Source organism: Kitasatospora sp. NPDC001159 (genome assembly GCF_053598235.1).
Genome location: NZ_JBSFJV010000049.1, coordinates 5,713 through 59,530, shown reverse-complemented (window position 1 = coordinate 59,530; position 53,818 = coordinate 5,713). Strand labels below are relative to the sequence as shown.

Below are 53,818 nucleotides of genomic sequence, written 5' to 3'. Positions count from 1 at the left end.
GCCCTGTCGGGTCATCCCAGTGGTCCCTGTCCGGCCCCCGGGGTGAGGGGGAGGGAGGTCAAGGTCGCGGGTGTGCTGCTGGGGGCCGAGGGGTCAGCTCAGTACCAGTGGTGGGTCTGCCAGAAGGCCCAGGCGGCGTTCGGGCTGCCGTAGCGGGTGTTCATGTAGTTCAGCGCCCACTTGATCTGGGTGGCCGGGTTGGTCTTCCAGTCCGCGCCGGCCGAGGCCATCTTGGAGGCCGGCAGGGCCTGGCCCAGTCCGTAGGAGCCCGAGCTCGGGTTGGTCGCGGTCACGTTCCAGCCGGACTCGTGGGAGATGATCTGGCTGAACGAGGCGAGCTGGTCCGCCGGCACCATCCGGGCCGCGATCGCCTGCGGGGAGGCGTCCGCGGCGTTCGCGGTGGCGGGGACCACGGCGGCACCCAGGGCGGTCAGACTGGCGGCGCCGGCAAAGATCGCGGCGGAGGTACGCATACGGATCTTGAAACTGGGCATAGACCTGGACCTCAATCGGGTTGGGCCGAGTCACGCCCCGTCCTGGACCGTGGCCGGACAGGGGCCATGACGGTCGCAGGGGCGTGACTTGGCAGTGAGCCGTTCACCGGCGGGACAGGAGCCGGTGTGGCTGGGTGGAGCAATTGTTGCCAGCTGGGATCGGTCGTCCACAAGACCCCCTTGTTACGATCCGCTGTCGTATTCAGGGGTTGGCCGTCGTTGGTTGGCGGGGCGGGTTGCGCGGTCGGCCACTGTGCTGAGCTGGGCAAATGTCGCGGTCGGGGGTAACGGGTGGCGCCGGGAGTGGCCACTATCGCCCGTCGTTGACCTTTTCAAGTGTGAGCGGGCTCACGGTTTATGTCAGGATTTGCCCGGTTTGTCCGTTACTGGCTGGGGCGCCGCACGTGCTCTGAGTGCAGGTGATCTTCCTGGGCCGAGACCCGCGTCACACTCGGATGCGAGGCGTGCGGCGCCCGGAAAGCCGTGGGGCACCCGCAGGGTTGCGTTCATCGGACAGGGCCCTCCGGCTCCGGGGCGCCGGCCCGGCAGTGTGTTCGGCCGTCCAGCGGCTTCGCGCATGCACATGCGCGGGCGGGGTGGCAGCGTGGAGGGGTCATGATCCGGATGCGCGGGGACGGCCTGGATGCACGGAGTGGACAGCCATGCCCATGGGGATGCGGAACCGGGCGGACCGGGGGAACACCGGTCCGCCCGGGGTAGGCCGCGCTCGCGGCTGCGGGTGCGCAGTGTCGCCGGGCAGGTGTTCCTGTGGATGCTGGTCGTGGTGGTGCTGCTGGTCGCCGCGTCGCTGACGGCATTCATCCTGCAGGCCCGGAGGTACGCCACGAGTGATGCCGAGCACCGCACGCGCGCCGCGGCCATCACCTTGGCGCAGGTCCCCACGGTGGTGGACGCTCTGGACAGCGCCAACCCGACCGCGGTGCTGCAGCCGCTGGCCCTGGACATCACGAAAAAGGGCGGCTTCGACTACGTCGTGATCGCCAGCCCCGAGGGGGTCCGCTACGCCCAGACCGCCCAGCCCGAGCTGATCGGACAGCACCTCATCGGCCCGTACCAGCTGGCCCTCAAGGGGCCGATCACCATCAGCTTCACCGCGCCCATCGGACGGGTCGTGGAAAGCAGCGCGCCGGTCACCAGAGCGGACGGTTCGGTAGCCGGCCTGGTCCAGGTCGGCTACACCGTCTCGCACGTGGGCAGTGCGGCGAGCCGACAGCTGCCGGTCCTGTTCGGCGGTGCGGTGGCCGCGCTGGCCGCGGGGACGGGCGGGGCGGTGCTGGTGCGGCGGCGGCTGCGCCGCCAGACGCACGGCCTGGGCCCGGCCGAGATGACGCGGATGTACGAACACCATGACGCGGTTCTGCACGCGGTCCGAGAGGGCGTGCTGATCGTCGGCGGGGACGGGCGGGCGCTGCTGGCGAACGACGAGGCCCGGCGACTGCTGGAGCTGCCGCCAGAGGTGGAGGGACGGCCGGTCACCGAGCTCGGGCTCGATCCCGGGCTGGCCGAGCTGCTGGCGTCCGGGCGGGTCGCCACCGACGAGGTCCACCCGGCCGGGGACCGGCTGCTCGCCGTCAACAACCGCCCCACCGCGCCGTTCGGCGGCGGGCCCGGCAACGTCGCGACCATCCGGGACACCACCGAGCTGCGGGCGCTGGCCGGACAGGCCGAGGCGGCCCGGGCCCGACTCAAGCTGCTGTACGACGCGGGACTTCGGGTGGGCACCACCCTGGACGTGGTGCGCACCGCGCAGGAGCTGGCGGATACGGCGGTTCCCCGGTTCACGGACTTCGCCACGGTCGAGCTGGCCGAGGCGGTGCTGCGCGGTGACGAGCCGCCCCCGGGTCTGGGTGCCGCGCAGGGGCCGCGGATCCGCCGAGTGGCCGCCAGCGGCCTCCGCGAGGACCGGCCGTTCTACCCGGTGGGCTCGCAGATCAGCTCGCTGCCCGGCACACCGGAGGCCACCGCCCTGGAGAGCGGGTACGCCGCGCTCGCCGCCGACCTGCACCAGGCACAGGCCTGGCGGGCGCGCGACCCGCAGACCGCCGACCGGATCCTCGCGTACGGGGTCCACTCGCTGATCTCCGCGCCGCTGCGGGCGCGCGGCCTGACCCTGGGCACGGTCACCTTCTGGCGCGCGGAACAGTCCGAGCCGTTCGGGCAGGAGGACGTGGCCTTCGCCGAAGAACTGGTCGCCCGCGCGGCGATGTGCGTGGACAACGCCCGCCGCTACACCCGTGAGTACCGGATGGCCGAGACGCTGCAGCGCAGCCTGCTGCCCCGGGGACTGCCCGAGCAGAGCGCCCTGGAGGTGGCCCACCGCTACCGGCCGGCGCAGCGGGGGGTCGGCGGGGACTGGTTCGACGTCATCCCGCTGCCCGGCTTCCGCGTGGCGCTGGTCGTCGGCGACGTCGTCGGCCACGGCCTGCACGCCGCCGCCACCATGGGCCGCCTGCGCACGGCCGTGCTCAACTTCTCCGCCCTCGACCTGCCCCCGGACGAGCTGCTCGCCCGCCTCGACGAACTGGTCGCCCACCTCAACCACGGCGGGGCCACCGAAGACGAGGAGGCGGCCGGCGTCACGGGCGCCACCTGCCTGTACGTGATCTACGACCCGGTCTCCGGACACTGCACCATGACACGGGCGGGCCACCCCCCGCCCGGGCTGGTCCGCCCGGACGGCAACGTGGAGTTCGTCGACCTGCCCGCCGGGCCGCCGCTCGGCGTGGGCGGCCTGCCCTTTGAAACCACCGAACTCCAGCTGGCACCCGGCACCGACCTGGTCCTCTACACCGACGGACTCGTCACCAACCGCGACCGCGACCTGGACAGCGGACTCGCCACGCTGCAGCGTTCCCTGGCGAACGCCCACGCGGACGGGTCCCCGGACTCCACCTGCCAGGCCGTGTTCGACGCGCTGGTCCCACCAAGCCCGAGCGACGACATCGCCCTCCTCATCGCCCGCACCCGCCTGTTCGAGCCCGACCAGGTGGCCACCTGGGACGTACCCCGCGACTTCGCCGCCGTCTCCCGCATTCGCAACGAATGCGCCGACCAGCTGACCGCCTGGGGCCTGGAGGACCTGACCTTCACCACCGAACTGATCCTCAGCGAACTGATCACCAACGCCATCCGCTACGGCACCGCGCCCATCCGCGTCCGCATGCTGCGCGACACCAGACTGGTCTGCGAGGTCTCCGACAGCAGCAGCACCGCCCCCCACCTGCGCTATGCCGCCACCACGGACGAGGGCGGCCGGGGCCTGTTCCTGGTGGCCCAGCTGGCCGAGCGGTGGGGAACCAGGTACACGGCCCGCGGCAAGGTCATCTGGTCCGAGCAGCCACTGACCGCACCCGAGTTCCAGTTCGAGGCGATGCTGCTGTAGCCCGGAGCGCGGGCGCTGCCACTCCCGTCGGCGCGGCCGGATGACCGGCCTGCCGCAGGCCGTTGCCGAGCTGCCCGAGGCCGCAGTCGCGGAGCTGTTCGCCCGCCAGGTGCGGGCCACCCCGGAGGCGGTCGCGGTCGTGGCGGGCGGCGCCGAGCTGACCTACGCGGAGCTCGACCTGCAGGCCAACCTCCTGGCGTGGGCGCTGATCCGTCAGGGCGTGCGGCCGGAGACGCCGGTCGCGGTCATGCTGGACCGCTCGGCGGAGCTGGTCGTGGCGATCCTGGCGATCATCAAGGCGGGCGGCGCCTACGTGCCGCTCGACTCGCGCTTCCCGTCGTCCCGGATCGAGCTGATCCTCCAGGAGACCGGGGCCGCGCTGGTGCTCAACCAGGACGTGCTGACCGCTCTGATCCAGGCCGAGCCCGACTCGTCTGGCGTGGAAGTCCCTTGGGCCGTCACCCACCGCGACGTGGTGGGCCTCGCGCTCACCCCCGAATGGCGCGGTGGCGGACACGAGCGGGTGCTGATGCCCCGGCGGCCTGTTCGCCGAGGACGCCGACGAGGAGCAGGCCACCAAGGCGTGGACCGCCTGGCTCAACGACACCCGAGCCTAGGATCACCGATGGAAACCTCAACGGAAGCCTCAACGGAAACCTCAATGACCCCGGTCCCCAAAGCCGTGGTCGACAAGCTCCCGACCTTCCTCTCGGCGCTCAGCGCCAAGCTCAACCCGATACCGTCGCACGGCAGTTGGTAGTCCCCTTCCGGCTGAAGCGCGGCCGGTGTCGTCCGGCACGGCAGTTTCCGGACGGCACCGGCCTGGGCGGTGGTTGGTTCTCATGTGTCGGGGGCGGGGGCCGGGTGTCGCACCTGGTGCAACGGTCCTGAGCAGTCAACCTGCTGAGATGCCCATCCGGCGGCGCGGGGGATACGCTGAAAAGGGCCCTGCGTAAAGCCAACACACGTCGGGTGGGCATCATGACTGAGATATCACGCAGGAACACCAAGAGCAAGGACAACGTGCGCCGTCGGATCGCCAGACCCCTGGTGGCCGCTGCGGTCGCCGCGGGACTCGGCGCGCTCGGCGCCGGGGGCTCAGTGGCCGCACCATCGCACGGGGTCGCCGCGTCCACGGTGTCGCAGACGGTCCTGACGGCCGTGCCCAGGGCGCCGGCCGCCGGAGCACAGCAAGTCACCATAGCGAACTACGCGTTCTCGCCCAGCACACTCACGGTCAGCAAGGGCACCACTGTCACCTGGACCAACAGCGACACCGACTCGCACACGGTGACCAGTAGCGGTTCCGGCCCGCTCGACTCCGGGACGCTGAACCAAGGAGCCTCGTACAGCTACACCTTCACCATGTCCGGGACATACGATTACACCTGCTCGATCCACCCGTTCATGCACGGCACGGTTGTGGTGCAGTAGATCGTGGTGGAGGAGGCCGGCTGAACGGAATGCCGCGCCGAGGTTACGACTCTGCTCAACTGCCCGTTACCGTCTGCTCGCAGCAGTCGGTAACGGGCAGTTGATCGGGCGTGTGTGATCGCCGGTAACCGGGCGTCCGATCGGGCCGGGTACCGTCATCGGCCTGGGTGGTGATCCGGCCTCATCAGGTCGCCGAGGACGGGACGGGGGCGGGATCCTCCGGCGCTCGGGCGTCTGGGGGCGTCTCGTCGGCGCTGGGAGCGATGCCACGGCGTTTGGAGACCCACACCGCAGTGATGACGACGGCCAGCGCCACCATGGCGATGGCCAGCCGCAGGCCGAGGTTGGCGCGAGGGCCGAAGCTGAGTTCGACGATGGCTGGGGCTACCAGGAGCGAGACCAGGTTCATCACCTTCAGCAGGGGGTTGATGGCCGGTCCAGCGGTGTCCTTGAACGGGTCCCCCACGGTGTCGCCGATGACGGTGGCCGCGTGGGCGGGGCTGCCCTTGCCTCCGTGGTGGCCGTCCTCGACCAGCTTCTTGGCGTTGTCCCAGGCGCCGCCGGAGGTGGCCAGGAAGACGGCCATCAGGGTGCCCGTGCTGATGGCACCGGCCAGGTACGATGCCAACGAGCCGACGCCGAACAGGAAGCCGAGGGCGATCGGGGCCATGATCGCGAGCAGGCCCGGGGTGGCCAGCTCGCGCAGCGCGTCGCGGGTGCAGATGTCCACCACCCGGCCGTACTCGGGTCGCTCGGTGCCGTCCATGATCCCGGGCCGGGTGCGGAACTGGTGTCGGACCTCGAAGACCACGGCGCCAGCGGAGCGCGAGACGGCGCTGATGGCCAGGGCCGAGAAGAGGAAGACGACGGCGGCACCGGCCAGCAGACCGACCAGGTTGTTGGGCTGATCGATGGCCAGGCTCAGGCTCGACCCGTGGGCGGCCGGGCCGATCTGCGCCTCGGCAGTGCCGATGGCGTCGGTGTAGGAGCCGAACAGCGCGGTGGCCGCGAGCACCGCGGTGGCGATGGCGATGCCCTTGGTGATCGCCTTGGTGGTGTTGCCGACCGCGTCCAACTCGGTGAGTACCTTGGCTCCCGGGCCGGTGACGTCGCCGGACATCTCGGCGATGCCCTGGGCGTTGTCGGAGACCGGGCCGAAGGTGTCCATGGCCACGATCACGCCCACGGTCGTCAGCAGCCCGGTGCCGGCCAGCGCGACCGCGAAGAGGGAGAGGATCAGCGAGCCGCCGCCGAGCAGGAAGGCCCCGTAGACGGCTGCGCCGATGGCCACGGCGGAGTACACGGCCGACTCCAGGCCGAGGGCGATGCCCGAGAGCACCACGGTGGCCGGCCCGGTCAGCGAGGTCTTGCCGACATCACGCACCGGGCGGCGGGTGGTTTCGGTGAAGTAGCCGGTGAGCTGCTGGATCACGGCGGCCAGCACGATTCCGATGGCCACCGCGGCCAGAGCGAACGTCCGCGGGCTGCCCGGGTGCCGGGTGATCTCGACCGGCACCCCGTGCAGACCGGAGAAACGTGCCGGAAGGAACGCGAAGACCGCGCCGGCCACCAGCGCCAGCGACACGACGGCGGAGGCGAAGAACCCGCGGGTGATCGCGGTCATCGCGCTGCGGTCCCCGGCCCGCGGGGAAACCAGGGCGATGCCGAGCATCGCCGTGAGCACCCCGATGCCGGGCACCACCAGCGGGAACGCCAGCCCCTTGTCGCCGAACGCGGCCCGGCCGAGGATCAGCGCGGCGACCAGGGTCACGGCGTACGACTCGAACAGGTCAGCCGCCATGCCCGCGCAGTCGCCCACGTTGTCGCCCACGTTGTCGGCGATCGTCGCCGCGTTGCGCGGATCGTCCTCCGGAATGCCCTGTTCCACCTTGCCCACCAGGTCCGCGCCCACGTCGGCGGCCTTGGTGAAGATCCCGCCGCCCACCCGCATGAACATCGCCAGCAGCGCCGCGCCGAAGCCGAACCCCTCCAGGACCTTCGGCGCGTCCGCCTGGTAGATCAGCACCACCACCGTGGCCCCCAGCAGACCCAGCCCGACGGTGAACATCCCGACCACCCCGCCGGTGCCGAAGGCGATCCGCATGGCCCGGTGCGAGACCGGGCGCACCGCCCGGTGCCCGGTCGGCGGTTCCCCCTCAGCTGCCGCCCCCACCACCACGGTCGCCGCGCGCGCCGCCGCGGCCACCCGGACGTTACTGCGCACCGCCAACTGCATCCCCACGTACCCGGTCACCGCCGAGAACGCCGCCCCGACCAGGAAGAACACCGAACGGCCGATCCGTTGCCCCCAGGTGTCCGCCGGGAGCAGCAACAGCACGAAAGGCACCACCCCGGCGAAGACCCCCAGGGTGCGGAACTGGCGCGCCAGATAGGCGTTCGCGCCCTCCTGGATCGCCTCAGCGATCTGCCGCATCTTCGCGGTGCCCTCGTCGGCTGCCAACACCTGCCGTACCAACACCCAGGCCACCAGCAGGGCACCGACCGCGATGGCCGCGACCGCGACCACGAGGGTCCGGTCCGCTCCGGTCAGCACGGGTGCGACCGCGGTCCGGACAGCGAGAAGACCCCGCCCGGGGAGGGGCACGAGGGTATGCGGTGCGGCGGGTGCGCTGGCGTCCTGTACCCCAGCCATTCCGTCCTCCTTCACGTCGCGCTGGTGCGCCCGGCGCGCTGTACCGCGCGGGCGGGTCGGCGCAGTGTGCCAACAGCGGTGATTCCCGGGTTCCCACTCCCGCTGAGTGGCTGAGGCGACAGCACCGTCCAGAGGGCGAAGCCCCTGTTCAGAGCGAGGCTAACCCCCGGTGCCCAGCGGTCTCCAAAGCATTGGTGCAACAGGGTGGCCGATCGTGCGGCCGCAGCCGATCCGCCCGAGAATGGGGATCTGGGGGCCGGTGGCGGCGCACGACGCCGACGACTCGCGAGGAGGACACCGCCATGGACTTCGAGGTGATCGTCGAGATCCCCCAGGGCTCGCGTAACAAGTACGAGATGGACCACGACACCGGGCGAATCCACCTCGACCGGATGCTGTTCACCGCTACCCGCTACCCGGCCGACTACGGGTTCATCGACCACACCCTCGGCGGGGACGGCGATCCCCTCGACGCGCTCGTCCTCGTCGGCGAGCCGACCTTTCCGGGATGCCTCGTCACCTGCCGCGCCATCGGCATGTTCGTGATGACCGACGAGAAGGGGCCGGACGAGAAGGTGCTCTGCGTGCCCGCCCACGACCCCCGCTTCGCACGCTTGCAGGACATCGACGACATGCCGTCCTACGACCTCATGGAGATCACCCACTTCTTCGAGGTCTACAAGGACCTCGAACCCGGGAAGTCGGTCGAGGGCTCGCACTGGGAGGACAAGGCCAAGGCGTACGCCGAGATCGAAGCTTCCCGCGCCCGCGCGGGCGGCAGCTCACGCTGAGAGGTAGCTGCTGCTGAGAGGTAGCCTCGGCGTACGGAAATGCCACATGCCGGGGCTATGTCTTGATCCGCTCGACTGCCACTCCGGTAGGGGCCTCCCGTGGGCGGTGCGAGCCGTTCGGGAGGCCCTGCCTTCATACCCTGGCCGACGGAAGATCACGTGGGCGGAAACCCTCGTTCGATCGCCAGGGCGGAATTCTTGGTCGAACAACGGGTTATCACCTCACTATGACCTTGGCGAGCATGACGGAGGAGTGGAAGCAGCAGTAGTAGCTGTAGGTCCCGGGCGAATTGAACCGGAAGCTGTAGGACTGTCCCGGACTCAACGGCCCCGAGTGCAGCGGACCACGACCGTCGCTCTTCACCGAGTGCAGAACCGCGCCGTCGTTGGTCCAGGTAACCGTGGTGCCCTGGCTGACGGTCAGCGTCGACGGAGAGAAGGCGAAGTCGACGATTCCCACCTGCACGGCGGAAGGTACATTCGGAGCGTTGAAGGAGACGGTGGACACCACCGCAGCCGCTGCCGAGGGCGCCTGCTGACCGGCTGCCTGGGCGGAGTCACTCCCGTACCCTGCGCCGAGCATGGAAACGGCCCCCACGGTGGCGGCAGCCACCATTAACGTGGTGATGCGGCGTTTGCGCGCTCTCCTCGGTGTGCCTGTATCTGAGTGAAGAGTCATGATGTCGACCCATTCGTTGTGCGCGGATCCTCGCGCGACCCGGCAGATGCGGGTCGCGCATCCGGATATTGCCCAGCGTACTCCTTGCTTTGATGGATATGAGAGGCCGTTTGCGGCCATCCTGAGAAGGTCGCTCAGGATGGCCGCAGCGGTGTACCACGGGTATTCTGCCCATGTGGAACGGCCTGGCCGTTGCCCGGTCCGGCCTGGTGGAGCGACTGCCCGCAGCGCGCGAAATCCGTGTCACGCGCCCGGGACCGATAGTTCCGTGACTTTCCGTTACGACGCCCGCGGCCTCGGCGCGAACGGCCCTTGGTGGACCGAGGACTTCGCCGCGTCCCGGTAGCCGCCGCTCGCACCTGGCCCGCGGCCGCCCGGCCGCCCGGCGACCGGGCCTGACGCGAACGAGTCCGGTGACGACACGTCGCCACCGGACTGACAGCAGGCGTCACACGAGGAGGCACTCGGCTGACCGGCCGACGCGGGCGGCTCACCACGCAGCGGGCAGGGTCACGGTGAAGGTGGTGCCCTGTCCTGGCGCCGTGCGCACCGAGACGGTACCGCCGTGCGCTTCGGCGATCGACTTGACGATGCCGAGGCCGAGTCCGGCGCCGCCGGGACCGCGGGCTTCGTCGCCACGATAGAAGCGCTCGAACACGCGGCTCGCGGTCTCGCGGTCCATGCCGGGACCTTCGTCGGTGACCGCCAGCTCTATGGCGCCGTCGAGGAGCGAACGCACCATCACGGCTGCCGGCGTTCCCGAAGGGGTGTGCCGCAGAACGTTGTCCAGCAGGTTGCGCAGCACCTGCCTCAGCCGTTCCTCGTCGCCGCAGGCCGTGATCCGGCCCGGGACGTCCACGGCGATCGGCCGGTCGGGGGCGAGGAGGCGGGTGTCGGCGACGGCGTCCGTGATCAGGCGGCCCAGATCGAACGGAGATCTCACGAGCGGGCGGCCCTGGTCGAGCCTGGCGAGCAACAGCAGTTCCTCCAGCATGGCGTGCATCCGAGCGGCCTCGCTCTCGATCCGCAGCATGGCTCGTTCGAGCAGCGCGGGGTCGCGGGCCAGTCCGTGCAGGTGCAGCTGGGCCCATCCGCTGATCGAGGTCAGCGGGGTGCGCAGTTCGTGCGAGGCATCGGCCACGAACTGCCGGAGCCGTTCCTCGGAGCGCTGCCGCTCGTCGAACGCCCGGTTGAGGGCGGTGCCGACCTCGCCGAGCTCGGAGTCGGGCCGGGCGACCTGGATGCGCTGGCCGGGATCACCGTCGGCGATCGCGGTGGCGGTCGCGGCCATGTCCCGCAGCGGGTGCAGGCTCACCCGCAGCACGCCGCGGCTGAGTAGGGCGATTCCCATCAGCACGGCGAGGGTCGCGATCGCATCGGCGCCGATCAGCCAGTACACGATGTCCTCGCCGGGCCCGAGGCTCGTGGCCGCCACGACGGTGCTGAACGTCGCGGGGGGTGTGCCGGGTGCCGTTCGGACCTCGGCCGGTGCACCGGCAGGGAAACTCAGGGCGCGGTACCTGACCGTGGGTGCGCCACGGCCCGAGACCGTGACGGCGTGCCGGGCGAACCCGGCGGGGACCGGCGCGGGCAGGTCGGGCCGCGGTATGGGGCGGCCGTCGAGGCCTCCTGCCGCCGTCTGTGCCACCACTGCGCCGTTCTGGTCGAGCAGCGCGAGGTAGGCGCCGCCGGGCAGCAGCGAGTTGAGGTCGGCCGCGCTGATCGGGGTGGTCCGGCTCGTGAGGTGCTGCTGGATCGCGGTACGGGCCTGGCTGAGCTGGGCGTCCGCGGCCTCTATGAGGTACAGGCGAAGGCCTATCAGCGAAGCGGCGTTGACGGCGACCATGCCCAGGGCCGCGAGCAGGATGACCCCCGCGATCAGCCGCGCCCGCAGTGAGCCGCGCCATGCCCGGGCCACGTCAGCCGCCTTCGGGCAGCCGAAGGCTGTAGCCGAAGCCGCGCACCGTGTGGATCAAGGCCGGCGGTTGGACATCCACCTTCGCCCGGAGCCGGGACACGAGTTTCTCGACGACACCCTCGCTGAAATGGTGCTGCCAGACGTGGTGCGTGATCTGGTCCTTCGACACCACGTGGTCGGCGTTGACCAGCAGGTACCGCAGGAGCCGGTACTCGGTCGGCGACAGGCCGACCAGGCGGTTTCCGCGGTGGACCCGCCGGCTGCGCTCGTCCATGGACAGATCGGCGAAGCGCAGGACCGGAGCGGGCCCCGCCGTCGTACCGGCCCTGCGCAGCAGGGCGTGCACCCGGGCGAGCAGTTCAGGAACGCTGAACGGCTTGGTGAGGTAGTCGTCGGCACCCATGGCGAGGCCCGCCACCCGGTCCTCGACCGAGTCCCGTGCCGTGAGGAACAGCACGGGCAGCTGTGCCCCGCTCTCGATCAGCCTCCGGCAGACGGCGAAGCCGTCCAGGTCGGGCAGCATCACGTCCAGCACGAGCAGGTCCACCGGAGTCGCCCGGTAGGCCCGCAGGGCGGCGGCGCCGCTGTCCGCCGTCACGACCCGGTACCCGGCAAGGCCCAGGGTGGTCTCCAGCAGCTCCGAGAGCATCGGGTCGTCGTCCACCACCAGCAGCCGCTGCCCGGCCCCTCGGAGCAGTGGCAAACCGTGTGCCGACGAAGCGGAGTGCATAGCAGGTACCCATCACAAGATCGCGTTGTCCACGGCGACAACGCGCCGCGCTGCTCTCGGGTTCCACGCGCCCGGATCGCCCGCTGTCAGGCAACGGTCAGGTTGTCGACCGGGCGAGGTCAGCAGCGTCGGGTTGGCTCGAACCACGGGGGACGTCGAGGAGAAAGGACCCACTCATGACCGGAACCGAGCCCGTCAGCGGGACGCAGCCCCTGGCGCGGAGCTGCCCCTTCGACCCACCGTCGGAGTACCGGACGCTGCGGGAGCAGAACCCGATCGCGGAGGTGACTCTGCCCGACGGCCTCCCCGGCGTGCTGGTCACCCGGTACGCGGACATCCGGACCGTGCTGTCCGACCCGCGGTTCAGCTCGCAGCGCCGGACGGTACGGATCGGCGCAGCCGAGCCGCAGGACGCACCGGTGCCGCCGCCCGCCCCGGGAATGTTCATCATGCTGGACGCGCCGGAGCACACCCGGTTCCGGCGGCTGCTCACCGGCCAGTTCACCGTGCGCCGGATGCAGCAGCTGGCCCCGGCGGTGGAACGCATCGTGGCCGAGCAACTGGACGCGATGGCGGGCGCCACGGGCCCGGTCGACCTGGTCGAGGCGTTCGCGCTGCCGATTCCCTCGCTGGTGATCTGCGAGCTGCTCGGTGTGCCCTACGCCGACCGGGAAGAGTTCCAGCGGGGTTCGGCCAGGATGCTCAAGGTCGACGGCGACCCGGAGGAGTCCCGGCGGGCGCAGCTGGAGATGCGGGAGTTCATGCACCGCCTGGTGCTCGCCAAGCGGGCCGAGCCCGGCGACGACATCCTGAGCGGTCTGGTGCGTTCCGGCGAGCTCTCCGACGAGGAACTGGTGGGTGTCGGCGTACTGTTGCTGGTCGCCGGGCACGAGACGACCGCCAACATGATCGCGCTGGGCACCATGTGCCTGCTGCGCAACCCCGAACAGTTGGACGTCCTGCGGGCCGACCCGTCGTTGCTGGACGGTGCCGTCGAGGAGCTGCTGCGCTACCTCAGCGTCATTCAGTTCGGTGTCCGCCGCACCGCACGGGAGGATCTGGAACTGAACGGCCACCAGATCAAGGCCGGCACGACGGTGGTCGCCGCGGTCGCGTCGGGGAACCGTGATGCGGCCCAGTTCCCCGGCGATGCCGACGAGTTGAACGTCGAACGCCCGTACAGCCCGCATGTGGCCTTCGGCCACGGAATCCACCAGTGCCTCGGCCAGCAGCTGGCCCGGGTCGAGATGAAGGCCGCTTACTCCGCCCTGTTCGACCGGTTCCCGACCCTGCGGCTGGCAGTGCCCGCGGAGGAGGTGCCGATGCGCGACGACATGGTCGTCTACGGCGTCCACGAGCTGCCCGTGACGTGGTAGGCGACACCACCACGGCGGTGGGTCACCGCATCTCGAACCAACCACACTGACACGGAGCCAAAACTGATGAAGATCACCGTAGAAGAGGACAGGTGCGTAGGAGCCGGCCAGTGCGTGCTCGCCGCGGCCGAGGTCTTCGACCAGCGCGAGGAGGACGGCATCGTGATCCTGCTCGATGCCGATCCCTCGGATGACCTGGCGGCCCGGGTGCGGGATGCCGCCGCCAGCTGCCCCGCCATGGCCATCACGGTGGCCGAGTAGTGCCTGCCACGGACCGCATCGTCCTGGTGGGCGCATCCGCCGCAGGGCTGACGGCGGCCGACACCCTGCGACGCGAGGGCTTCACCGGCACGCTCACCATGGTCGGCGAGGAGCCGCAACTGCCCTACGACCGGCCACCGCTGTCCAAACAAGTGCTGGCCGGCGACTGGCAACCGCACCGGACCACCCTGCGCCCTGAGACCGACCTCCAACGGCTCCAGGTGGACCTGCGGCTGGGCTGCCGGGCGGTCGGCCTGGACCCGATCGCCCGCACCGTCGCACTGGCCGACGGTGAGCGGCTCGGCTACGACGGCCTGATCATCGCCACCGGACTGCGCCCGCGCCGTCTGCCCTTCGGCCACGATCTGGCCGGCGTGCACGTGCTGCGCACCCTGGACGATGCGCTGGCCCTACGAGCGGAGCTCCTGGCCGGGCCGAGGCTCGTGGTGATCGGTGCCGGATTCCTCGGCAGCGAGATCGCCGCCACCGCGCGCGGTCTCGGCCTCGACGTCGCGTTGGTCGATGTCGAACCCGCCCCGCTGGCCAGGCAAGTCGGAGCACGGGTAGGAGAGTTGGTTGCCGGCCTGCACCGTGGACACGGTGTCCGCCTGCACCTGCGGCGCCGCGTCTCCAGCCTGACCGGCGAGCGCGGCCGGGTCACCGCGGTGGTGCTCGACGACGGCACCCGCCTGCCGTCCGACGTGGTCGTCGTCGCCATCGGTTCGGTGCCCGCCACCGACTGGCTGGTCGGCTCCGGGATCCCGCTGGGCGACGGGGTCCTCTGCGACCACAGCTGCCGAGCCGCGCCCGGCGTCTACGCGGCAGGAGACGTCGCCAACTGGCCGCACCCCGCGGCAGGCGGCCGGGTCCGCCTCGAACAACGCACCAACGCCACCCAGCAGGCCGTCACCGCAGCCAAGAACCTTCTCGCCGGACCGGATGGCGCCATCCGCTTCACACCGACCCCCTTCGGATGGACCGACCAATACGACACCAAGATCCAGATCCACGGATGGGCCCCCGCCGGCTCCCAGGTCGACGTGGTCGACGGCGACCCGCAGACGGGCAGGTTCGTCGCCCTCTACCGCTCGGACGGTCGCGTGGTGGGTGCCCTCGGCTGGAACAGCCCACGCGCGCTGCTCCACCACCGCAAGCGGATCGCCGAACCCGGCGCCGTATGAGCGGACAGCGGCCGGGAGAGTGGGCCGTGGCGGAGGCGAACACGCCCTGATCCGCGCACTGTTACGCAGTCGGGCTGCACTGTGCGAAGGCCGCTGACGCGGGTCGCCGATGTCGGCTGCCCGGGTGACCGGGCCGGACTCGCAGGCGGAGACCACCCTCCGGTCGCGGTCGCGGAGGCCGGTTTCGGTCTGGATGCGGCCAGCCTGCGTTCCTGCGCTCTGTTCGGCCCGGACGTGGCCGGCGGCGATCTCGGTGTCGTAGCCCCGGTCGGCCGGCAGGGTGTCCGGTCTGCGCCGTGGCCGGCCGACCAGGCTGGCCACGGCGGGGACCTTCCGAGCAGGGCAGCAGCTGGGCGACGTCGTTGGCCGCCGGTCAGCGACACCGCGAGCGGGATGCCCTGGCAGTCGACGAGGACGTGGGGCTTGTCCGTGAAGTCGAACTGGAGCCGCTGGGTGAGAGCCAGGTCGAGATGTGGTGCGACCTCCGCCGGGATGAGCGCGGCGGCGTGCGGGGTGGAGACGATCAGGTCGGCCTCGGCCAGGGCGTTGTCGAGTGAGCGGTGGCCGCGGTCGGCGTAGAAGACGATCTCGTCGGCCGTGAAGCGGCGGCCTGCGGGCCGGAGCAGTGGGTCGCCCAGGGGTACGGCAGCAGCTTCTCCGGTGGGTGGCAGGTCGTCGCCGTGAACGGGGGAGCCGGCCAGCAGTCGTCATGCGTCCAGTTATGACGACAGTGGTGTCGGTAAGTTGGATATGATCCCGACAGGTGCGTCGCCAAAATGGTGCGGCGCCACATGCTGTGGAGTTGCCATGTCCTACACCGTCATGAACCGGATCGACGTCGAGGCCGCGGAGGCCGAGGCCTTCGAAGCGCGGTTTGCCGCCAGCATGAGCGCCACCCTGCCCGGTGTGCCGGGGCTGGTGCGGTCGGCTCTGCTGCGCCCGCAGGCGGAGGGCGCGCCGTACGTCGCGGTCATGGAGTTCACGGGCGTGGACGCCTTCCGGGCGTGGATGTCCTCGGACTCCTTCAAGGCGGCGCACGGGCACTCGGCAGGGCAGGAGGGCGCCGGCGGGGCGCACGTCGAGGCGTTCCACACGGTGGCGGAGGTCACCTCCTGAGGTCCTCCTGGCGCGTCCGGCTGCGGTGGTCCGCGGCCGGACGGATCCGTCGGTGGGTACCGGCGCGGTGATACTAGGGGCCAGCCGTTCGGCATCGTCGCGATGCGGACGGCTGGCAGAGACCGTCACGCGCAGGAGGACAGAACCGGCAATGCCGAAGATCAGCGCCGCCACAGTGGCCGAGCACCGTGCCCAGCAGCAAGCGGCGCTGATCCGGGCCGCCGTCGACGTCCTGGTGGAACAGGGGGCCGCCGCCGTCACCCCGGCGAGCGTGGGGGCGCGGGCGGGGCTGGCCCGCTCCAGCGTCTACCAGTACTTCCCGTCCGGCGCAGCGATCCTCGCAAGCGTCGTCGAGTCGTCGTTCGCCGATGCGAACCGGGCCGTTGACCACGCCCTCCACGGCCTGAACGACCCGGTCGAGCGCATCGTCGCGTACATCGAGACCGAGCTCCGCCTGGCCGAGCAGGGCGCCCACCGGCCGGCCAGCGCCCTCATGCGGGCGGACCTGCCGGCGGAGTGCCAGGAGCGTGTGCGGGAACTGCACCGTCAGCACGCGGCGCCGCTGCTCGCCGCGATCGCGGACTCCGGTGCGCCGGATCCACTGCTGACCGCACAGCTGGTCGGCGGTCTGCTCCAGGCGGCCGTGAGCGCGGTGGACGGTGGGGGAGACCGGGGGGCCACGGCAGAGCGCGTGCTCTCGTTCATCCGGGAGGGGCTGTTCCCCAGGGCGACACGGATCTGAGCCGGGCTGGGGCGGGCACCCACTCCGGCACCCCGAGAGGCTGCCCTGCGTCGAGGGCGGCTGCGTGATCACCCTCCCCGCCCACAGCGGCGTCGTCCTTGGCGGTCCCAACGGGACGACGGACTGATGGGCTGGGACAGGCAGCCACCGCGCAACCCTCCAGACAGGAACGCGCACACCTCCCTGACCGCTGTCACATCGCTGACCGGATCGTTCCGCATCCGGCCCCGATGGTGCCTTCAGCCGACGGCCCCCGGCCGCCAGGATCGAGGCATGAACAGAGCACTCCTCGTCATCGACGTCCAGGAATCCTTCCGCCGCCTGGAGAAGTGGGCGGCCGTCTCCAACCCCGATATCGTCGGCCAGGTGAACAAGCTGGTCGCCCACGCCCGCGCCGAAGGGGACCTGGTCGTCTGGATCCTCCACGCCGAGCCCGGCACCGGAACGGTCTTCGACCCGGCCCTCGGCCACGTGCACCCGATCGACGGGCTGCAGCCCGCCGAGGGCGAGCCCGTCATCAGCAAGACCTCGCACAACGCGTTCACCACCACCAACCTGCAACAGCTGCTCACCCAGCACGGCATCCGCGAACTGACCGTCAGCGGCATCCGCACCGAGCAGTGCTGCGAGACCACCACCCGGATCGCCTCCGACCTCGGCTACGACGTCACCTTCGTCACGGACGCCACCGCCACCCACCCGATCGAACACCGCGACGCGCCGCCCGGACGCAGCCTGGCGGAGATCCTCGCCGACCCGCGCACCCTGCCCACCGACGAGATCACCGCCCGCACCGAGTACGCCTTGTCGGGCCGCTTCGCCCGCGTCACCACCGTCAAGGAGCTGACTGGATCGTGACCCGCGTCGTCTTCCTGCTCGTCCCGCAGCTGCACCTGCTGGACCTCGCCGGCCCCGCCCAGGTGTTCTCGACCGCCGCCGACCACGGCCTCGGGTACGAGATCGGCTACGTGGCCGAGCAGGAGGACGTCCCCACCGCGCAGGGACTGTCTCTGCGCGCCGCCACCGAATGGCCGCGACTGTCCGCCGGAGACCTGATCGTGGTCCCCGGTTGGCGCGAGCCGCCGCCGCGCGCCGACGGGCTCTCTCCGGCGTCACTGGACCAGCTGACCGCCCACCACACGGCCGGCGGGACGGTCGCCAGCATCTGCACCGGGGCGACCGCACTCGGCCGGGCCGGGCTGCTGGACGGCCGCCGATGCACCACGCACCACGACGCGCAGGACGAACTCGCCCGCTGCCACCCCCGGGCCCGCGTGGCGCGCGACGTGCTCTACGTGGTCGACGACCGGGTCGTCACCTCAGCCGGCATCGCCAGCGGCATCGACCTCGCCCTTCACCTCGTCGCCGTCCGCCACGGCCCCGCGGCCGCCGCCCGGATTGCCCGCGACATGGTCGTCTACGCCCGCCGCAACGGCGACGAGCAGCAGACCAGCGCGATGCTCCGCCACCGCGCCCACCTGGCCGACGCCGTCCACCAGGCACAGGACCTGATCGACGCCCACTTCGCCACCCCGCTGCGCCTGGCCGACCTCGCCGCCGCGTGCGGCGTCAGCGAACGTACCCTCACCCGCCGCTTCACCGAGGCCACCGGCCTCACCCCGCTGCGCTACCAGCAGGAGCTGAGGCTCGAACACGCCGAGCACCTCGTCTCCCACGGCGCCACCGCCGAGACCGCCGCCCGCACGGTGGGCTTCCAGGACGCCCGCATGCTCCGCCGCCTGCGCGCCCGGGCATGAGCGGCCGCCTCAGCCGGCGCCCGGAGCCGGCCTGCGGGGTCTCGCAGCCGCAGCAGCGAACGCCGGTGATCCACGGCGTGATCCGCGAGTATGCCCCCACCGACCAGCATGAGCAGAGCAAGGCCGAAATCGGCCGACGCAGTGAACCGGCGCGGTGAGCACCGGACGCTCAGGGCCGGTCACGCACAGGTCCGACTCGATTCGCACGGCGCAGGCCGGAGCGGATGGTGATCTCGAAGTCTCCAGCCCGCGCCATGGGGCGCCCCGCGGGTCGGCACTCCGCCTCTCACCTGCACCAATCCGCCCTCTCGCCCGCGCCGACCCGCCGCTGATCCGCTTGGAACGCAGACCGACGGTCGAGATCGGTCCGTTTGGCGTCAACAATGGGATTTGTCCCTGTTGTGTTCTGGAGCAAGGCGGGGCCTGGCTTGGTCGACGTGCGGAGAAGTGCTGATGTGCCCGGGCGGCTTCCTCGTCCGACGCACGGCAGGCAAGGACGCCAAAAATACGGCCGGCCGCATGCGGGAAGGCCGAAGCGGCTGTTCAAGGGCCTGCTGAGCCCGCGCAGCCTCGCCGGCCCGGTGTTCCTCCTGCAACTTGCGGTGATGCTGCTGATCGTCGTCGCCGCGCTGGTGGCTCTCGTGGTCGGGGCTCGGCGCGACGCCATGGCGGATGCCCAGAGCCGGACACTCGCCGCGGCGCAGGCGTTCGCGAACTCCCCGGGGATCCTGACGGCACTGAGCGGCCCCGACCCGACCGCGGCCCTGCAGCCGTACGCCGAGGCGGCCCGGAAGGCCGCTGGCGTGGATGCCATCATCGTCTACGGGTTGGACGGGATCACGCTCACCCACAGCGACCCGAACCAGATCGGGAAGCACGTCATCGGTCCCTACGCGCAGGCGGCGACCGGCAAGCCCTTCACCAGCACCTTCCACGGGTCGCTGGGCCTCTCCGTGATCTCGGCGGTACCCGTCAAGGCCGCCGACGGCTCCGTCGTCGCCATCGTCTCCTCCCCGGTCACGGTCGGGAAGGTGCAGCACAGGGTGAACCAGCAGCTGCCGGTCCTGTTCGGCGGTGCCACGGTGGCTCTTGCCATCGGCGCGGGCGGGGCGAGCCTGGTGAGCCGCCGGCTGCAGCGGCAGACCCATGGCCTGGGCCCGGCCGAGATGACCAGGATGTACGAGCACCACGACGCCGTGCTGCACGCCGTCCGGGAGGGCGTGCTGATCCTCGGCGAGGACGGCCGCCTGCTGCTGGCCAACGACGAGGCCTCCCGGTTGCTCGGCCTGCCCGCCGACTGCGAAGGCCGTCCGATCACCGAGCTGGGCCTGGGCCACCCGGTCGCCGAGCTGCTGGCCTCGGGGCGAGTGGTCACCGACGCCGTGGTCGGCTCGGGCGACCGCCTACTCTCGGTGAACATCCGGGCCACCGACCGCAACGGGGGACCGCCCGGGCGGGTCGCGACCCTGCGTGACTCCACCGAGCTGCGCGCCCTGTCCGACAAGGCCGAGGCGGCCCGCGAGCGCCTCAAGATGCTGTACGAAGCCGGCAACACGATCGGCACCACACTCGACGTGGTGCGCACCGCCCAGGAACTCGCCGAGGCGGCCGTCCCGAGCTTCGCCGACTACGCCACCGTCGACCTCGCGGAGCCCGTCCTGCACGGCGACGAGCCCACCGGCACCCGGATCCTCCAACTGCAGCGCGCCGGGCTGAGCGGCGTCCACCCGGACACGCTGTTCCATCCCGTCGGTGCGACCATTCCGATCGTTCCCACCACCCCGTTCGGCCGCAGCCTGCAGCACGGTCAGTCCGTGATCGAGACGGATCTGACCAGCGCCGGCGTCTGGCACGACGAGGCCCCGGACCGGGCCCGGCGCACGGTCGACGACGGCATCCACTCGCTGCTGAGCGTGCCGCTGCTCGCCCGGGGCCAGGTCCTCGGCGTGGCCGTCTTCTGGCGCGCGGCCTCACCGGAGCTCTTCGACGAGGACGACCTCTCGCTGGCCGAGGAGCTGGTCGCCCGGGCCGCCGTCTGCATCGACAACGCCCGCCGCTACACCCGCGAGCACCGGATGGCCGTCACCCTCCAGCACAGCCTGCTACCCGGCGGACTGCCCGAGCAGAGCGCCCTGGACGTCGCCTACCGCTACCTGCCCGCCGAGGCCGGCGTGGGCGGTGACTGGTTCGACGTGATCCCGCTGCCCGGCGCCCGGGTCGCACTGGTGGTGGGCGACGTGGTCGGACACGGCCTGCACGCCGCCGCCACCATGGGCCAGCTGCGCACCGCCGTGCACAACTTCTCCTCCCTCGACCTGCCCCCGGACGAACTGCTCGGCCACCTGGACGACCTGGTCAACCAGATCGACCAGGACCGGGCGGCCCAGGACGGCGACGCCATCACCGGCGCGACCTGCCTGTACGCCATCTACGACCCGGTCACCCTGCGCTGCGCCATGGCCCGGGCCGGGCACCTGCTGCCGGCCCTGGTCCACCCGGACGGCTCGGTGGAGTTCCCCGAGTTGCCCGCCGGGCCGCCGCTCGGCCTGGTCGGCCTGCCGTTCGAGAACGCCGAACTACAGCTGCGGGAGGGTACCCGGCTGGTCCTCTACACCGATGGGCTGGTCGAGGACCGCTCCCGGGACATCGACGTCGGCCTCGAACTGCTGCGCACCACCCTCGGCCAGGGCGACCGCAGCCCCGACGACACCTGCGAGGCGGTGCTGAACGCCCTGCTGCCGGCCAACCCGACCGACGACATCGCCCTGCTGGTCGCCCGGACCAGGGCGCTGCCCGCCGACCGGGTCGCCGTCTGGCACGTCCCGGCCGACCCGGCCGCCGTCGCCCGGGTCCGGGCAGGCGTCACGGAACGGCTCACCGAGTGGGGGCTGGACGAGATGGCCTTCACCACCGAACTGATCGTCAGCGAGCTGGTCACCAATGCCATCCGGTATGCGATCGGTCCGATCCGGCTCCGGCTGCTCCGTGACCGCGCACTCATCTGCGAGGTCTCCGACGGCAGCAGCACCTCCCCGCACCTGCGGTACGCGGTCAGCACCGACGAGGGCGGGCGTGGGCTGTTCCTGGTCGCCCAGCTCTCCGAGCGCTGGGGCACCCGCTACACCCCCAACGGCAAAGTCATCTGGGCCGAACAGCACCTCCACGAGAGCGCCACCCCGGCAGTGGAAGGTCCCGGTGAGACCCCGCTCGTGACCACCGAAGGACGTCTGGAGTCATCGTGACCGCATCTCGTGCCCGAACGGCGACCGTCTCCGGCTGCCTGGTCCTCCTGGCCGTGGGCCTGGGCGCGTGCGGCCACACACCGCCTGCCACACCCAAAGACCCGTCGGTGGCCACCTCCGCGAAGGACGCGGGCGGCATGGACGCACTGACCGCCGCGGCGAAGAAGGAGGGCACGCTCAGAGCGATCGCGATCCCCCGCGACTGGGCCGACTACGGCGGCCTGATCGACGGCTTCGAGAAGAAGTACGGGATCACGGTCACGGTCGACAATCCTCTGGGCCACAGCCAGGACGAGATCGACGCCATCAAGAAGAACGGGACACAGCAGAGTGCCCCCGACGTCATCGACGTAGGGGACACGTTCGCCCGGGCAGCAGGCCAACAGAACCTGCTCGCGCCGTACAAGGTCGCCGCGTACCGCTCGATTCCGAGCAATCAGAAGGACGCGCAGGCCCGTTGGTCCAACAACTACGGGGGCTACATCTCCATCGGCTGCGACGCGAACCGCGTCGAGGTCTGTCCCCAGACCTTCGCCGATCTGCTGAAACCCGCTTACCAGGGCAAGGTCGCGCTTGAGGGCGACCCCACCCGCTCCGAGACCGGATTCGCCAGCGTGTACGCGGCGGCCCTGGCGAACGGCGGATCGTTCGACAACATCCAGCCCGGCCTCGACTTCTTCGCCAAGCTCAAGCAGACGGGCAACCTCGACCCGGTCGTCGCCACCTCGGCCACGGTCGCGAGCGGCCAGACGCCCATCAGCATCAACTGGGACTTCGTCAACCTCAACTACACCGGCCAGCTCCGCAGCAAAGGCGTCAACTGGCAGGTCTCGATCCCCTTCGACAGCAGCTTCGCCCAGTACTACGCGCTGGCAATCAACAAGGACGCCCCGCACCCGGCGGCCGCCCGCCTGTGGCAGGAGTACCTTTTCAGCGCCGAGGGTCAGAACCTCCGGCTCAACGGCTACGCCCGCCCGGTGCTGCTCGATGCCATGAAGAAGGACGGCACCCTTGACGAGGCCGCCTTCGCAAGATTGCCGACGGTTGAGGGAACGCCCGACTTCCCGACGGATGCGCAGACCGAGAAGGCGAAGGAGATGGTCGCCGTGGGCTGGGCGAAGGCCGTCGCGGACGGCTGACGCCGGGGGCGTGTCCAGCCGACGGCACACTTTCGCTAGCCCCGGTTTGTGAGAGGCCGCACACCGGGGCCACCGCTGGTTGTGCTCAAATGACCTTACGTGTCGGCCACCCGGCGCCGCGGATCGGCGATGTACCAGGCGCAGCAGCTCCACGGCCCGGGAGCGGGCCGCGCGCCGGCGTCGCACCGCACCACCGGATCCAACCAGCGCCGGCACCTGCCGTCCTGACCGGCTGTCGCCCCGGCCACCTCGCGCCCTCCGGGTGGGTTCGCGCCTCCGGGCCCAGCGTCAGCGGATGACGGATCGCAGCACGCAGGGGCGGGACGATCTCCGTCCCGCCCGTGCGCGGCGCGGTGGATCAGCTGCGGGTCCAGCGCTGGTTGGCCGAGTCGTTGCAGGTCCACAACTCGGCCGGGGTGCCGTTCGAGGTGGCGCCGCCGGTTGCCCACGATAGATCCGATGCATAAGCGGTGCTCATCGGGTGATGTTGTTGCCCCACAGCGTCCGGTCGTCGACGTTCTCCCGGGTCACCAGGGGGGCCGGCAGCCGGTCCTCCAGGCCGTTGGGCAGGGCGACGATGGTCGAACCGTGATCGGTCGGGCCGGTGGGGAAGGACCTGTTCTCGACGGCGGCCCGCGCGTAGTACAGCGCGTACTTGGCGTAGAGGTCGGCGGGCTGGCTCACCGTGGCGTCGATCAGGCCCTTGCGGATGGCGTCCAGTTCCTCGGGGATGCCGTCGTTGGAGACGATCGTGATGTGCCCGGGCTGGCCGGCCGGCTTCAGCAGGCCCTTCTGCTGCAGGAGCGACAGCGTCGGCTGCAGGAAGACTCCGCCGGCCTGCAGGTAGACGCCGTTGAGATCCGGGTTGGCGGCCAGCGTGCTCTGCAACTTGGCCGAGGCGGTGTCGCCGTTCCACTCGGTGGGGAGCTCGATCACCTGGATGCCCGGATAGTTGGCCTTCATGCAGCCGGCGAACCCGCGGGTGCGCTCGTAGGCGTTGATCGACACGAGCGCACCCTGCAGTTCGGCGACCTTCCCCTTCCCCTTGAGCTGTTTGCCCAGGAATTCGCATGCCTTGGTGCCGTACGCGACGTTGTCGGTCCGGACCACCATGTACACCTCGCCGTGTTCGGGCTCGGTGTCGACGACCACCGTGTTGATTTTCTCGTAGGACAGGTGGTCCAGAACCTGGTCCGTGTTGGGGGTGGACTGCGGCGCGATCACCACGGCCTTCACCCGACTGGCCTCGAAGTGCTGCAAGTTCGCCTTCAGCTGGGCCTCGTCGTTGTGCGAGTCGGTGATCGGCAGGGTGCGCGCACCCCCGGCCGCTATGCCGTCCTTCAGGTAACGCTCGTACGACTTCCAGAAGGCTGAGTCGTCGCGCGGGATGTCGATGCCGATGTCCGCGCCGCTCGCGTCGGCGGAGGTGGAGTCCTTCGCGCAACCGGTCAGCGACCCGGCGATCAGGACGGCTCCCGCCGCCGCGCCGGCGACCGCGGTTCGGCCCTTGAAGTGGTGCATTGCTTCAGCCCTTCTTTGCAGGCAGATGGTGACGTGGCGGTGCTGTGGTCGAGCCACTCCTCGACGGCCGCGACGTGCATGGCGGCGGCGCACGCGGCCAGGCCCGCGTCGCGTGCGGTGAGGGCGCGCAGGATCGCCTCGTGTTCGGTCTGCGCCCGGGCCCGGGCCCGGGCGTCGCGGGTGCCGCGGACGATGCGCAACCGCTGGGTGTGGGTGGAGAGGGTCGACAGCAGGGTGGACAGGACCGGGTTGCCGACGGAGTCCACGATGATCCGGTGGAACTCGATGTCCAGCTCGACGAACTCCTCCACACCGATGTCGCCGGCCGACCGGGCGAGGATCCGCTCCAGTTCCGCGAGCTGTTCCGACGTCAGGCGGCCGGCCGCCTGCGCGGTGGCCTGGGGCTCCAGCAACCGTCGTACGTGGAGGAGTTGCCGTGCTCCGTCACCGGCCGAGACGTCGGCTGCGAAGGCCATGGTCTCCATGAGGCGGTGGGGTTCCAGGCCGGAGACGTACGTGCCGTCGCCCTGTTTGGGCACCAGGATGCGCATGGCGGTGAGCGCGCGCACGGCCTCGCGCAGCGAGTTGCGGGACAGGCCCAGCTGCTCGGCGAGGTCCGCCTCGTTGGGCAGGCGCGAACCCGGTTCCAGACGTCCCGTCACGATCATCTGTTTGATCTTCGCGATCGCCAGATCGGTCACGGCCGTTGGAGACGCCTTGCGGGCGCCGTTGTTCGGGCGTTCAGGCATGCTTCAGCGACCTCCTGTCGCTCGGTGGGAGCCTGCGTGGGCAAGGGGGAGTGGCCCGCGCGGTGCGAGCACCCGGCGCAGGGGATGCACGGGGGCGGTGCGCCACGCGGGCTGCGGTACCGGATCGTCGGGGGGTCAGTCCTGTTGCTCGCCGGAGGTGAAGCGGGAGACGATCAGGGCGAGGATGATGATCACGCCGTTGAGGAACTGGTTCCACAGCGGCGGCACCCCGGCCAGGGTCATGACGTTGACGACGAGTTGGAGGGTGAGCACACCGGTGAGGGCGCCGAAGAGCGTCCCGCGCCCGCCGTTGAGGCTGACTCCGCCGATGACGGTGGCGGCGAACACCTGGAAGATCCATCCGTTGCCCTGGTCGGCGGAGATCGAACCGTAGTGGCCGGTGTAGAGGATGCCGGCGAAGGCGGCCAGCACCCCGCCGAGGACCAGGACGGTCCAGGTGATCCGGTCGACCCGGATGCCGGCGGCGCGGGCCGCCTCGGCGTTGCCGCCGATCGCGTACAGGGCACGGCCGTGGCGCAACCAGGCGAGTGCCGACCCGCCGACCAGGAACAGCAGGCCGCAGATCCAGATCGCGGCGGGGATGCCGAGCCAGGAGGCGGCGCCGAGGTAGCGGAAGGAGTCGGGCAGGTTGACGATCGACTGGCCCTGAGATACGGCGACCTGGAGGCCGCGTAGCAGGGTCAGCGCGCCGAGGGTGACGATGAAGCCGTTGAGGCGCAGCTTGAGGATCAGGAAGCCGTTGACCGCTCCGATGAGTGCGCCGATCAGCAGGCAGAGCGGAATGGCCGCCCAGCCGGGGAAGAGACCGAGGCCGTTGAAGCGCGCGCCGTGGTCGGGAAGCACCAGCCACACCGCGATGACGGGAGCGACGCCGATGGTGGACTCCAGGGAGAGGTCCATCCGTCCGGCGATCAGGATCAGGGCCTCGGCGAGCACCAGCACGCTGAGTTCGGTGGCCTGCTGGCCGACTCCGAGCAGGTTGTCCGCGGTCAGGAAGGCGGGTGAGACGGCGAAGCCGATGATGCCCAGCACGAGCAGGACCGGCAGCAGGGACAGGTCGCGGTAGCGGGCGAGGTCGAAGCGGCGGCGCGACGCCGTGGCGGCGGGCACGTTGAGTTCAGTGGCGGCCATGGCCTTCCTTCGTGTCAGGGGAGTCGGCCATGCCTTCCATGGCGGCGACCAGTTGTTCGTCGCTCCAGCCGCGGTCGAACTCCGCGACGATCCGGCCGTGGAACATCGCCACGACGCGGTCGCAGGCCCGCAGGTCGTCGAGTTCGTCCGAGACGATCAACGCCGTCTTCCCGCTGTCCGCGACCTGGCGGATGGTGCCGAGCAGGGACTCCTTGGACTTGACGTCGACACCGTTGGTCGGGCGGATGGCGACCAGGACGTGGGGCCGGGTGGCGAGAGCCCGGGCGATGACGACCTTCTGCTGGTTGCCGCCGGACAGCGCGGAGACGGGGGTGGTGGGGCCGGGCGTCTTGATGTCGAGATCGGCGATCATCCGCTCGGCGAAGGCCCGGGTGCGCGAGGGCAGTACGGTTCCGTACGGTCCGAGCTGGTCGGAGACGGTCAGGGTGGCGTTCTCGGCGACGCTGCGCTGGGGGACCAGGCCCTGGATGTGCCGGTCCTCGGGGACGAGGCCCACCCCGGCGGCGAGCGCGGCGGGTACCCGTCCGGTGCGCACCGGACGGCCCGCGACACTGATCCGGCCGGCGCGCGGGCGGTGCAGGCCGGCGATGGTCTCCCCGAGCTGGACGTTGCCGCTGGTGGCGGCGCCGGCCAGCCCGACGACCTCGCCGGCCCGGGCGAGCAGGGTCACGTCCCGGTAGGCGCCGGGCAGTTCGAGGCAGTCGACATCGAGCAGCGCAGCGGCGTCGGCGGTGGGCCCGGGACCGGTCGGTGCGAGGCCGGTGCTCACCGTCGCGGCCTCCCCGGTCATCGCCTCGACCAGCGCGTGTCGGCCGAGTTCGGCGACCGGGGCGGTGACGATGTGCCGGGCGTCGCGGTAGACGGTGACCGTGCCGCAGAGGTCGTAGACCTCCTGGAGGTGGTGCGAGATGAAGAGGAAGGCGACGCCCTGGGCCTGGAGTTCCCGCAGCTTGGCGAAGAGCTGGTCGATGCCGCGGGCGTCGAGCTTCGCTGTGGGCTCGTCCAGGATGATGAACCGGGCGCCGAAGGAGAGGGCCCGGGCGATCTCGATGAACTGCCGCTGCTCGACGGTCAGTTCCTCGGCGCGAGCAGTGGGGTCGACCTCGACGCCGTACTCGCCGAGCAGATCGGCGGCGCGCAGGCGCAGCTGCCGCCAGCTGATCGGGCGCAGCGATCGGGGGTTCTGCCGGTCCAGGCTGTGTCTGTTCAAGAACAGGTTCTCGGCGACGGTGAGGGCCGGGATGATGGTGGAGCGCTGGTAGACGCAGGCCACCCGGGAACGCCAGGCGTCGGTGTCGCCGGGCGCCGGGGCGGGTTCGCCGTTGAAGCGCAGGGTGCCGGTGTCGGCGGTCTGCAGGCCGGTCAGGATCGAGACGAGGGTGGACTTCCCCGCGCCGTTGCGGCCGACCAGGGCGTGGGACTCGCCGGCCTGGACCGAGATGCGGGCGTCGCTCAGCGCGACGGTGGCGCCGAAGCGCTTACTGATCCCATCGGCCTCGACGACCGGGCTCCTGGGGGGACTGGAGTCCGCCATTGCGGGTGTCCTTTCCGCTGGATGGGTCGGTGGGCGGCGGTGACGCACCGTCGGGTCGGGCGCCGGTCCGCCGCCCACGGGTGGGCCTGGGTCACTTGCCGACGTTGTTGCCCCACAGAGCCTTGTCGTCGACGTTGTCCTTGGTGACCAGCGGCGCGGGCAGCTGGTCCTCCAGGCCGTTGGGCAGGGAGATGACGGTCGAGCCGTGGTCGGTCGGGCCGGCCTGGAAGGTCTTGCCCTCGGCGGCTGCCCGCGCGTAGTACAGGGCGTACTTGGCGTAGAGGTCGGCGGGCTGGGAGACGGTGGCGTCGATGTCGCCCTTGCGGATGGCGTCGAACTCCTGCGGGATCCCGTCGTTGGAGACGACCGCGATGTGGCCGGGCTGCCCGGCGGGCTTGAGCAGGCCCTTCTGCTGAAGGAGGGCGATCGTGGGCTGCAGGAACACGCCGCCGGCCTGCAGGTAGATGCCGCCGAGGTCGGCGTTGGCGGCCAGGGTGGACTGGAGTTTGGCGGAGGCGACGTCGCCCTTCCAGTCGGTGGCCAGCTCGATCACCTGGATGCCGGGGAACTTGTCCTTCATGCAGGCGGCGAAGGCCTCGGAACGGTCGCGCCCGTTGACCGAACTGAGGGCCCCCTGGAGTTCGGCGACCTTGCCCTTGCCGCCGAGCTGCTGCCCGAGGAACTCGCAGGCCTTGGTGCCGTAGGCCTTGTTGTCGGCGCGGACGACCATGTAGACGTTGCCCTTGTCGGGGCGGGTGTCGACGCTGACGACCGGGATCTTCTTGGCGGACAGCTGGTCGAGGGTGGAGGCGATCGCGCCGGTGTCCTGCGGGGCCATCACCACGGCCTTCGCGCCGGTGTTCTGGAAGACCTGGACGTTGGCGACCAGCTTGGTCACGTCGTTCTGCGAGTTGCTCACCGGCAGGGTGTTCAGGCCCTCGGCGGAGGCGTCCTGCTTGACGTACTGCGCGTAGGAGTTCCAGAAGTCCGAGTCCGCGCGGGGCAGGTCGACGCCGATCGCCGGCTTGCCGGCGGCGGAACCGCCCGAGGAGGCGCTGCCGCGGTTGCAGGCGGTGCCGAGGCCCAGCAGGAGGACCGCCGTGGCGGCCGCGGCCACGGTCCGAGAGGTACGAGGCTTCACAGTGACGTTCTCCTTGGGTGGGTGTCCGAGGCGCGGGGGAGCGGGGCGCTCTGCTCGGTGGGACGGGCGATGCCCTCGGGTTCGGGGAGGAGGTGCCGGCCCGCCCCCGTGGCCCTCCCATCGGAAGGGCGGGCCGGCACCTGCTGGATGCGGTCGGGTCAGGGCGGTCCCGGCCGCGGGCCTTTGCCACCTCCGACTCTCACAGAATCATCGGATGGCTGGCGGGTACGAGGAGCCTACGAGCTTGTCGCCGAGGCGACAAGACTGGACCTCGGATGATTCCAAAACGTGACGTTCGGTCCGGGATTGAGCACCTTCTGCGCGACCTGAACTGGGTGTTGGCCTTGATAGTCGCGAGCGGCGGGAAAACATCGGAGGACTTCTTGTGCTTCCTGTGGGGCATCCGTATGGTTCAAGCACCTCCGAGTCATCCGATGTATGGCCGGAGGGGGAATGCTCCCTTCAGCATCGAGAGGCATCACATGAAGCTGCTGCGCGTCGGAGCCCCGGGCGAGGAGGTTCCGGCCGTCCAGGGCGCGGACGGCCGCACCTTCGCCCTGTCGTCGGTGACCGATGACATCGACGGGGCGTTCCTCGCCTCCGGCGGCGTCGAGCGGGTCCGCCGGGCGCTCGCCGCGGGGGCCCTGCCGTCGCTCGACGTCGCCGACCGCCGCATCGGTGCACCGGTAGCGCGCCCCGGCAAGGTGGTCTGCATCGGGCTGAACTACCGCGACCACGCGGAGGAGACCGGTGCGCCGGTCCCCGAGCGCCCGGTGGTGTTCATGAAGGACCCGTCCACGGTGATCGGCCCCCGCGACACCGTGCTGATCCCGCGCGGATCGGCGAAGACCGACTGGGAGGTGGAACTCGCGGTCGTCGTCGGCGAGCGGACCCGCTACCTCGCCGACCCCGCCGAGGCCGCGCGGTGCATCGCCGGCTACGCGATCAGCAACGACGTCTCGGAGCGGGAGTTCCAGCTGGAGTTCTCGCCGCAGTGGGACCTCGGCAAGTCCTGCGAGACCTTCAACCCGCTGGGTCCCTGGCTGGTCACCCCGGACGAGGTCGGCGACCCGCAGTCGCTCGGGCTCCGGCTGGACGTCAACGGTGTGCGCCGGCAGGACGGCCGCACCGAGCACATGATCTTCGATGTCCCCTACCTGGTCTGGTACTTGAGTCAGTACCTGGTCCTCAACCCGGGCGACGTCATCAACACGGGAACCCCCGCCGGCGTCGCCCTCGGGCTGCCGGGCAACCCCTACCTGCGCACCGGCGACATCGTGGAGCTCTCAATCGACCGCCTCGGCAGCCAGCGCCAGACGTTCATCAACGCGTGAAAGGCACCTCCTTGTCCGCAGACACCGCGCGGATCGTCGCCGTCGACACGTACGACATCCGCTTCCCGACCTCGCGCGAGCTGGACGGCTCCGACGCGATGAACCCCGATCCGGACTACTCCGCCGCCTACCTGATCCTGCGCACCTCAGCGGAGGGCCTGGAGGGCCACGGCTTCACCTTCACCATCGGACGGGGCAACGACGTCCAGGTGGCCGCCATCGAGTCGCTGCGCGAACACGTCGTCGGCCGCTCCGTCGCCGAGCTGTGCGCCGATCCGGCCTCGCTGCACCGCGACCTGATAGGTGACAGCCAACTGCGCTGGCTGGGGCCCGAGAAGGGCGTGATACACATGGCCATCGGCGCGGTGGTCAACGCTGCCTGGGACCTCGCGGCCAAGCGCGAGGGCAAGCCGCTGTGGCAGTTCCTCACGGACGCCGACCCGCAATGGCTGGTCTCACAGGTCGACTTCCGCTACATCGCCGACGTGATCAGCCCCGAGCGGGCACTGGAACTGCTGCGCCGGGGCAAGGACGGCGCCGCCCAGCGCACCGCCGAACTGCTGCGCCGCGGCTATCCCGCGTACACCACCTCGCCCGGCTGGCTCGGCTACTCCGACGAGAAGCTCACCCGGCTCGCCCGCCAGGCCGTCGCCGATGGCTTCCGGCAGATCAAGCTCAAGGTCGGTGCGGACCTGGAGGACGACGTCCGCCGCTGCCGCGCCGCGCGGGCCGCCGTCGGTCCCGACATCCGGATGGCGATCGACGCCAACCAGCGCTGGGGAGTCGAGCAGGCCGTCACCTGGACCACGGCGCTCGCGGAGTTCGACCCGTACTGGATCGAGGAGCCGACCAGCCCGGACGACGTCCTCGGGCACGCCACGATCCGCGAGCAGGTCGCCCCGATCCGGGTGGCCACGGGCGAGCACGTCCAGAACCGCATCGTCTTCAAGCAACTCCTCCAGGCCGGCGCCGTCGACATCGTGCAGATCGACGCCGCCCGGGTCGGCGGTGTCAACGAGAACCTCGCCATCCTGCTGCTCGCCGCCCACTACGGCGTCCCGGTCTGCCCGCACGCCGGCGGCGTCGGTCTGTGCGAACTCGTCCAGCACCTCTCGATGTTCGACTACGTGGCGCTCTCCGGCACCACGGAGGACCGGGTCATCGAGTTCGTCGACCACCTCCACCAGCACTTCCTCGACCCGGTGGTCATCGACGACGGTCACTACCGCGCTCCCACCGCACCGGGCTTCTCCGCCGTCATGCACCGTGCCTCCATCGACACCTACCGCTACCCGGACGGGGACTTCTGGACGGCGGACCTGGCCGCGCGCCGCGCGGACGAGCAGAGGGAGGTGCGGGCATGACCACCGACCTCGACGGACTCACAGCCCTGGTCACCGGCGGAGCGTCCGGCATCGGGCTCGCCACCGCGACCCTGCTCGCCGGACGCGGCGCCCGCGTCGCCGTCCTCGACCTCGACCCGCGTGCGGTGGAACCGCCGCTGACCGGCTTCACCGCCGACATCGCCGACGACGCCTCGGTCCGCACGGTGGTCGAGGACGCGGCGGGGGCGCTCGGTGGGATCGACATCCTGGTCAACAACGCCGGCATCGGCGCCGCCGGGACGGTCGAGGACAATCCGGACGAGCAGTGGCACCGGGTGCTCGACGTGAACGTCCTCGGCATCGTCCGCACCACCCGCGCCGCCCTGCCGTACTTGCGCCGCTCCCCGCACGCCTCCGTGGTCAACACCTGCTCGATCGCCGCCACCGCCGGCCTGCCTCAGCGCGCGCTCTACTCGGCCAGCAAGGGAGCCGTCCTCTCGCTCACCCTGGCCATGGCCGCCGACCACGTCCGTGAGGGCATCCGGGTCAACTGCGTCAGCCCCGGTACGGTCGACACTCCGTGGGTCGGCCGGCTGCTCGACGCCGCCGACGACCCGGCCGCCGAACGCGCAGCCCTCGAAGCCCGCCAGCCGCACGGCCGCCTGGTCACCGTCGACGAGGTCGCCGCCGCCATCGCCTACCTCGCCTCGCCCGCCGCCGCCTCCGTGACCGGCACCGCACTCGCCGTCGACGGCGGCATGGCCGGTCTGCGACTGCGCCCGGCCGCCCGGTGAGGGGCACGACGATGCACCGCGCACCTCTCGGGCGCAGCGGCGCCACGGTCACCCGGCTCTCCTTCGGTGCTGCAGGGATCGGCAACCTCTTCACCCCCGTGCCGGACGAGGCCGCACAGGGCGCCGTCGAGGCGGCGTGGGCGGCCGGCATCCGTTCCTTCGACACCGCGCCGCACTACGGGCTGGGCTTGTCCGAGCGCAGGCTCGGCGCCGCCCTGCGCCGCTACCCGCGCGAGGAGTTCACCGTCGCCACCAAGGTCGGCAGGCTGCTCGTGCCCACGACGCCCGTCGATGGGGACGACCGGGCGAACGGCTTCGCCGTCCCCGCGACCCACCGGCGGGTCTGGGACTTCACCACGGACGGCGTACGACGCTCGATCGCGGCCAGCCTGGAGCGGCTCGGGCTGGACCGGATCGACATCGTGCACCTGCACGATCCGGACGACCACTACGACGAGGCCCTCGGCCAGGCCTATCCGGCCCTGGAACGACTGCGCGCCGAAGGCGTCGTCCGGGCGATCGGGGTGGGCATGAACCAGTCCGCGATGCTGACCCGGTTCGTCCGTGACACCGACGTCGACGCCGTACTGCTGGCCGGACGGTACACCCTGCTCGACCAGGGAGCCGTGGCCGACCTGCTGCCCGAGGCGGCCGCGCGCGGTGTCTCGGTGATCGTCGGAGGGGTCTTCAACTCCGGTGTACTGGCCGCGCCCAGCCCCGGCGCCACCTTCGACTACGCGGCCGCGCCAGCCGCGCTGGTCGACCGGGTGCTGCGGATGCAGGCGGTCTGCCGGCGCCACGGCGTGCCGCTGCGTGCGGCGGCGGTCCGCTTCGCCCTCGCGCCGCAGGCCGTCACGGGCGTGCTGATCGGAGCCCGCTCGGCCGAGGAGATCACCGATGCGGCCCGCCTGCTGGAACTGGACATCCCGGAAGCCCTCTGGCGGGAGTTGACGGCCGAAGGTCTGCTGCCCGGCGGGCTTCCCCTTCCCGAGGCAGGTTAGCCATGCGCATCGCCCTGTTCATCACCTGTTTCAACGACTCGCTCTACCCCGGCACCGGTCGGGCCGTCGTCACCGTACTGGAGCGACTGGGCCACACCGTCGAGTTCCCGCAGGAGCAGACCTGCTGCGGGCAGATGCACTTCAACACCGGCTACCGCCCCGAAGCGCTGCCCCTGGTCACCCGCTTCGCCCGCACCTTCGCCCCGTACGACGCCGTGGTCACGCCGTCCGCGTCCTGCGCCGGGATGGTCCGCGAGAACCACCTCACCGTCGCCGAGCACTACGGCAGCCCCGCGCTCGGTCGTCAGATCGCCGAACTAGCCCCGCGGGTACACGAGTTCACCGAATTCCTGACCGACGTGCTCGATGTCACCGACGTCGGCGCCTGCTTCCCGCACCGCGTCACGTACCACCCCACCTGCCACTCCCTTCGCGGCCTGCGCCTCGGCGACCGGCCGCAGCGGTTGCTGCGGGCCGTACGGGGCCTGGAACTCGTCGATCTGCCCGCCGCCGACTCGTGCTGCGGCTTCGGCGGCACATTCGCGGTCAAGAACGCCGACACCTCCGCCGCGATGCTCGCCGACAAGACCGCGGGGGTCCGTTCGACCGGCGCCGAAGTGCTGTGCGCCGCCGACAACTCCTGCCTGATGCACATCGGTGGTGGCTTGTCCCGTCAGGGCGCGGGCGTGCGCACCATGCACCTGGCCGAGATCCTCGCCGCCACCGAAGGAGACCAACGATGAACACCCCCGAGAGCCGGGGCGTGGTGTGGCTCGACTCACCGTCCTTCCCCGAGGCTGCCCGTGACGCACTGAAGAACGACCAGCTGCGCGGCAACCTGAAGCGGGCCACGACCACCATCCGTGACAAGCGCCTCCAGGCGGCCGGCGAGCTGGAGGACTGGGAGCAGCTGCGCGAGGCTGCCGAGGCGATCAAGAAGCGCACCGCTCGTCACCTCGACCGGTACCTGGTGCAGTTGGAGGAGACGCTCACCGCCGCGGGCGGCACCGTGCACTGGGCGACCGACGCCGCGGACGCCAACCGGATCGTCACCGAGCTAATCCGGGCCACCGGAGAGCGGGAGGTCGTCAAGGTCAAGTCGATGGCCACCCAGGAGACCGGCCTGAACGAACACCTCGCCGAGGCCGGCATCACCGCGTACGAGACGGACCTCGCCGAGCTCATCGTGCAGTTGGGCGACGACCGGCCCTCCCACATCCTCGTTCCGGCGATCCACCGCAACCGGACCGAGATCCGCGACATCTTCAACGCCGCGATGGGCCGGTGGGGCCGGCCCGCCCCCGACCGGCTGACGGACGACCCCCGCGACCTCGCCGAGGCCGCGCGGCTGCACCTTCGGGAGAAGTTCCTGACCGCCAAGGTCGCCGTCTCCGGCGCCAACTTCGCGATCGCCGACACCGGAACGGTGGGCGTCGTCGAGTCCGAGGGCAACGGCCGGATGTGCCTCACCCTCCCGCGCACCCTCATCACCGTCATGGGCATCGAGAAGGTCCTGCCCACCTGGACCGACCTGGAGGTCTTCCTCCAGCTCCTGCCCCGCTCCTCCACCGGCGAGCGGATGAACCCCTACACCTCCACCTGGACCGGCACCACCGAGGGCGACGGCCCGCAGGAGTTCCACCTCGTGCTGCTCGACAACGGCCGCACCGACACGCTCGCCGACACCGTCGGCCGACAGGCCCTCGCCTGCATCCGCTGCTCCGCGTGCCTCAATGTCTGCCCGGTCTACGAGCGGACCGGAGGCCACGCCTACGGATCGGTGTACCCCGGCCCGATCGGCGCCGTCCTCACCCCCCAACTCGTGGGAGTGGGCGGCGACACCAGGAGTGCGGCCGCCACCCTGCCGTTCGCCTCCACCCTGTGCGGCGCCTGCTACGACGCCTGCCCGGTCAGGATCAACATTCCGGAGCTGCTGGCGCACCTGCGCGCCGAGGTGGTCGAGAGCAAGCGGGCCTCCCGGCGGGTCCCGAGCGCCGAGGCGTTGCTGATGAAGGCGGCCGCCACCGTCCTGGACAGCCCGGCCCTCCTGGCCGGCGCCCAGAAGGCGGGTGCGCTCGCCGCCCGAGCGCTGAGCCGGGACGGCCGCATCGGACGCCTTCCCGGTCCCCTGAGCGGGTGGTCCGACACCCGCGACACCCCCGTACCGCCGGCGGAGTCCTTCCGCAGCTGGTGGCGCGAGAACCGGGAAGGTGCCGAATGAGCAGCCGAGAGACGACCCTGCGCCGCATCCGCGCCGCACTCGCCGACGTTCCGGCCGACGAGCGGCCCGCCGACGTCGCGGTACCCCGCGGCTACCGGCGCAGCCACGTCCGCGCGGGCCAGGACGTCGTCGCCCTGTTCACCGAACGCGTCGGCGACTACCGGGCGACGGTCGTCCTGGCGGATCCGACCGGTGTCCCGGGCGCGATAGCCGCCGCACTCACGGCACGCGGGGTCCGCCGCCTGGCGCTGCCGAGCGGATTCCCGGCCGAACTCCTGCCGCCCGGCGACTGGCAGTGGCACCCCGAGCCGCTGGACGTCCCCGCCCTCGACACCCTGGACGGCGCGCTCACCCTCGCCGCGGCCGGCATCGCCGTCACGGGCACCATCGTCCTGGACGCCGGGCCAGGCCAGGGCCGGCGGGCCCTCACCCTGATCCCCGACTACCACCTGTGCGTCCTGCGCGCCGAGCAGATCCACGGCGACGTCCCCGACGCGCTCGCGCAGCTCGATCCGGTACGCCCGCTGACGTTCGTCTCCGGCCCCTCCGCCACCAGCGACATCGAACTCGACCGGGTCGAAGGCGTCCACGGCCCGCGCACGCTGGACGTCATCGTCGTCATCGAGGAGCAGTCATGAGGGGACCAGCTGTGAGAGTGGCCCTGCACACCCGCCTGCGCCCCGACCGGATCGCCGAGTACGAGGCCGCCCACCGAGAGGTGCCCGCCGAACTGGTCCGCGCGATCCGGGCGGCCGGCGCGACCTCGTGGACCATCTGGCGCAGTGGCACCGAGCTCTTCCACCTGGTGGAGTGTGAGGACTACCCACGGCTGCTGGCAGAGTTGGCGCACCTGCCCGCCAATGTCGTATGGCAGTCCCGCATGGCGGAGCTGCTGGAAACGGTCCACGACTACTCGCCGGAGGGCGCCGCCGCCGGCCTGCCGAAGGTGTGGGAGCTGTGACCGGACGCCGCATCATCGACGCCCACCACCACGTCTGGGACCTCGCGGTCCGGCCCCAGCCCTGGATCGCGGGCGATGCGCTGAAACCCCTGGCCCGCTCCTTCCCGGTCACCGACCTCGAACCGCAGGCCCGCGCGGCAGGAGTTACGGCCACCGTGGTGGTGCAGACCGTCTGCGTGCCGGAGGAGACCCCGGAGCTGCTGGCCCTCGCGGCCGAGGACGGTCCGGTGGCCGGAGTGGTCGGCTGGACGGACCTGACGGCCCCTGATGTGGCCTCCGCCCTGGCCGCGCTCCGCGAGTCACGGGGTGGGGACCGACTGGTCGGAATCCGCCACCAGGTCCAGGAGGAGTCCGACCCGCGGTGGCTGCTGCGCGCCGACGTACGGCGCGGCCTGCGCGCCGTCGCCGAGGCGGGTCTCGTCTACGACCTCGTGGTCAAGCCGCACCAGCTGCGCGCGGCCGCCGCAGCCGCGGCCGGGCTCACCGGTCTGACGTTCGTCCTGGACCACCTGGGCAAGCCCCCGATCGCCTCGGGGACACTCGACGCCTGGGCGGCCGACCTCCGCGCGCTGGCAGCCCTGCCGAACACGGTCTGCAAGCTCTCCGGCCTGGTCACCGAGGCGACGCCCGGCTCGTGGACGGTCGAGGACCTGCGGCCGTGGGCGGCGACGGCCTTCGACGCCTTCGGCCCGCACCGCCTGCTGTTCGGCTCCGACTGGCCGGTCTCCACCCTGGAGGCCGGGTACGGGGAGATCGTCGGGATCGCAGACCGGCTCACCGAGGGGCTGAGCGCGGACGAGAAGGAAGCGGTCTTCCGGCGCAACGCCGCCCGCGTCTACCGGCTGACCCAGTGACCGCTCGTCTGGGCCCGGCGCAGCCACTGCGCCACCCCGGTGATGTGGACGGTGGCCACCGCGCGGGCGGCCTCCACATCGTGTGCGGCGATCGCGTCCAGGAGTGCCCGGTGCTCCGCGATGGTCTGCGCCACGGCGGACTCCTGGGTCAGACCGCGCCAGATCCGGGCGCGGGCCGTCCGAGCGGCCAAGGAGTCGATGAGAGAGCTGAGAACGCTGTTGCCGGCCGCCGCGGCGATCCGGGCGTGGAACTCCAGGTCGGCGGCGACCAGCGCTTCCACCGCGGGGTTGTCGCCGAGGTCGTCCAGGTTGCTGCGAAGTTCGGCCACCTGGTCATCGGTCATCCGCTGAGCGGCCAGCGCGGCTGCCGCCGGCTCCAGGATCGCCCGGACCTGGAGCAGTTCCAGCACCGATTCGTCGCGCTGCAGGTCCAGGATGAAGGTCAGCGCCTCCAGCAGAAGGGCCGGCTCCAGGCTGCTCACGTAGGTGCCGTCGCCCTGCCGGACGTCCAGCACGTTCAGCAGCGACAGTGCCTTGACCGCTTCGCGGAGCGAGCTGCGGGAAAGGCCGAGCTCCGCGGCCAGGTCGGGCTCCTTGGGCAGCCGGTCGCCAGGCTTGAGGGTTCCGGAGAGGATCATCGCCTTGATCTTCTCGATGGCCTCATCGGTGACAGCCACGTCCGAGCCTTCCACTGGTCCGATGTTTGACCAGTAAGTATGCACCCAGCCGGCGGATCGGGATTCGGTGAGCCGGTCAGTGGGGGCGAAACCTCCGGTGGGCTTTACCCGGTTCGCCGCGGCGGCCACCCGCGCGGCCCGGAAGGCGGCCGACGAGGAGCCGGGCGCGCGGATCGAGGAGATCCGCAGCGAGTCGAACGGCGTCTACGGCGTCCGGCGGATCACCCGGGAACTGGGGGAGCGGCACGGTACCGCATTCCATCGGCGTACCGCGACGATCGCAGAACGTCACTACCGCGGACACTACGAGTTCGACCTGAGTAATCCCCCTCCGCCGCAGGCCCGTTGTCGGGCCAGGCGCGCCCGACGGCGCGTGGCGGAGGGGGATTAGGCACTCAGTCGGTCCCGCAGGGTTCAGGGCGTGGGGGTGTCCGAGGGGTCCTTGGCGGCGTCCGACTCGGCGGCGGCGGCCGCGCTGTCGGCGGCGTCCACCTTCTGCTGCATCTCGCCGAGCTGGTCACCGCCGGCCGCGGTGCCGGCGGCAGCCGCCGTTGCGGCCGGTCCGCCAGCGGCAGGCGCGGTGGTGGCGGGTGCGGTGGTGGCGGGTGCGGCGGTCGGCTGGGAGGCGGTGCCCGTCCCGCCCGTGTTCCCGCTGCCGCTCCCGCCGCATGCTGTTAGGGCGAGCGAGGCGAGCAGGACTGCGGCGGTGAGACCGGCGGCCCGCCGCAGCGGGCGAGCGGTGGCCGGACGTGGGGCCGCTGCGCGGGCGGTCATGGTGCGAGCGGTCACTGCGCGGTCGAGGTGCCGAGGCCCTGCGAGGAGCACCAGGTGGCCACGTCCTTCAGGTCGTTCTGCCGCTGGGTGAGCGTGGGCACCAGGCTCTTGCGGTAGGCCAGGCGGTCGTTGAGGTAGCTGTAGACGGCGGTGTGCCCGGCGGCCTTGGCGTTGTCCACCCGCTGCTCCAGACGGGCGACCGAGCCGACCTCGGTGTTCGGGCCGTTCAGGCGGTTCAGCGCGTTCTGGATCCGCTGCTCGGTCTTGGGCAGGCGCTTGCAGATGTCCTTCGCGCCGTCGCCCTTGGGCGCGGGCAGGGTCTTCGGGGTCACCGTGGCCACCGGGGTGGTGTTGGTGGTCGCCGCCTGGGCGGGGCCGGCGAACGCGAACAGGGTGCCGCCGAGGGCGAGAGCACCGGCCGCGGCGGCGGCCTTGCGGTAGGAGCGCATGGTGAGTCCTCCAGTTGCCAGGGGTGGCAGATCCGGCCGGACCGTCGGGCGGCCCGGCTGAGCAGGACGGTAGAGGGCCTCTTTGTGGATTCCTTGTGAGCCGTGGACTCCTTGTGAGTCGCCGGGGCCGGGAGCCTCCGCTGCCCGCTCAGCCGCTCGCCCCCGTGGACCTGATCCAGTGGCGGCGGGTCGGCAGGGGCAGGGTCGGGGCGTCCGGGGCGACCAGGGGCAGGCGGATCTCGATGCGGCAGCCGCTACCGCTCGGCGGCTCGGTGACCGTGACCGTGCCCCGGTGCAGGGCCACCTGCTGGGCGACCAGGGTCAGCCCCAGGCCCGAGCCGGGGCTGTCCCGGCGGCGGTGGAACCGGTCGAAGACCGCCGCGCGGTCCTCGACCGGGATGCCCGGCCCGTCGTCGTCCACGGTCAGGACCGCCTGCCTGGCCTCCCGGTGCAGCCCGAGCACGATCCGGGCCGGCAACCCGGGACGGTGGCCGTGCACGGCTGCGTTGGCCAGCAGGTTGTCGCAGACGATCCGCAGCCCGGCCTCCCAGCCGTGCACCCGCAGCCCGCCGCCGTCCGGCCCGGTGGGGTCGGGAGCGGCCAGGGCGATGACCGCCAGCTCCGGCCGCCGTCGGCGAAGCTCGGCGACCGCCGCCGCGGCCGGCTCGGCCAGGTCCAGCGGTCCGAACGCCTCCTCCTCGACCAGGTCGCCGCGGGCCAGTGTGCGCAGCGCGGTCAGCAGGTCGAGCAGCCGCCGGTGGTCGTCGCGCAGGTCGGCGATGATCTCCGCGCGGTCGCCCGGCGGCAGGTCGGGGTGCGCGCTGAGCACGTCCAGGTTGGTCTGCAGGCCCATCAGCGGGGTGCGCAGCTCGTGCGAGGCGGCGGCGGAGAACGAGCGGGCGGTCTCCAGCGCCTGTCCGGTGCGGGTGACCTGCTCGTCGTAGCGGGCCAGTGCGCTCTCCAGCGCGACCGCGAGCTCGTCCACCTCGCGGATCCCGCTGCGCCGGTGCCCGAAGTCGGCGGCGCCGGCGCGTGGGTCCAGGGCGGCGGCCCGGCGGCCGAGCCGGCTGAGCGGGGCGGTGGCGCGCCGGGCCAGGGCGTAGGCGAGCAGGCCGGAGACCGGTGCGGCCAGCACGGCGGCCCACAGGATCCGTCCGCGTACCGCGTCCACTTGCGGGTCCGTCGCGGACACCGGCGTCGCGACCCAGAGCGTGCCGGGGTCGGCGCCGGTCACCTGCCGGGCCAGCACCCGCCAGGCGCGGCCCTGTGCGTGCACGGTGACCGGGCCGCCGGTGTTCCCGTGGGCGGGCTGCGGCAGCACCGAGGCGGGGCCCGGCATCGGGCCGCCCTGGGTGACCTGGTTGCCGTTCGCGTCCGCCACCCGGATGCCGACGTCCAGCGCGTCGTCCAGCAGGTTGCGGCGCTGGTTCTGTTCGACCCGGAGCCGGCCCTGTTGCGTCGCGTTCAGCAGCGCCCGGGAGGCGGGCAGCACGGCGTCGGCGCGGTCGCGCAGCTTGGTGTCCTGCTGGGCGCGCAGGTCGTGGGTGACCAGGCCGAGCAGCAGCGCGCCCGTGCCCAGCACCAACAGCGGGACGAGCAGCGCGGCGCCGATCGCGATCCGGGTGGCAAGGCTCATCGAGCGCAGGGCGGGGGTCGCGCCGGTCACTGGTCCGCCTCCGGCATCCGCAGCACGAAGCCGACGCCGCGCACGGTGTGGATCAGTCGGGGCCGGCCGCCCTCTTCCAGCTTGCGGCGCAGGTAGCTGACGAAGGTGTCGACGGCATCGGTGCGGACCTCGAAGTCGTAGCCCCAGACCCGCTCCAGCAACTGGTCGCGGGTCAGTACCAGGCCGGCGTTGCGGGCGAGGTACTCCAGCAGCTCGAACTCGCGGCGGGTCAGCCGCACCGGCCGGCCGTCCCGGCGCACTTCGCGGGTGGCGGGCTCGATCTCCAGCGGTCCGACCCGCAGCAGTTCGCCGCCCGGTCCGTCGAGTCGGCCTCCCACACCCACGCCGGCCGGCGGGCGGCGGCGCAGCAGGGCGTGCAGCCGCAGCACCAGTTCCTCCAGTGCGAACGGCTTGACCAGGTAGTCGTCCGCGCCCGCCTGCAGGCCGGCCACCCGGTCGGCCAGCTCGTCCAGTGCGGAGAGCATCAGCACGGGCGTGTCGACGCCCTGGTCGCGCAGTCGGCGGCAGACCTCGGTGCCGGTCAGGTCGGGCATCGAGACGTCGAGCACCAGCACGTCCGGCGGCTCGGTGGCTACCAGCTCCAGCGCCGCCCGCCCGCCGTCCGCCGAGCGCACGGTGAACCCGCTCAGCCGCAGGCCGCGCTCCAGCGACCGGCGGATCGTGTCGTCGTCGTCCACCACCAGCACCGTCCCGGTGCTGTCACCGACCGCCATCGGCCCTCTCCTCGCTGCCTCCCGGCCGTTTGCCGGGCCCCACGATGGCACGGGCCGATGAGAGTTTTTCTCATCGAAGTCGGGGCCCGTGTGAGTGTGTGCGGTGGTGTCAGCGGGATGGGCGGCAGCGGGCTGGTCGGGGACGGATGTTCGCTGAGCTCGACTTTTCTCGGCTGGTGTGATGGGTCCTGGCCTGAACAAGTGGCTGTCATGGCCAGCCCCGGGCTTGCGCATGATGCGATCGGCGTAGCACTGGCGCTGACCTGCGACGGGGAGTGTCAGCCCGGCCAACTCACCACCACGTCCGACGCGGTTGCGCAGCCGATCGTAGTGCGGCGCCGGCTGCGTAGTGGTTCCGGTTGCGACTGCGACCCTCGGCGGTGTGCATGTCACCACACCACAGCACGCTGGGGCGGCGGCGTCGAAACGCCGGGGCCTGCGGCTGGCGCGGCGGACCCGGCCCACGGCAGCGCGTACCAGGAGAGCGTGGCGAGAACGGCTGCGCTCGGCAACTCGGCGACGTACGCGAGCAGTTGCGCGAGCTGGTAGTCGGAGCCGCGATGTGCCGACCACAGGTCGAAGAACGCGTCCAGGCCCAGCAGGACGGCGGTGGCCGAGGCCATCGGACTGGTGGCCGGGTGGCGGCGACGCACCAGCCGGGCCAGCAGGAACAGCGCCGCCACCTCCATGACGTCCAGCCACACCCAGGAATTGGAGAGGTTTCGTGCGCCGAAGCGCCCCTTCACCGACATCGCGAGCACGACGATCCATGGCATCAGCAGGAAGCCCGCCGTATGGAACGCCATCGGCAGCCAGCGCCGGATTGCCGCCTCGCGGGCTGCGATCCGCCTCCGAAAGGTGTGTGTCGGCATCGTTGTGTGCCTTTTCCTTCGCGGTAGTTGGGTTCCAAGCGGTGTGTCGGCCGACCGGCCTGCCGCTCCTACGTGAAATACCTACTCGGGCGACGTCCTGCCCGGTTCACCGTTGCGCGGCCGGGCTCGACGGCGCCGGGACGTCGATCACGACGGCGCTGCCCCGGATGACCGCGTCGCCGGAGGCGGGCAGTTGGCCACAAACGCGACGAACGGGCAGCCCCGGTGTAGGGCAGGCGCCCTCCACCACCCTGGACACCCGCAGTCCGGAACTCTGCACGCTCAGTCTGGCGTCGGCGACACTCTTGCCTGCCAGATCCGGCATTCGGACGGCTCGCCCCCCGGGTGGCGAGCCGGCCGCCGAGTACGCCCCGGCGGCCGCGCACACGGCTGCGCACAGCACCGTGGCAAGGACGACGCGTGTCGCCCGTCTGCCACGCTGCGGACCGCGGGTGCGCTGGACCCGACCGGGCGCGGGCTCAACCGGTGCCGAGGCGTGGTCCGAGGCAGGCGGAGTCAGACAGGTCGTGAGCACGTCGCTCGCGTGCGTACGGGCGACGACGGCGGCCAGCGTGTGGGCTACGGCGATGCGCATCTCGGTGGCGGTCTGGTACCGCTGGTGACGGTCCTTCGCCAGAGCTGGCAGCACGAGACCGTCGCACACGTCCGGCAGCTCCGGCGTGTATGTCGAGGGCGGCTGCGGCTCCTCGTTGACGTGTTGCCATGCCACCGCGATGGGCGTTTCGCCGGTGAACGGCGGCCTCCCGGTCAGCAGTTCGTAGAGCAGGCAGCCCGCGGAGTACAGATCTGAGCGCACGTCCACCGACTCGCCGCTCGCCTGCTCGGGCGACAGATAGGCCGCCGTACCGATGACCACGGAGCCCTGGGTCAGGGCCGTCGCGTCCATCGCAAGGAATTGGGCGATGCCGAAGTCCATGACCTTGGTCCGCCCGTCCCGTGTCACCATCACGTTCGCGGGTTTGACGTCACGGTGCACGATGCCTTGGGCATGGGCGCGTTCCAATGCCTCCAGCACGCCGAGCGTCAGTTCCAGGGCCCGCGCGGCCGGCAAGGGTGGGCCCTGGCGCAGCATCTCGTCAAGGGTGCATCCCTGGACGTACTCCATCACCAGGTACGGCAGCACCCCCTCACCCAGCGCCTCCTCGCCGCTGTCGTAGACCGCAACGATCGAGGAGTGGTTGAGCGAAGCCGTGGAGAGGGCCTCCCGCCGGAACCGGAGCAGCGAGGTGGGGTCGGTGGCCAGGTCCGGGCGGAGGGCTTTTACTGCCACCAGGCGGTCAAGACGCTGGTCTCGGGCCAGGTGCACCTCTGCCATACCCCCGCGCCCCAGGAGCGCCAAGACCGCGTACCGCCCGCCCAGGACATGCCCTGGTTCCATCGCACCTGTCCTCACTCGTGTCGAGACGTGAGCGCCGCCGTCTCATGCCAGCAGGTCCGGGCACGGTACGAGGCATTCTTGTGAGATCTCTGTGAAAGCGCCGGTGTGTGTCCGAGGTCCGCCAGGTGGCGCTGATCCGCTGGGCACTGCGTGGGGCGTCTCCGCACGCCGTGAAGGCCTCCGCCTGCCAGCCCGTCAGCACCACTCGGCGCGGTTGACCGTCCCGGCGGTCGGTGATGCCGAGTCTGCTGGGCAGACGCGGGTAGATGAGGCCCCCGCTGGCGTACTCTCGCCGGTGAGAGTGCGCCAGCGGGAGGTTCGGAAAGCCACCCCAGCCGATCCCGTGTTGGTGGCACAAGGCCTTCCCGCCAGTCAGTGCTCGCGATGCCCCGGGCGGGAGGCGGTGCAACGAATTGACTTGTCAAACCGGCCGGGCAGGATCACAGGCCTCGTTCGCCGGCGCGACTGAGCCCGGGCTGAACGGCGCCGCAGGCTTCAGGACCACGACTGGCGCTCCTTCAACTGTGGCTTCCTGCAGGGCAGTTGTCGCCGAAGGCGAACTCGGCCGTGACGGGCGCGTGGTCGCTCCAGCGCTCCGCATGGGAGGCGGCGCGCTCGACGTAGGCCGCTATGCATTTGTCTGCGATGCCCGGGTTTGTCGCGATGAGGCCGATTCTCCAGCGGATAGACGCCCTTTCGAAAAAGGTCCGCTCGTTCGAGAGTGCCTGTTCGAGGGTGCCGCGTCGCCGCGCACAAGCATCTGCGGAAGGACGGACCAGTGGGCGGGCGCTCATTCCGGCTGCCGTGAGTTTGGTGGCCGGTCTGGACGGTGGCTTCATCGGGATGTCATCGGCCGCTGCCACTGTCGTCCGGTGACCTCGGCCGACCGCGTACCGCATCGGAGAGCGGGCGCGTGGGCCGACTGCGTGTGGAGGATCGAATGCGAGCACGAAGGATTGCGGCCGCGTCAGCCGGGCTTCTGCTGACGGCCGGGCTCACGGCGGCACAGGGGGCGACGGCACAGGGGGCCACGGCACGAGTGGCTGCTCCGTGCGAGGGCACCTACACGATCGTTGTCGGGGGCACCGGCAGCTCGTGGGACCACGACAACTTCACCGGCAACATCCAGCAGCACGTCGGGTATCCCACCCAGATCCCCAACGGCGCGAGCACGCGGGCGGGCGTCAACGAGCTGAACCGGCTGGTCCGCGACCAGCGCGCCGCGTGTCCGGGCCAGCACGTCAAGATGGCCGGGTACTCCTTGGGCGCCGGGGTGGTGCACGTCTGGGTCAGCGAGAACTGGCGGACGTTCGACAACGTCAACGCCATCCTCGTCGCGGACCCCAAACGCCAGGGCCCTCCCGGCGCCAACGGCGGAGCCGTGCCGTTCGGCGGCCTGATCGGCCCGCCGCTCGCCGGTGCCGACAGCAACTTCGGCAACGTGCCCGTCAAGACGATCTGCCACTGGGACTACGTCTGCGACGAATCCGCCGGTATCTGGACCTATCCGGCCAATCACATGAACAACTACCCCGAAGACTTCAACATGGATCACCACAACGACAGCGCCAACGAGCAGTGGTACAACGGCACCTGGTACCCCCGGTAACCACGGTACGCACAGCCCGCGTCCGTGGCCGAATTCCTCCACCCCTGTCAGCGGCCGGGAACGTCCGGCCACCGACAGGGGTGCGGCCTCTTCATCGGGATGTCATCACCCTTCCCGAACGTGGCCGTGTTCAGTCAAATGCCTGTACCGCAGGGGAAGGACGGCTCGATGGCACGGAGGAGATTCACCGCGAGGCTGCCGATCGCGGTCATGGCCGCGGTGGCGTTGATGAGTACGATGGCGGCCACCGGGGCACCGGCTACCGGGTCAACGGCCGCCGGGGCACCGACTGTCGGAGCGGGGCCGGACAAACCGACGATCCGTTACACCGAGTACGGGATTCCGCACATCATCGCCTCGAACTGGGAGGGCCTGGGGGAGGGGTACGGATACGCCGCGGCCAAGGACAACATCTGCACCCTGGCCGACACCTATCTGATGGTCAATGCCCAGCGGTCCCGTTATCTGGGGGCCGACGGCAGGACGAGCCCCGGCGAGCACCAGAACACCACCACCAATCTCAACAGTGACCTGTACTTCCAGCGGATCAACGACAACCGGGTGGTGGAGCGGGCGATCGACCAGCCCGCCCCCAACGGTCCGGAGCCGGAGGTCAGGGAGGGCATCCGCGGCTACGTCCAGGGGTACAACAGGTACCTGGCCGAGACCGGCGTGAACAACATCTCCGACCCGGCCTGCCGCGGTGCGGCCTGGGTGCGGCCGATCACGGAGCTGGACGTCTACCGGCACGCGCACGCCGAGATCATCATGGGCGTCGCCGATCCGCTGCTGGACGGTGAGGTGAACGCCGTACCCCCGGGGGCGGCGGCCGCCGCGCCGCCGGCGGTCTCCGCCGAGGAGACCGCGTCGAAGATCCGCGACGCGATGGCCGTCAGCCGCCAGCAGAGCATGGGCAGCAACGCCCTGGCGGTCGGTGCCCAGGGGGTGTCCGGGGGTACCAGCATGCTGCTGGCCAACCCGCACTTCCCCTGGCAGGGCAAGAACCGGATGTGGCAGAGCCAGCTGACCATCCCGGGAAGGATCAACGTCTCCGGGGGCAGCCTGCTCGGCCTGCCCGCGGTGAACATCGGGCACACCGACGACGTCGCCTGGAGTCACACCGTCGCCACGGTGGCCCCGTTCGGGCTGTTCGACGTGCAGGTGGACCCGCTGCGCCCGACCAACTACCTGGTGGACGGCACCTGGCAGCCGATGACCTCGCAGCAGGTCGGGGTCGACGTGCTGAACGCGGACGGCTCCATCGGCAGGGTCACCAGGACGCTGTGGTCCACCCGCTACGGCCCGATCACCGCGTCGATGCAGGGCGTCGCGCTGCCCTGGGTCGTGAGCGCGCACGCGGTGCGCGACGCGAACATGGGCAACCTCCGGGCGTTGAACACCTGGTTCCACCTCGACCAGGCCAAGGACGTCAACGACGTGGTGAACACCCTGGAGACCACGGAGGGCGTCCCGTTCTTCAACACCGTCGCCGCCGACCGCAAGGGCAACGCCCTGTACGCGGACATCCAGGCGACCCCGAACATCACCGACGCGCACGCGCAGTCCTGCCTCACCCTGACCGGCCAGCTGCTGTTCAACCAGTCGCTGCGGCTGCCCAACGTGCCGCCCGTCTCCATCTTCGACGGCAAGCGCAGCGAGTGCGACTGGCCCAACGACCCGAACGCGGTCGCGCCGGGACTGCTGGACCCGCACAAGCAGCCGCGCCTGATCCGCTCCGACTTCGTGGGCAACGCCAACGACAGTGCCTGGCTGGCCAACCCCGAGCAGCCGCTGGCCTTCCCGAGGGTGATGGGCGACACGGGGACGGCCCGCTCGCTGCGCACCCAGGAGCTGATCCTGACCGCGCAGAACCGGATCAACGGCACCGACGGCCTGCCGGGCAGGGGGTTCACGCCGGAGAACATGCAGCAGTTGCTGTTCGGCGACAACAGCAGGGCGGCCGACCTAACCCTCAACGCCACGGTGACCGCGTGCCAGAACGTGCCCTTCGGGCTCGTCCTGGTGGATGGCAACCTGGTCAACGTGAGCGAGGCCTGCCCGGTCCTGGCCGCCTGGAAGAGCCACAAGTACACGTCGGACAGCCGGGGTTCGTGGCTGTTCGAGAACTACTGGGCCTACCTGACGAACGGGCAGGCGATCGAGAAGGCGCCGTGGCGGGTGCCCTTCGACCCCAAGGACCCGGTGCACACGCCGAACTCGCTGGACCCCGGCAACGACGCCGTCCGCAACGCGCTCGCCCGCGCGGTCCTCGCGCTGCGCAACTCCGGCATCGCGCTGGACGCGCGGCTGTCGGACGTCCAGAAGATCACCCGCAACGGCGAACAGATCCCGATCCACGGCTCGATCCACGAACTGGGCGTGCTGAACGTGGTCACGCCCGGCACGGTCGACGGCAAGCTGGACATCGTCTTCGGATCCAGTTTCATCCAGCAGACGCGGTTCACCGCCGACGGCCCGCCGCAGTCCGCCTCGGTGTTGGCCTACTCCCAGTCGGCCAACCCGAACTCGCCGCACTACGCCGACCAGACCCGACTGTTCTCGGCGGGCGAGTGGGTGACGGAACGCTATACCGAGGATCAGATCGCGGCGTCACCGGTCCTGGAGGTCAAGGTTCTTGACTGAGGCCACGCCGCGTACGACAACGCCCACGAGGGGGAACACCGTGACGAGGACATTGCACCGCTGGCGAACGGTGGTGGCCCTGCTGGCCGCCATCGTCGGAATCGTGGGGACGGCCACAACGGCCGCTCCGGCCCGGGCCGCTGGTGCCGTCGGCACCAGCACCGCCGGCACCGGGGCGCCGCCGCGGATGACGGACGGGTTCGGCCTGACCCAGGTCGACACGTCCGTGGGCGACTCCACCAACTTCTACCTCACCGTGACCACGCCCGAGGTCACGGGCAAGCACCACATCAAGATCATCCTGCCGAGCGGCTACTACGACGACCCGGCCAGGCGCTACCCGGTGCTGTACTTCCTGCACGGTTCGCCCGACGACCCGGTCCAGCAGAACTATCCGGCGCTGACCACCTCGAACGCGATGATCACCGTCATCCCGGACGGCGGCGCGCGGGGCTGGTACGCCAACTGGCTCAACCAGAACACCCAGCTCGGCGCCCAGAACTGGGAGAACTTCCACCTCAAGCAGGTGATCCCGTTCATCGACGCGAACCTGCGGACCATCGCCACCAAGAAGGCCAGGGCCGTCGCGGGCGTCTCCATGGGCGGGTTCGGGGCCCTCCACTACGCCCAGGACCACCCCGAACTGTTCAGCCAGACCGCGTCCCTGTCCGGAGACATCGACCTGTCGGTCGACTCCATGGACCTGCGACTGGCCGTCGTCGCTTCCCTCATCGACGGCCAGGGCGTGATCTGCGGCTCGTCGTCCGGATTCTGCGACCCCGCGAACGACCCCTACAAGCCGGGCGTGGACAGTGACGCGCTGTTCGGTACGCCCTACCCGGTGTTCAACGCGGACTGGCGGTGGAACCAGGCCGACCCGTCCCAGCACATGGACAAGCTCTCCGGCGTCGGGGTCTCCATCTACGTGGGCAACGGACGCGGCGTGCCCACCGATCTGGAGTTCTGGCTCGAAGGCGCCTCCAAACACGTCAAGGACCGCATGGACGCCCTGGGTATGCCCTACTACTACGTCGACTACGGAGACGGCTCCGCCTGGGGCACCCAGTGCAACGGCGGCCACAGCGGCGGCTGCTGGGAACAGGACCTCCGGGACCTGATCCCCCGGCTGGAACGGGCCTTCGCGTCCTGACCGTTCGGGGCTCCACCGGGTACGCCCCGGTGGAGCCCCCTCACCGCGTGGCCCCGGTGAGGCCGAGGCCGGCTTCGTCCCCGCGCAGGATCATCTGGCACGTCCGCCGCAGCATCCGGCTCGGCGGAACCCCCAGGTCGCCGGCCAGACGGCGGCGAGCGCGCTCGAACACGGCCAAGGCGTCGGCCTGTCGGCCGCTACGGTACAGCGCACGCATCAGCATCGCGGCCACCGGCTCGTTCAGGGGGTGCTCCGCGGACAAGGCGATCAGCTCGGCGATCGCCTCGGAGCACTGGCCCAGCCGCAGCTGCCATTCCGCCTTCCGCTGTGCGACGGTGATCCTGCGCTCGGCGAGTCGCAGCCGCTCAAGCTCGGCGAGCGGGCCGGGCAGGCCGGCCAGGAGCTCCCCGCGGAACAGGTCCAACGCCTGCGAACAGAGGCGGACCGCCTCGGCCGGTTCGCCCGCTCGATGGGCCGTCCCGGCCTCGGTGACCAGGCCCTCCAGGCGGGTCAGGTCCACTTCGGCCGCGCCGGAGGCCAGACGGTAGCCACACCGGTCGTGTTCGATCACCGAGTCCGGGCTGTCCCCGATGCGCAGGGTCTTGCGCAGCCGGTAGATGTGGACCGGCACCACGTTCGTGACCGGCGGCTCCAACCCCCATACGCCGTCGAGCAGTTCCTGCTGACTGACGGCCCGCCCCGCGCGCAGCGCCAGCGCCGCCAGTACGGCCTGCTGGCGCAGATGCCCCAGGTCCAGGGACCGCCCGTCCTGCCATGCCCGCAGTGGTCCGAGCACGGAGATCTGCACCTTCGGTCCAGCCGCCCGGGCGGCGGCGCTCCGCAGTGCCGGGCCCACCACCTGCGTGCGGGGGCCGCGGCCAGGGGAGACGAGTCCGCAGTCGAAGGCATGGACGATGGCGGCGGCCCGGTCGCGCAGCCCGAGCTTCACGAGGGTCCGCGCGAGGTGTCCGGCCACGGCGTCCTCGGGGATGGCGAGGGCGGCGGCGATCTCGTCGTTTCTCAGGCCGCAGCCGACCGCCTGGAGCACTTCGCGCTCCTGGTACCCGAGCACGGCGGCGCTCGGCCGGCTGGTGGTGGCAGTCGTCGGCATCGTCGCTCCCTTGACTCTGAGCCGGCCGGTCTGGCGGAGGCCGTCGACACGGTAGTAAAGGGAGCGCCGGGCGGGGAATCCGGAAAGATCCGGAGTAGCGCGCGACGGTTCCCGACGGACCGGCGCACGCGTGTGGCCGCCACCCGGTTGGTGGTGGGACTCATGACGGTCCCCACCCGTACGAGCGAGTGCGTCGGCCGCCGGCCTCCTCGCCCCCGACCGGCCACTGACCCTGGTTCACCCCGGACTTCCCCGTGCTGGTCAGGGGCAGTGGACGAGGCTGGGGTGGTCCTTGGTGCGGACGGCGGGGAGCCAGCCGGTGGTCGGGCCGGGCAGGTGGATGCGGTACCAGAGGGTGGAGGTGCGGTCCTCCTCGTCGATGATGGGGAGACCGGTGGGGAGTTGGCAGTCGGCGTCGAGGGTGTCGTTGTTCCAGACGCGAGTGGGGATGACGTTCTGGGCGGTGTAGGGACGCTGGGGGTCGACGGCGAGGCCGAGGCTGCACCGGGGGTCGCGGTCGGTGCGGTCCTGGCAGCCCCGTTCGGCGTTGAAGACCTTGATGCGGGCGGAGTGCGCGGGTGGGCCGGGGTGCGGCCAGAGGGCGGTGGCGGTGGCGGTGGCGGTGACGGCGGCTGCGGCGCAGGTGGCGATGGCGAGCAGGACGGCCCGCGGCCGTGGACGGCGGGGGCGGTGGCCCGACTGGTGATCGCGGATGCGGGCGAGCAGGCTCTCGGCGGTGTGCGGGGCGCGGGCGGCGTGGGTGGGGGCGAGGCAGTCGGCGACGAGGGCGCGCCAGAACGGGGGGACGGCGGGGGCCAGGCGCAGGGCGGCGCGGCCTTCCGCGTACTGCTGGGCGGCGGCGCTGCGCGCGGTGGAGGTGGCGCCCGGGAAGGGCGGGAAGCCAGCGGCAAACACCTCGTGGACCACGATGCCGAGCGCCCAGATGTCGGCGGTGGTACGGATCTTGACGCCGTATTCGCCGAGTGGTTCCTTCCAGCGTTCCGGCGGAAGGTAGTCGGGGGTGCCCATGGGGGTGGAGTGGCCGTGGGTGCCGGTGAGTTCGATGGCGAGGCCGAAGTCGGAGAGGCGGACCTCGCCGTCCCGGCCGATGAGGACGTTCTCGGGTTTGAGGTCGGTGTGGACCCAGCCGGAGCGGTGCAGGTGGGCCAGGCCCTCGCAGATGCCGGCGACGATCCGGGCGCCCCGGGCCTCGTCGACGCCGGTGGCGAGCAGGTCGCGAAGGGTGCACCGGGCGCGTTCCATGACCAGGACGATCGCGCCGTCGAGCGCGGGGTGGTCGGGGGCGGCCAGGACGAGGGTGTCGAGCAGGCGGACCAGCCGGGGGTGCGGGGTGGTGTGGGCCAACTCGGCTTCGCGGCGGGCGGCTTCGGCGACCTGGCGGGCCTGGCGGGGGGCGAGTCCGGCGGTCGGCAGCACCTTGAGGGCGACCGTGTCGTCCATACTGTCTGCGCTGTCCGAGCCGTTCGAAGCGGCAGCGTCCTCGGCCCGGCGGGCGGCATAGACGGTCGCCCAGCCGCCTTCGCCGATGCGGCCGGTGACGGTCCAGTCGCCGACCCGGTGACCGGGCGGCAGCAATTCCTCACCGTCCCCGCAGAAGGTCAGGTCGTGCACCATCGGCGGCCTCCCTACCGTCCGGGCTCGGCGAGATCGGGGCGCGGCAGGAGCGCGAGGTGCTCCTCGCGGACGATGCCGAACTTCAGGGCGAGTCCGACGACGGCCTCGCGCTTGCCGCTGCGGCGGTCCGCGCGGCCCGCGCCGTCGGGTAGGCCGATGCGGAGCTTCTCGTCGGCGAGGTAGTCGAGGTGCGAGCTGACCGCGCGGGCGGTGAGCCGGGCGCAGGCGGGGTGGCCGCGCAGCCGCGCGACCACCTGGGGGGTGGTGGGCACGGCGGCGGGGGAGAGGTCGCGCAGCCACGGTTCGCAGAGCGCGACCAGGACCAGGAAGTAGGTGGCCGTCTCGTCCAGCGAGTACGCCGTCATGGTGCGGCTCTCCCAGGAACCGCCGCGGGCGTGCGGGTCCAGGTAGACGTGGTCGGGCGCGAACACCTGGAAGGACAGCGGGGTTTCGCGCCGTGAGGGCAGCACCACCCGGGAGAACTCGAACGGGATCGGCGCGCCGATCCGCCGCGGCGGCACCCGCAGGTACTCGCCGGCGCCCTCCGGGTTCTCCACCAGGTAGGCGTGGGTGTTGCTGAGGTTGCTCAACTGCCAGTGGTCGTCGGTCGCGTGGATCTCGCCGGCCAGCCGGGAGACCGTCTCGTCGCCGAGGCGGAGCTCCACCGGCGTGCCGGCCGAGCCGCGGCCGAAGCGCGCCCGCTCTCCCGGACCGAGCCGCAAGGTCACCGCGTCGTCGCCGTTCTCCTCCGGCAAGTGGACGAGTATCCCGCTCACCGTTCCCCCGTCCCGCGCACCGTTGCCCCACCTCGCATGGTGACCGTTGTCCGACGGACGAACGTTACCTCTTTGGGCATGACAATAAACCGTATGGTGGCGCGAGCCACGTGACGGGGGAATCGGGTGAGCGGGCGGACGGGTGGTCAGAGCATCGGCGCCACTGGGCGGTCGCCGAAGGCGGTCCACGGACGCCAACCGCCCGCGGTGGCGGTACGGCCCGCGAGCGGGAGCACGAGTACTCCCGCTCCGGTCGCCCGCGGCAGGCCGCGCCTGCTGATCGGGTGCACGACTGTGCTCAAGGGAGCTACCGGTGGGGTTAGTTGACGGCAGGTCCGGCGGTGGCGCTGAGCCAGGCCCAGTCGGACCAGGTGGAGAACCCGGTCTGCCACTTGTGGTAGACGCCGGCGCTGCTGGCGCCGAATACCTCGATCCGGCCGTCGGCGTTGGCCGTGGCGAAGATCTCGGTTCCGCCGCCGCCGAAGGTGTCCCACTGGCCGTACGGCGCGTTGAGGCCGGTCTGCCAGATGTGCTGTGCGGTACTGCCGTTGATGGCGAACGCCTCCACCCGGCCGTCCGGCGAACGCTCACTGGTGAGCCGGGAGTCGGCGGGTCCGCCGGCGGCTTCCCAGTCGGACCAACTGGTCGAATTGGTCTGGTACTTGTGGAAGACGCCGGTCGGGCCGGAGGCGAGGACTTCGAGTCGGCCGTCCTGGTTGTGGTCGACGGTGAGGGCGTGGCCGCCGCCGCCGAAGGTCTCCCAGGCTGACCAGCCGCCGTTGACGGCGGTCTGCCACTG

47 protein-coding genes and 1 pseudogene are annotated in these 53,818 nt (G+C 71.2%); 27 read left to right on the top strand and 21 right to left on the bottom strand.

Going from position 1 to position 53,818, the window contains the following annotated elements; all coding sequences use genetic code 11:
- Window positions 1-98: 98 nt before the first annotated feature.
- Complete coding sequence (locus ACWC9T_RS23990) at window positions 99-494, bottom strand: aggregation-promoting factor C-terminal-like domain-containing protein (RefSeq protein WP_449823102.1); 396 nt, start codon at window positions 492-494, stop codon at window positions 99-101.
- A 739-nt stretch (window positions 495-1,233) separates the two neighbouring features.
- On the opposite strand from ACWC9T_RS23990, the gene ACWC9T_RS23985 reads away from it, so the two are divergent.
- The 3 genes from ACWC9T_RS23985 to ACWC9T_RS23975 all read left to right on the top strand — a co-directional run bounded on the left by ACWC9T_RS23985 (window position 1,234) and on the right by ACWC9T_RS23975 (window position 5,331).
- The gene (locus ACWC9T_RS23985; RefSeq protein WP_449823101.1) at window positions 1,234-3,897 is read left to right on the top strand and encodes a SpoIIE family protein phosphatase; all 2,664 of its coding nucleotides are present in this window, start codon (window positions 1,234-1,236) and stop codon (window positions 3,895-3,897) included.
- A 40-nt stretch (window positions 3,898-3,937) separates the two neighbouring features.
- On the top strand, window positions 3,938-4,657 hold the full coding sequence (locus ACWC9T_RS23980; RefSeq protein WP_449823100.1) for an AMP-binding protein: 720 nt from the start codon (window positions 3,938-3,940) through the stop codon (window positions 4,655-4,657).
- Between the two features lie 221 nt (window positions 4,658-4,878).
- Entirely contained in the window at window positions 4,879-5,331 is a 453-nt protein-coding gene (locus ACWC9T_RS23975; protein ID WP_449823099.1) for a cupredoxin domain-containing protein, read from the top strand.
- A gap of 184 nt (window positions 5,332-5,515) precedes the next feature.
- Here the strand turns inward: ACWC9T_RS23975 and ACWC9T_RS23970 are convergent, their stop codons facing one another.
- Window positions 5,516-7,984: a sodium-translocating pyrophosphatase gene (locus ACWC9T_RS23970; protein ID WP_449823098.1), complete on the bottom strand. Its 2,469-nt coding sequence runs from the start codon at window positions 7,982-7,984 to the stop codon at window positions 5,516-5,518.
- Window positions 7,985-8,286: 302 nt separating this feature from the next.
- Here ACWC9T_RS23970 and ACWC9T_RS23965 point away from each other — a divergent pair, with 302 nt between their 5' ends.
- Window positions 8,287-8,775: an inorganic diphosphatase gene (locus ACWC9T_RS23965; protein WP_449823097.1), complete on the top strand. Its 489-nt coding sequence runs from the start codon at window positions 8,287-8,289 to the stop codon at window positions 8,773-8,775.
- A gap of 217 nt (window positions 8,776-8,992) precedes the next feature.
- Here ACWC9T_RS23965 and ACWC9T_RS23960 read toward each other — a convergent pair whose 3' ends face one another.
- From ACWC9T_RS23960 to ACWC9T_RS23950, 3 genes are all read right to left on the bottom strand, one after another.
- Window positions 8,993-9,391: a plastocyanin/azurin family copper-binding protein gene (locus ACWC9T_RS23960; protein WP_449823096.1), complete on the bottom strand. Its 399-nt coding sequence runs from the start codon at window positions 9,389-9,391 to the stop codon at window positions 8,993-8,995.
- 553 nt (window positions 9,392-9,944) lie between these two features.
- Entirely contained in the window at window positions 9,945-11,372 is a 1,428-nt protein-coding gene (locus ACWC9T_RS23955; protein WP_449823095.1) for a sensor histidine kinase, read from the bottom strand.
- A gap of 1 nt (window position 11,373) precedes the next feature.
- Window positions 11,374-12,075 (bottom strand): response regulator transcription factor, encoded by a 702-nt coding sequence (locus ACWC9T_RS23950; RefSeq protein ID WP_449823094.1) that lies wholly within the window; start codon window positions 12,073-12,075, stop codon window positions 11,374-11,376.
- A gap of 203 nt (window positions 12,076-12,278) precedes the next feature.
- On the opposite strand from ACWC9T_RS23950, the gene ACWC9T_RS23945 reads away from it, so the two are divergent.
- The 10 genes from ACWC9T_RS23945 to ACWC9T_RS23900 all read left to right on the top strand — a co-directional run bounded on the left by ACWC9T_RS23945 (window position 12,279) and on the right by ACWC9T_RS23900 (window position 22,916).
- On the top strand, window positions 12,279-13,478 hold the full coding sequence (locus tag ACWC9T_RS23945) for a cytochrome P450 (RefSeq protein WP_449823093.1): 1,200 nt from the start codon (window positions 12,279-12,281) through the stop codon (window positions 13,476-13,478).
- A gap of 66 nt (window positions 13,479-13,544) precedes the next feature.
- A complete protein-coding gene (locus ACWC9T_RS23940) occupies window positions 13,545-13,739 on the top strand; it encodes a ferredoxin (RefSeq protein ID WP_449823092.1) in 195 nt (64 codons plus the stop codon).
- Window positions 13,739-14,920, top strand: a complete 1,182-nt coding sequence (locus ACWC9T_RS23935; RefSeq protein ID WP_449823091.1) for an NAD(P)/FAD-dependent oxidoreductase — start codon at window positions 13,739-13,741, stop codon at window positions 14,918-14,920. Before ACWC9T_RS23940 ends, ACWC9T_RS23935 begins: the two co-directional genes overlap by 1 nt.
- A gap of 362 nt (window positions 14,921-15,282) precedes the next feature.
- The gene (locus ACWC9T_RS23930; protein WP_449823090.1) at window positions 15,283-15,477 is read left to right on the top strand and encodes a hypothetical protein; all 195 of its coding nucleotides are present in this window, start codon (window positions 15,283-15,285) and stop codon (window positions 15,475-15,477) included.
- Window positions 15,478-15,727: 250 nt separating this feature from the next.
- Window positions 15,728-16,036, top strand: coding sequence for an antibiotic biosynthesis monooxygenase family protein (locus ACWC9T_RS23925; protein WP_449823089.1), 309 nt, complete (start codon window positions 15,728-15,730; stop codon window positions 16,034-16,036).
- 151 nt (window positions 16,037-16,187) lie between these two features.
- A complete protein-coding gene (locus ACWC9T_RS23920) occupies window positions 16,188-16,778 on the top strand; it encodes a TetR/AcrR family transcriptional regulator (RefSeq protein WP_449823088.1) in 591 nt (196 codons plus the stop codon).
- 273 nt (window positions 16,779-17,051) lie between these two features.
- A complete protein-coding gene (locus ACWC9T_RS23915; protein WP_449823087.1) occupies window positions 17,052-17,636 on the top strand; it encodes a cysteine hydrolase family protein in 585 nt (194 codons plus the stop codon).
- Window positions 17,633-18,535: a GlxA family transcriptional regulator gene (locus ACWC9T_RS23910; RefSeq protein ID WP_449823086.1), complete on the top strand. Its 903-nt coding sequence runs from the start codon at window positions 17,633-17,635 to the stop codon at window positions 18,533-18,535. Before ACWC9T_RS23915 ends, ACWC9T_RS23910 begins: the two co-directional genes overlap by 4 nt.
- Window positions 18,536-19,140: 605 nt before the next feature.
- A complete protein-coding gene (locus ACWC9T_RS23905) occupies window positions 19,141-21,777 on the top strand; it encodes a SpoIIE family protein phosphatase (protein WP_449823085.1) in 2,637 nt (878 codons plus the stop codon).
- Complete coding sequence (locus ACWC9T_RS23900; protein WP_449823084.1) at window positions 21,774-22,916, top strand: ABC transporter substrate-binding protein; 1,143 nt, start codon at window positions 21,774-21,776, stop codon at window positions 22,914-22,916. Before ACWC9T_RS23905 ends, ACWC9T_RS23900 begins: the two co-directional genes overlap by 4 nt.
- 474 nt (window positions 22,917-23,390) lie before the next feature.
- Here the strand turns inward: ACWC9T_RS23900 and ACWC9T_RS23895 are convergent, their stop codons facing one another.
- The 5 genes from ACWC9T_RS23895 to ACWC9T_RS23875 all read right to left on the bottom strand — a co-directional run bounded on the left by ACWC9T_RS23895 (window position 23,391) and on the right by ACWC9T_RS23875 (window position 29,034).
- Window positions 23,391-24,437 carry a sugar ABC transporter substrate-binding protein gene (locus ACWC9T_RS23895; protein ID WP_449823083.1) on the bottom strand — a complete coding sequence of 349 codons (1,047 nt, stop codon included), beginning with the start codon at window positions 24,435-24,437 and terminating at the stop codon, window positions 23,391-23,393.
- Window positions 24,380-25,186: a FadR/GntR family transcriptional regulator gene (locus ACWC9T_RS23890; protein WP_449823082.1), complete on the bottom strand. Its 807-nt coding sequence runs from the start codon at window positions 25,184-25,186 to the stop codon at window positions 24,380-24,382. Before ACWC9T_RS23890 ends, ACWC9T_RS23895 begins: the two co-directional genes overlap by 58 nt.
- Window positions 25,187-25,321: 135 nt before the next feature.
- Complete coding sequence (locus ACWC9T_RS23885) at window positions 25,322-26,338, bottom strand: ABC transporter permease (RefSeq protein ID WP_449823081.1); 1,017 nt, start codon at window positions 26,336-26,338, stop codon at window positions 25,322-25,324.
- Window positions 26,325-27,893: a sugar ABC transporter ATP-binding protein gene (locus ACWC9T_RS23880; RefSeq protein ID WP_449823080.1), complete on the bottom strand. Its 1,569-nt coding sequence runs from the start codon at window positions 27,891-27,893 to the stop codon at window positions 26,325-26,327. The genes ACWC9T_RS23885 and ACWC9T_RS23880 overlap by 14 nt, the downstream gene beginning before the upstream one ends.
- Window positions 27,894-27,984: 91 nt before the next feature.
- Entirely contained in the window at window positions 27,985-29,034 is a 1,050-nt protein-coding gene (locus ACWC9T_RS23875) for a sugar ABC transporter substrate-binding protein (RefSeq protein WP_449823079.1), read from the bottom strand.
- A 482-nt stretch (window positions 29,035-29,516) separates the two neighbouring features.
- Between ACWC9T_RS23875 and ACWC9T_RS23870 the strand changes: the two genes are divergently transcribed.
- The 9 genes from ACWC9T_RS23870 to ACWC9T_RS23830 are packed head-to-tail and all read left to right on the top strand — an operon-like array spanning window position 29,517 to window position 37,524.
- On the top strand, window positions 29,517-30,368 hold the full coding sequence (locus tag ACWC9T_RS23870; protein WP_449823078.1) for a fumarylacetoacetate hydrolase family protein: 852 nt from the start codon (window positions 29,517-29,519) through the stop codon (window positions 30,366-30,368).
- An 11-nt stretch (window positions 30,369-30,379) separates the two neighbouring features.
- Window positions 30,380-31,732: an enolase C-terminal domain-like protein gene (locus ACWC9T_RS23865; protein ID WP_449823077.1), complete on the top strand. Its 1,353-nt coding sequence runs from the start codon at window positions 30,380-30,382 to the stop codon at window positions 31,730-31,732.
- The gene (locus ACWC9T_RS23860) at window positions 31,729-32,487 is read left to right on the top strand and encodes an SDR family NAD(P)-dependent oxidoreductase (protein WP_449823076.1); all 759 of its coding nucleotides are present in this window, start codon (window positions 31,729-31,731) and stop codon (window positions 32,485-32,487) included. The genes ACWC9T_RS23865 and ACWC9T_RS23860 overlap by 4 nt, the downstream gene beginning before the upstream one ends.
- An 11-nt stretch (window positions 32,488-32,498) precedes the next feature.
- Window positions 32,499-33,488 (top strand): aldo/keto reductase, encoded by a 990-nt coding sequence (locus ACWC9T_RS23855; RefSeq protein ID WP_449823075.1) that lies wholly within the window; start codon window positions 32,499-32,501, stop codon window positions 33,486-33,488.
- Window positions 33,489-33,490: 2 nt separating this feature from the next.
- Entirely contained in the window at window positions 33,491-34,231 is a 741-nt protein-coding gene (locus ACWC9T_RS23850; protein WP_449823074.1) for a (Fe-S)-binding protein, read from the top strand.
- A complete protein-coding gene (locus ACWC9T_RS23845; RefSeq protein WP_449823073.1) occupies window positions 34,228-35,709 on the top strand; it encodes a LutB/LldF family L-lactate oxidation iron-sulfur protein in 1,482 nt (493 codons plus the stop codon). Before ACWC9T_RS23850 ends, ACWC9T_RS23845 begins: the two co-directional genes overlap by 4 nt.
- Window positions 35,706-36,347, top strand: a complete 642-nt coding sequence (locus ACWC9T_RS23840) for a LutC/YkgG family protein (RefSeq protein ID WP_449823072.1) — start codon at window positions 35,706-35,708, stop codon at window positions 36,345-36,347. The genes ACWC9T_RS23845 and ACWC9T_RS23840 overlap by 4 nt, the downstream gene beginning before the upstream one ends.
- A gap of 11 nt (window positions 36,348-36,358) precedes the next feature.
- On the top strand, window positions 36,359-36,670 hold the full coding sequence (locus tag ACWC9T_RS23835) for an L-rhamnose mutarotase (RefSeq protein ID WP_396245668.1): 312 nt from the start codon (window positions 36,359-36,361) through the stop codon (window positions 36,668-36,670).
- Entirely contained in the window at window positions 36,667-37,524 is an 858-nt protein-coding gene (locus tag ACWC9T_RS23830) for an amidohydrolase family protein (protein WP_449823071.1), read from the top strand. Before ACWC9T_RS23835 ends, ACWC9T_RS23830 begins: the two co-directional genes overlap by 4 nt.
- Here ACWC9T_RS23830 and ACWC9T_RS23825 read toward each other — a convergent pair.
- The gene (locus ACWC9T_RS23825; RefSeq protein WP_449823070.1) at window positions 37,506-38,201 is read right to left on the bottom strand and encodes a FadR/GntR family transcriptional regulator; all 696 of its coding nucleotides are present in this window, start codon (window positions 38,199-38,201) and stop codon (window positions 37,506-37,508) included. The two genes, ACWC9T_RS23830 and ACWC9T_RS23825, sit on opposite strands and share 19 nt — an antisense overlap.
- A 67-nt stretch (window positions 38,202-38,268) precedes the next feature.
- Between ACWC9T_RS23825 and ACWC9T_RS23820 the strand changes: the two genes are divergently transcribed.
- Window positions 38,269-38,592, top strand: coding sequence for an IS3 family transposase (locus ACWC9T_RS23820; protein WP_449823069.1), 324 nt, complete (start codon window positions 38,269-38,271; stop codon window positions 38,590-38,592).
- Between the two features lie 23 nt (window positions 38,593-38,615).
- On the opposite strand, the gene ACWC9T_RS23815 is transcribed toward ACWC9T_RS23820, so the two are convergent.
- The 6 genes from ACWC9T_RS23815 to ACWC9T_RS23790 all read right to left on the bottom strand — a co-directional run bounded on the left by ACWC9T_RS23815 (window position 38,616) and on the right by ACWC9T_RS23790 (window position 44,095).
- A complete protein-coding gene (locus ACWC9T_RS23815; RefSeq protein ID WP_449823068.1) occupies window positions 38,616-38,975 on the bottom strand; it encodes a hypothetical protein in 360 nt (119 codons plus the stop codon).
- An 11-nt stretch (window positions 38,976-38,986) separates the two neighbouring features.
- Window positions 38,987-39,424, bottom strand: a complete 438-nt coding sequence (locus ACWC9T_RS23810; RefSeq protein ID WP_449823067.1) for a hypothetical protein — start codon at window positions 39,422-39,424, stop codon at window positions 38,987-38,989.
- Window positions 39,425-39,572: 148 nt separating this feature from the next.
- Window positions 39,573-41,090 (bottom strand): sensor histidine kinase, encoded by a 1,518-nt coding sequence (locus tag ACWC9T_RS23805; RefSeq protein WP_449823066.1) that lies wholly within the window; start codon window positions 41,088-41,090, stop codon window positions 39,573-39,575.
- Entirely contained in the window at window positions 41,087-41,824 is a 738-nt protein-coding gene (locus ACWC9T_RS23800) for a response regulator transcription factor (protein WP_449823065.1), read from the bottom strand. The genes ACWC9T_RS23805 and ACWC9T_RS23800 overlap by 4 nt, the downstream gene beginning before the upstream one ends.
- A 389-nt stretch (window positions 41,825-42,213) precedes the next feature.
- The gene (locus ACWC9T_RS23795; protein ID WP_449823064.1) at window positions 42,214-42,696 is read right to left on the bottom strand and encodes a hypothetical protein; all 483 of its coding nucleotides are present in this window, start codon (window positions 42,694-42,696) and stop codon (window positions 42,214-42,216) included.
- A gap of 106 nt (window positions 42,697-42,802) precedes the next feature.
- The gene (locus tag ACWC9T_RS23790) at window positions 42,803-44,095 is read right to left on the bottom strand and encodes a protein kinase domain-containing protein (RefSeq protein ID WP_449823103.1); all 1,293 of its coding nucleotides are present in this window, start codon (window positions 44,093-44,095) and stop codon (window positions 42,803-42,805) included.
- Window positions 44,096-45,035: 940 nt separating this feature from the next.
- Between ACWC9T_RS23790 and ACWC9T_RS23785 the strand changes: the two genes are divergently transcribed.
- The 3 genes from ACWC9T_RS23785 (at window position 45,036) to ACWC9T_RS23775 (ending at window position 49,497) form a co-directional block, all read left to right on the top strand.
- Window positions 45,036-45,704, top strand: a complete 669-nt coding sequence (locus tag ACWC9T_RS23785) for a cutinase family protein (RefSeq protein WP_449823063.1) — start codon at window positions 45,036-45,038, stop codon at window positions 45,702-45,704.
- A 168-nt stretch (window positions 45,705-45,872) separates the two neighbouring features.
- Entirely contained in the window at window positions 45,873-48,347 is a 2,475-nt protein-coding gene (locus tag ACWC9T_RS23780; protein WP_449823062.1) for a penicillin acylase family protein, read from the top strand.
- A 40-nt stretch (window positions 48,348-48,387) separates the two neighbouring features.
- Window positions 48,388-49,497, top strand: a complete 1,110-nt coding sequence (locus tag ACWC9T_RS23775; protein ID WP_449823061.1) for an alpha/beta hydrolase — start codon at window positions 48,388-48,390, stop codon at window positions 49,495-49,497.
- Window positions 49,498-49,537: 40 nt separating this feature from the next.
- Here ACWC9T_RS23775 and ACWC9T_RS23770 read toward each other — a convergent pair whose 3' ends face one another.
- The 4 genes and pseudogenes from ACWC9T_RS23770 to ACWC9T_RS23755 all read right to left on the bottom strand — a co-directional run.
- Window positions 49,538-50,608, bottom strand: a complete 1,071-nt coding sequence (locus tag ACWC9T_RS23770; RefSeq protein ID WP_449823060.1) for a BTAD domain-containing putative transcriptional regulator — start codon at window positions 50,606-50,608, stop codon at window positions 49,538-49,540.
- A gap of 261 nt (window positions 50,609-50,869) precedes the next feature.
- Window positions 50,870-52,243 (bottom strand): serine/threonine-protein kinase, encoded by a 1,374-nt coding sequence (locus ACWC9T_RS23765; RefSeq protein WP_449823059.1) that lies wholly within the window; start codon window positions 52,241-52,243, stop codon window positions 50,870-50,872.
- Window positions 52,244-52,254: 11 nt separating this feature from the next.
- On the bottom strand, window positions 52,255-53,019 hold the full coding sequence (locus tag ACWC9T_RS23760) for a serine/threonine protein kinase (protein WP_449823058.1): 765 nt from the start codon (window positions 53,017-53,019) through the stop codon (window positions 52,255-52,257).
- Window positions 53,020-53,338: 319 nt separating this feature from the next.
- A pseudogene (locus ACWC9T_RS23755) lies at window positions 53,339-53,818 on the bottom strand (hypothetical protein); the annotation flags it as partial.

Excerpts from the sequence above, each read along its gene's own strand:
- ACWC9T_RS23990 (WP_449823102.1), bottom strand. The coding sequence starts at position 494 with ATGCCCAGTTTCAAGATCCGTATGCGTACCTCCGCCGCGATCTTTGCC.
- ACWC9T_RS23980 (WP_449823100.1), top strand. The coding sequence starts at position 3,938 with ATGACCGGCCTGCCGCAGGCCGTTGCCGAGCTGCCCGAGGCCGCAGTC.
- ACWC9T_RS23975 (WP_449823099.1), top strand. The coding sequence starts at position 4,879 with ATGACTGAGATATCACGCAGGAACACCAAGAGCAAGGACAACGTGCGC.
- ACWC9T_RS23970 (WP_449823098.1), bottom strand. The coding sequence starts at position 7,984 with ATGGCTGGGGTACAGGACGCCAGCGCACCCGCCGCACCGCATACCCTC.
- ACWC9T_RS23965 (WP_449823097.1), top strand. The coding sequence starts at position 8,287 with ATGGACTTCGAGGTGATCGTCGAGATCCCCCAGGGCTCGCGTAACAAG.
- ACWC9T_RS23960 (WP_449823096.1), bottom strand. The coding sequence starts at position 9,391 with ATGGTGGCTGCCGCCACCGTGGGGGCCGTTTCCATGCTCGGCGCAGGG.
- ACWC9T_RS23945 (WP_449823093.1), top strand. The coding sequence starts at position 12,279 with ATGACCGGAACCGAGCCCGTCAGCGGGACGCAGCCCCTGGCGCGGAGC.
- ACWC9T_RS23940 (WP_449823092.1), top strand. The coding sequence starts at position 13,545 with ATGAAGATCACCGTAGAAGAGGACAGGTGCGTAGGAGCCGGCCAGTGC.
- ACWC9T_RS23925 (WP_449823089.1), top strand. The coding sequence starts at position 15,728 with ATGTCCTACACCGTCATGAACCGGATCGACGTCGAGGCCGCGGAGGCC.
- ACWC9T_RS23920 (WP_449823088.1), top strand. The coding sequence starts at position 16,188 with ATGCCGAAGATCAGCGCCGCCACAGTGGCCGAGCACCGTGCCCAGCAG.
- ACWC9T_RS23915 (WP_449823087.1), top strand. The coding sequence starts at position 17,052 with ATGAACAGAGCACTCCTCGTCATCGACGTCCAGGAATCCTTCCGCCGC.
- ACWC9T_RS23905 (WP_449823085.1), top strand. The coding sequence starts at position 19,141 with ATGCTGCTGATCGTCGTCGCCGCGCTGGTGGCTCTCGTGGTCGGGGCT.
- ACWC9T_RS23895 (WP_449823083.1), bottom strand. The coding sequence starts at position 24,437 with ATGCACCACTTCAAGGGCCGAACCGCGGTCGCCGGCGCGGCGGCGGGA.
- ACWC9T_RS23890 (WP_449823082.1), bottom strand. The coding sequence starts at position 25,186 with ATGCCTGAACGCCCGAACAACGGCGCCCGCAAGGCGTCTCCAACGGCC.
- ACWC9T_RS23885 (WP_449823081.1), bottom strand. The coding sequence starts at position 26,338 with ATGGCCGCCACTGAACTCAACGTGCCCGCCGCCACGGCGTCGCGCCGC.
- ACWC9T_RS23880 (WP_449823080.1), bottom strand. The coding sequence starts at position 27,893 with ATGGCGGACTCCAGTCCCCCCAGGAGCCCGGTCGTCGAGGCCGATGGG.
- ACWC9T_RS23870 (WP_449823078.1), top strand. The coding sequence starts at position 29,517 with ATGAAGCTGCTGCGCGTCGGAGCCCCGGGCGAGGAGGTTCCGGCCGTC.
- ACWC9T_RS23860 (WP_449823076.1), top strand. The coding sequence starts at position 31,729 with ATGACCACCGACCTCGACGGACTCACAGCCCTGGTCACCGGCGGAGCG.
- ACWC9T_RS23855 (WP_449823075.1), top strand. The coding sequence starts at position 32,499 with ATGCACCGCGCACCTCTCGGGCGCAGCGGCGCCACGGTCACCCGGCTC.
- ACWC9T_RS23850 (WP_449823074.1), top strand. The coding sequence starts at position 33,491 with ATGCGCATCGCCCTGTTCATCACCTGTTTCAACGACTCGCTCTACCCC.
- ACWC9T_RS23845 (WP_449823073.1), top strand. The coding sequence starts at position 34,228 with ATGAACACCCCCGAGAGCCGGGGCGTGGTGTGGCTCGACTCACCGTCC.
- ACWC9T_RS23840 (WP_449823072.1), top strand. The coding sequence starts at position 35,706 with ATGAGCAGCCGAGAGACGACCCTGCGCCGCATCCGCGCCGCACTCGCC.
- ACWC9T_RS23815 (WP_449823068.1), bottom strand. The coding sequence starts at position 38,975 with ATGACCGCCCGCGCAGCGGCCCCACGTCCGGCCACCGCTCGCCCGCTG.
- ACWC9T_RS23810 (WP_449823067.1), bottom strand. The coding sequence starts at position 39,424 with ATGCGCTCCTACCGCAAGGCCGCCGCCGCGGCCGGTGCTCTCGCCCTC.
- ACWC9T_RS23800 (WP_449823065.1), bottom strand. The coding sequence starts at position 41,824 with ATGGCGGTCGGTGACAGCACCGGGACGGTGCTGGTGGTGGACGACGAC.
- ACWC9T_RS23795 (WP_449823064.1), bottom strand. The coding sequence starts at position 42,696 with ATGCCGACACACACCTTTCGGAGGCGGATCGCAGCCCGCGAGGCGGCA.
- ACWC9T_RS23790 (WP_449823103.1), bottom strand. The coding sequence starts at position 44,095 with ATGGAACCAGGGCATGTCCTGGGCGGGCGGTACGCGGTCTTGGCGCTC.
- ACWC9T_RS23785 (WP_449823063.1), top strand. The coding sequence starts at position 45,036 with ATGCGAGCACGAAGGATTGCGGCCGCGTCAGCCGGGCTTCTGCTGACG.
- ACWC9T_RS23780 (WP_449823062.1), top strand. The coding sequence starts at position 45,873 with ATGGCACGGAGGAGATTCACCGCGAGGCTGCCGATCGCGGTCATGGCC.
- ACWC9T_RS23770 (WP_449823060.1), bottom strand. The coding sequence starts at position 50,608 with ATGCCGACGACTGCCACCACCAGCCGGCCGAGCGCCGCCGTGCTCGGG.
- ACWC9T_RS23765 (WP_449823059.1), bottom strand. The coding sequence starts at position 52,243 with ATGGTGCACGACCTGACCTTCTGCGGGGACGGTGAGGAATTGCTGCCG.